We start from the raw sequence: 57,671 nt of genomic DNA, 5'->3' as shown, positions 1-57,671 counted from the left end.
ACACTCTAAAACGCCAGGGCATCCTGAATATAGCTACACCCCGGGGGTAGAAACCACCACTGGGCCGCTAGGTCAAGGACTTGCCAATGCTGTGGGGATGGCTATTGCTGAAAAAGTTTTGGCCGCACAGTTTAATAAACCTGAATATGCGGTAGTTGACCATTATACCTATTGTTTTGCTGGCGACGGTTGCTTGATGGAAGGCATTTCCCACGAGGCTTGTTCTTTGGCAGGGACGCTGGGATTGGAAAAGCTTATAGTATTTTGGGACGACAATGGTATTTCAATAGATGGCGAAGTGAAAGGCTGGTTCACTGACGATACGCAAGCCCGATTCCAAGCTTATGGCTGGCAAGTTATCGCTAACGTTGATGGTCACGACCATGAGGCTATCGACAATGCTATTTTAGAAGCGAAAAAGTGCGCGGGCAAACCCACGTTAATTTGCTGTAAAACGGTGATTGGTGCTGGGTCGCCAAATAAGGCTGGTAAAAACAGTAGCCACGGTTCACCGCTCGGAGAAAGTGAAATTCGGGCTACGAGAAAAGCCCTCAACTGGCATCATGAGCCTTTTGATATCCCTAGTGATATCTGTAATGAGTGGGACGCCAGAGAGGCCGGCGCAGCGTGGGAGAATGAGTGGAATACCTTATTCAAGAGGTTTAATGAAGCGCATCCTAGACTAGCGAGCGAATTTACACGACGCACTGTTGGCCAGTTGCCAGAAGACTTTTCACAAAGCGCCAATAGTTTCATCCACTCAGCGCAAGCTGAAATGCAACCTATGGCAACACGTAAAGCGTCCCAAAACGCTATTGAATTTTATGCGAATCTTTTACCTGAAATAATCGGAGGCTCAGCTGACTTGTCGGGGTCCAATTTAACCATGTGGAACTCATCTCAACCGATAACCGCAGAAAATGCTTCAGGAAACTATCTGTTTTACGGAGTGCGAGAATTTGGAATGACTGCTATTGCTAATGGAATTAGCATCCACAGTGGTCTTAAACCATTTTGTGCTACCTTTCTAATTTTCATGGAGTATGCTCGAAATGCTGTACGAATGGCAGCATTAATGGGCCTTCCTAATATTTTCGTTTATACCCATGACTCAATCGGTCAAGGCGAAGACGGCCCTACTCACCAGCCAATTGAGCAACTTGCCACGCTGCGTATGACGCCTAATTTGGATACATGGCGGCCCTGCGACGCTGCGGAGACGGCGGTAGCATGGAAGATAGCACTTATGCGCTCAAACGGCCCCACCGCTTTAGTTTTTAGTAGGCAAAGTGTGAAGCCCCAAGCAAGAACCGATGACCAATTACACAAGATTGAAAGAGGTGGCTATACTCTTCGCCCTTGCGAGGGCGAACCTGACATTATCCTCATTGCCACTGGTTCAGAAGTCCCACTTGCTGTTGAAGCCGCTGAACAACTAATCAACTTGCACGATATTAAAGCCAGTGTCGTATCCTTACCCAGCCCAAGTGTATTTCTGCGTCAAGAATCTACTTACCAAGAACAGGTATTGCCCCCTCACGTAACATGTAGGCTAGCCATAGAGGCCGCACATGTCGATTACTGGCACAAGTTCGTGGGGCCTGCGGGGGAAATTCTTGGCCTGGACAGCTTTGGGGAATCGGCACCAGGCGAGGTTCTGTTCTCACACTTTGGCATTACCGTGGACAATGTGATTGCAAAAGCTCGAAAAGCTCTCGCAAAACGGAACACTTTTTAAGGGGCTGAAAGGGCGGACACCACTTTAATTAACCGGTGAAGACGATATCTAAAGGGAAAAATATGAAACAACGAAAACTTGGCAAATCTTCTATTTTCGCGAGCGAAGTTGGTCTGGGATGCTGGCAATTGGGAGGAGATTTTGGTCCAATCGCTATAAAAGATGCTATTCATATCATAGAAGCTGCCTTAGAAAACGGTATTACTTTTTTCGATACCGCTGATGTATACGGAGCGGGGCGAAGCGAGTCTATTCTTGGTGAACGGCTGGAGCAAACAAAAGCAGACGTAAAAATAGCCACTAAATACGGCCGTGGTGAAGGCACCTACCCCAGTGGTTATACGCTTCAAGATATGCGCGACGCTATTCAACGCTCTCGTGATCGGCTGCGTCGCGATAAAATTGATCTTCTTCAACTTCACTGCATACCACCTTCGGTTTTAGAAAAAGGTCACATTTTTGATTTCTTAAGACAAATGCAACAAGAAGGCCTTATCGATTATTTTGGCGCTAGTGTTGAAACCATTGATGAAGCGATGATGTGTGTAGCACACCCAGACCTAACTTCTCTGCAAATTATTTTTAACCTATTTAGACAGGCTCCTAAAGATGCTTTATTCAAAGTAGCCAAAGAAAACCAAGTTGGTATTATTGCGCGCCTTCCCCTTGCCAGCGGTTTATTAAGTGGCAAGTATAACGCTTCAACGTCATTCGCTGAATCCGACCATAGAAACTACAATAAAGATGGCGAAGCTTTCAGTGTTGGCGAAACCTTTTCTGGAATTGATTTTAATGAAGGTCTTAAATTGGTAGAGGCGTTGCAGCAGATAAAGCCCTCTGAAATAACGATGGCAAACTTCGCTATGCGGTGGATTTTAGACCATGAAGAAGTAACAACTGTAATTCCAGGAGCCAGCTCTGCACAACAGGTTATGCAAAACGTAAACGCTTCTACTATCGCTCCTCTTTCAAGCGAAAGTCACAAATTACTGTATGAACTATACCAGTCTAAAATAGCGAATCTAATTAGGTGCCCAGTGTAATATAAAACCTTTGTATTTTAAGTCATTAGTTCAATAATAAACCCCTCTTTTGTCAGAGGGGTTTACTTTTTCTAGTAGCCGGGGCTACATCATTCTTTAAGGAAATGTCACTAGCACGTTATCAAGCAACACAGTATCCTCACTTGCGCCTGAAAACGATCCATTAATTTGAAATGCTATCCTTTCAACGTTTGCGATGTCTCCATTACCATTGTCAACGGGAGTGAAAGTAAAGACGTTTTCACCTGGCACCACATTTTGAATATTTCCGTACAGTCGTGTGTAACTAGGCGCTCCTGTCTGAACATAGCCCTGCACAGTCAATCCATTGTTGGCCTGCTCCTCGGTTACTGTAACCGTATATTTTAGACTTGCACCTGTATAATCAGTAGGGGAAAACTGGACTATATAGTTATGTGAAGCACTTGAACCGTTTGGAAGTAATTCAGCCGATTCGCGCAGCGCGTTGTGCACCACATTTGCAGTTGTGCCGTATTCGCCTTGCCAGCCTTCAACAGTTTCTTCAAAATCATATTCAACTACATTACTCGCCGGAACCGTTACAGGAATAGTAACAATCACATTATTTAACAATACGTTTTCGTCTAACGCCCCGGTTAAAGGCCCGTTAAGTTGAAAACCTATTCGTTCAATAATTTCAATGTCACCATTACCATTATCCAGCGGGCTTATTCTGAACGTATTCTCGCCCGCCACTGGCGTAAACGCCTCACCATACATACGCGTATAGTTTGGCGCTCCGGTTTGGATAAAGCCTTGAATCGTTAGACCTGCGTCCGCAAGCGTTTGAGAAACCGTTACTGAATAGTCCACGGTTGCATCGGTTAGGTCAGTTAATGCTATCTCGCGAATATACACCTGCTCATTCGCGTTACCGGCCCAGTCTGGTATCATTACAGCCGCCTGTGCCGCCTCATCATAATCTACAGACGCTCCAGTACCATAATCACCGCGCCAGCCTTGAACATCATTCAGAAAATCGTACTCAATCACAACGGGCTCTAAGTCGTCACCTGGAATGAAGATTTGTAGATCCAAGACCAAGCTGGTGTAGCCGTCCTGCTCAACTTGTACGTAAAGATTTCTCAATGCAGAACGTAAATTTTCAGTAGTGGTAATTTCACCCGTTTCACTGTCGATAGTGAATTCCCCCTCACCCGAGCCACCTAAGATTGACCAAGTGACGGGTTCACCTTCGGTGTTAACCACGCCGTCAAATGTTTTAGACTCAAGTACTATAACAGAGGTCCCGATTGGTGCATCTGCGCTAACCTCCAGCAGACCCGGGTTTGTGATGGTAGGAGAGAGGCCTCGCATGTAACTGCGTAACCACTTCAGAGCAGGTTTTTCCGAACCGTTTTCCAATGCTAATATAGCACCTTGATTTTCGCGCCAGTGACCCGGTAAATACCCCCACATAGTTATCCCTTTAACTGCCGGATGTTCCCAAAATAGGGGGAATATTCTTTGATAATCCAGTAATTGAATAAGCTCGGTCGGGCCATCGATATCAAGCTCAGTAACGTAAACATCTAATCCTGTTTCTGACGCGATTCTATCGAGATTTTCTAACATAGCTTCGTTAGGACCAGTTGTAGAAAAAGCATGGCCTTGAAAGCCAAAGTCATCAAGTAGTCCACGTGCTTGAAGTAACTTCGCTAATTCAATAGCAAGGTCAGTACGAGAGGCAGAGTTGATTAAATTATACTCATTAAACATCAAGCGGGTAGTTGAAGGGAAAATATTTCGTGCCATCTGGAATGCATTGATGATCCAGTCGAACTTAGCGGCTTTATTTGTGGCTTCGGGCGTTGATAAGCCATTATTTTCAAATTGGCTAATTAATTCCGAAGTGGTTTGCGGATCAAATAAACGCAACGCATCAATATAGCCTGGGCCATCATTGGCCAGATTTGGCGGATCATTATCAAATTCATTTACCACCTCAATAAAGTCGATAGCTTCATATCTTGCGTTTACGGCATTAAACCATTCCAGAATTTCTTCAAGTTGTTCCTCTGCAGGCAAATCTGTTATCCATTCAGGCTGCTGATTCCCCCATACGAGAACGTGATGCTTATAAGGGAAGTTGTTGGCTTTGGCGAGCTCATAGGCTTCATCAAGCTCAGCCCAGTTCATTACATCTCTGGTACCTTCCACTGATCCCCATTTGCCTGCATTTTCGGGCGTAACCTGATTCCAGTAAGCTTCGAAGTTAGGTCGCTGTCGTCCACAGCAAACTCCCCCGAGGAATTTCTCTTGCCCTGTAGCAAGTGGAGGTCCAGCGGGAACGAAAGGTGGAGGCGGTTCAATAAGGTTACCAGCACGGCCATTTTCTAAAGCTTCTATAGTGAACAGAAGATCTTCTTTGGCAAATGCAAACTTATCAATGGCTAAACCATCTTCGCGACCAGCAAATCGAAACACCTGATCTAAGCTATTATCAGGTACCGTATAGGTCGGGCCTGCTATCCGTGTCCATTTCCACACGTTGCCTGCGGCTGAACCTCCCGAGATAACTAAACTGTTCGCTTCATAGCCCGGCTCTCCAGGCACCACAAATCCTGTAATATTATTAAGCGTTTCCCAGCCATTATTTCTACCAAACTCAGTAGGGAGAAAGAAGCTGTCGTCTTCAACTGTATTTGGGCCAACACGCACTCTCGCATATAGCGTATATTCTCCGGCATCAGGGAATGCGACTTCAAGTTCGATAACACGAGCATCATCGGTTGGCGCATTAGTGTCTGTTTCATTGATGGTCACGAAACTAGGGTCGCCCTCAATAACACTAAAGGCGTTACCTTTAAACAGTAGCGTGCCGGCACTCCCGCCCTCTGCCTCTGCATAAATTGCAACGTTAGGCTCTGCCTTTTGAATAACAGCATCAAAGGCGAGCCTCGCTCGATTCGGTTCAAACGTCGTTTTAACCGAGACGCTTTGACCAGCAGGTAATGATGCTTCACTAACTACAAAATATGGCGCACCACTTTCGCTTAGACCATCCTCGCCCGTCACCCCAATGGTAGCGTTTTTAACAAGCATTCTTAGAGGGCCTTGAATGTCCTCATCACTATCATTTTGTATTTGTACATTAACAACGTAGACTCTGTTCGTTCTGTCAAATAAAGGTCGAGATTTGCTAATCGATATTTCTTCAATATCAGTCCAGTCGGCGAAAACGGGTGAAGCTAGCCAAGTTAAAGAAGTAACTATAATTAGTTTCAGTAAAAATTTTTTCATTGTACTAGCTCCTCTGCCAACATAACTGCTTTGCTCGCGACGTTCGCGCGCCTAAAGCAGCCAAACTAATCATCATAAGTATTACTCCACTAGGCGCTGGAACCGGCACACTGTTTTCAGTAATGGATACGTTATCTATTCGAAGAGTAGAACCACCTAAATCGGTAAAACCATCATCATCTGCACCTAACAGAAGCTGAAAATCTAGGGACAAATTCGAGATTGATGTAAGCGATGGCTCAAGCAGAAAAGAAAGAGTGTAACTGGCCAAGCCGTTAATATCGGCTTCAAAAAGGCTCCCGGTAGAGCCCGTATTACTATAAAAATTGATGCCATCAAAAAAGCTAATAACAAAATAATCGGCAATAAAGCTATTATCGATGTCTGATAATTCACTATTTACCTCAATATCCATGCTCAGAGTGAGTGGTCCACTTCCCGCTGAGCTGAAATCTAAAAACTGAAATAATGTGTTTGCAAAAAAGGCTTCTGTATCTGTGTAGTCAACACTAATTACAGCCTCACAACTGGGGGCGGTGCCATTTATGGAAAAGTCATTTCCCGACGCTATAATGCCAGCGCCATCTGTATCTCGTTCCCATCCTGCAAAATTACACGTTGAGAAATCGCCGTTTTCAAGAATTGCTGCGTTCACAGCGGGCAAATAGAGCATTAATAAGCTTAATAAAATACTTCGATAAACCAACATAGCTATATTCCTAATTTATTTATTGGGGGGCACTCCGTCATTACTAAAAAACGAAATTTAACTTAGTAATAACGTAATAAGGCCAAACGTGACGTTTGGTTATAGTGGAGAATAGAGAATTGTCAGTAACATTTTCATAACAAAAAACGGTATTGCATTTACAATTTTTGGTTTTTTATTTCTCGGATAGTTTACTGCTAATAAGTAGCATTAGAATGAAAGGAGTATCGGATGAAACAAGTAGTGTTTAGGTGCACCATAATATTACTCATATTCAGTAGCCGTTGGGCCCACGCTGAGGTAAAGCTTCCCTCAGTGCTGTCCGACCACGCCGTACTTCAGCGCGATATACCAGTTTCTCTTTGGGGATGGTCTAGCCCTGAGGAAAAAGTAACCATTTTCCTAAATGGTGAAACATTGGCTGTTACAAAAGCTGACAAAGAAGACGGCATTTGGCGCACCTCACTACCCAAACAACCTGCGGGCGGACCTCATACCCTGAGATTTGTTGGCAACAATACTGTTGAAGTCAAAGACGTATATTTTGGGGACCTGTGGCTGGCGTCTGGGCAATCTAACATGGTGTTACCGCTAGCCAGAATAAAGGAAAAGTTTCCGGACATTGTAGCAAATGAAAGCAGACCGTTGATCCGCGAGTTTAGTGTACCTATGCAGTACAATTTCAAGCAGCCAAATATCGAAGTAAAGGACGCACAATGGAAATCGGCCGATAAACTTATAGAGCGAGAATCGTTTTCAGCCGTTAGTTTTTTCTTTGCACGCGCAATTCAGGACGATGTGAATGTACCAGTAGGTATTGTTCTAAGTGCAGTGGGGGGAACGCCAATACAGTCGTGGATGAGTGAAGATGCATTAGCCTCATTTCCCGAGGATTTGAAAGAAGCGAAGTACTTCCAAAATGATAATGTCATTAACTCAATTATATCCCAAGATGCTGAGCGACAACGACAATGGGAAGATTACATATCAACTCACGATAAAGGTAATGTATCGCCCTATTGGTGGTCAAACAACATTGACGAAAGTGACTGGACTTTATTTTCGGTGCCTGGTTTTCTAACCGACGCGGAGCAAAAGCCTATTAATGGCGTGCATTGGTTCAGAAAACGCTTTCAGTGGCCTCATCACCTTGTAGGTGAACAAGCGACACTTGTGCTTGGAGCACTTGTCGATGCGGACACTACTTATGTAAATGGTACCAAAGTGGGGCAAACTACCTATAAGTATCCTCCCCGCCGTTACACGGTGCCCGCTGATGTGCTTAAACCTGGAAGCAATACTATTACTATTCGCTTAGAAAGTCATAGGGGCCACAGCGGGTTCGTTTCTGACAAGGAATACTGGATTGGCGCAGGTGAAACTCGCGTAGATTTAAACGGAGAATGGCACTACAAACTTGGCGTTGTCCATGAACATCTTCAGCAAACCACCTTCATTCAATACAAACCCATGGGCCTGTTCAACGCCATGCTCAACCCACTAACGTCTTTACCAATCAAAGGAGTTATTTGGTATCAGGGGGAGTCAAATACAGCTAATCCAGATAATTATGGTGATATGTTTAAAACCATGATTGAAGACTGGCGAAATAAATGGAACAACCCCACGCTACCATTTTTATTTGTTCAGTTGGCTAACTTTAACCCGCGTTTGTCAACGCCAGCCCAAAGCGGTTGGGCTGAGTTAAGAGAACAGCAAGCATCCGCATTGTCTTTGCCCAACACGGGCATGGCGGTGGCCATCGACGTAGGTGAATGGAATGATATACATCCTTTAGATAAAGAATCTGTTGGTGAGCGACTCGCTAAAAATGCGCTCCATAAAGTTTATGGTAAAGATATTGTGTACAGTGGCCCTATGGCAACAAAGGTAACTCTAAAAGGAAGCCATGTGTGGATTAACTTTAAGTATCAAGGTGGTGGCTTGTTCACTTCGGGTACTAATTTGACAGGGTTTGAAATCGCGGATGAAAGTGGAGTGTTTCACTGGGCAAAAGCAGAGATTAAGGGGGAGCGTGTTCAGGTTTGGCACCCCGATGTAAAGCACCCTTCGGCCGTCCGTTATGCTTGGGCAGACAACCCAGCCGCGAATCTATATAACAAAGATGGGCTACCTGCCGCTCCATTTCGTTTTAATTTGGATTAGTACCAGGCATTAGCCTTTGCTTATAGGAAACACGTAACTGTTAAATTCTGCATGGAAGAAAACATGCAGATTTAACAAGTGCATTTGGCTTGCGTGTAACCTGGTCATTATCACTTTATACAGTGTGTACTATTGTCCTAAACCTCACTCTTACCCCCTCCTTTTAACCGTTTTTTATTGTCTTGGGCTTAGTTTTACAAAGTTTTATAAGAGGAAACTCAAAAAAAACAAAAAATTAACATACTCGCCTGCCTTAAGATTGCGCGAGCATCTTAGAGGTGTGAGTAAATTAATGTCCAAGTTAGGTGGGCAGCTTTCGGAGGAAACATGACTGATTTGATACGAACATTTGCTTTATTGATCGTGTTCTGGGTAGGGATAAATAGTCCAGTAATCGCAGCTGAGTCATTTGTGCACTTTGAGCGCGATAGCGGTGATTTACCTTTCGCAGTCGATGGCCAGCCAGCTCCACTGATCTTCGACAATGGTGAACCTAAAGGCGTAATCATGGCGATTGAACAGCTCAAAGGTGACATTAAGAAAGTAACAGGAAATAGTCCATCTATCGCCGAGCCACAAGTTAAACAATCGGCTGTTGTCATTATCGGGACATTGGATAACAGCCCCGAATTACAAATGCTTGAACGGCAAGGGAAAGTCGACTTCTCGCGTATTAGGGGTGAATGGGAGGCATATCATATTGAGGTAATTCCCTCCCCCATGCCAAACATAGCACAAGCGTTAGTGATCGCCGGTAGTGACCGCAGGGGGACGATTTATGGCATTTACGAACTCGCACGGCAACTTGGCGTTTCACCTTGGTATTGGTGGGCCGATGTTCCCGTCAGCACTCATAATAATATCTATATACATCATAAAACTCAGATCATAGACCAGCCAAAAGTAAAGTACCGGGGCATTTTTTTAAATGACGAAGCACCTGCGTTAACGGGGTACGTGAAAGACAAATTTGGCAACTACAACAATGAATTTTACCAGCATGTATTCGAACTACTCCTACGTTTAAAAGCCAACTTTCTCTGGCCAGCTATGTGGAACAATGCGTTTAGCGTTGACGATCCAATGAATGCTCAACTGGCACATGATATGGGCATTGTAATGAGCACCTCCCATCATGAACCGATGATGCGGGCAGATAAAGAATGGAACAGGTTCGGGGAGGGAAAATGGGATTATGCGGTAAATCAAGACAATCTATATCAGTTTTGGACGGAAGGAGCAAAACGTCATAAAAGTTTCGATAGTGTGTTCACATTAGGTATGCGTGGCCAAGAAGACACGCCGATGAGTGAAACTCAAAATATCGCACTTTTAGAAAAGGTGGTCACCGACCAAAGAAAGATATTATCCGATGTTTTTACTGAAAAGGATGTGTCTGACATACCACAGGTGTGGACCCTTTATAAAGAAGTTCAAGGCTATTATGAAAATGGAATGCGAGTGCCCGACGATGTCACACTCCTATGGGCTGATGATAACTGGGGCAATATTCGACGTTTACCTACACCAGAAGAGCGCCAACGAAAAGGTGGAGCTGGCGTATATTATCATTTTGACTATGTGGGGGGGCCGCGTTCCTATCGCTGGATTAATACCGTTCCTATCGCCAAAATATGGGAACAGATGCAGTTGGCTTATCAATTCGAAGCACGAGAAATATGGATAACCAATGTGGGGGACCTGAAACCCATGGAGTATCCAATTGATTTCTTTTTGAACATGGCGTGGGATCCAACACTTATGGATACCGAAGCGCTTGCAAACTTTGGATTAAATTGGGCTAGCCAACAATTTGGTAAAAAACACGCAAAGGAAATTGCAGATATCGTTGAAGGTTATACGCGCCATAATGGCAGGCGTAAACCTGAGCTTGTTGCGCCCTCTACATATAGTATATATGTATACGACGAAGCTCACCGTATTTCTGAAGAACTTGCTGCACTAGAGCTAAAGGCAGAATCGATTTACCAAGACTTACAAACATCCTATCAAGATGCCTTTTTTCAGCTTGTCCTTCATCCAATTAAAGCTGTGCGCATTGTCTACGAATTAAACCACAACCTTGTGAAAAACAGACTGTACGCCCTGCAAGAACGTGCGAGTGCGAATGATTATGCCCTAAAAGCGCGAAAGTGGTTTGCACAAGATGCTGCTCTAGAAAGAAGGTACCATGAGCTAAATAATGGGCGCTGGAACCATTTTATGTCTCAACCCCATATTGGTTATACCAACTGGAACAACCCACCAGAAGACACCATGCCGGTGTTACATATCAACAAACCAAATGCTGTGTCTGATATGGGCGTGTCTATTGAAGGCAGTGCCGCAGCTTGGCCACAGGATAGCGGTACATCATGGCCTCATAATAGCAATATGAAACTAACGTTCGAATCTTTCGGCCAATCCCAACGCTACATTGAAATATATAACAAAGGTACTGTTCCCTTTGATTTTACCGCAGAGGTCTCTGCTCCTTGGATACGTCTAAGCCAGCAAGAAGGAAAAGTAAAAGATGATAAACGCGTATTAGTCAGTATAGATTGGGAAAATTTAACGATAGGCCACCATGCCGGTCATATTGTGATCTCAGGAGCAGCTTGGGGTGAAGCAAAAATCAGTATATCGGCAATTAAACGACAACAAGAAAGTATCAAAGGTTTTGTGGAAGCTGACGGATATATCTCAATAGAGGCAGCCAATACACAACGACGGCACAGCACCGATAGCGGCTTATGGTACGAAATTCCACTACATGGCCGCACCCGCTCATCTATGGCAGTATCAATGCCTATCGATGAAACATTTGTAGAAGATTTAACTGCTTCGCCAGTCATTGAATACGACCTTCATCTGTTTAGCAGCGGCGACATAAGCATTCAAACAATTGTAGCGCCAAGTCTAAACTTTGTTCCTGATCGGGGACTGCGCTACGCAATTTCACTGGGTGAAGAGCCTCCTCAGATCATCGATATTCTAGAGGATAACAGTGACAAAGCATGGCAGGATTCAGTTAAAAAGGGCGTTCGCTATGCGATAAGTCACCATACTTTAAAGACACCCGGAGCGAAAACCCTAAAGATCTACGCCATTGACCCTGGTGTAGTGATTCAAAAAATAATTGTGGACACAGGTCGCTTAAAACCGAGTTATCTTGGCCCAGAGCAGAGTGTTTTTATCGAGTGACTAGGAGCGGGTGGCTAGCCTGCTACGGACACTAATGATATTTGAAGTCCTCTGGCTTTATGAATATGAATATCGGTGTGCTGGCCGGCTTTTCGGTCCAGCGCATTTCCTTTTTCTTGATAAATTTCTCGGGGCCAATTTGTAATTTATCCAAGATTAATTGACAGGGCTTAGTGTGGAGGAGGTAACTATGAGGAGACACGAGAGCTCGTTGAACACATATCATTCTGATGCCTGAAGAGAGCGAACTGTCGGTAGTGAACTTTTAATAAAATTAGTGTATCGCCTTAACAGACCGACGTATAAAGCCTTAAAACATAAGGCGAAAACGTACAATGTGATATGGACGATACACTAGCTCTCACGAAGAGGTTTTAACGAAACCTCTTTAAAGGCATTACACTTGTAATATGTTAAACCGCTTTCGGTTGAATGCCGCTTTAACCCTACTTTTCTTCTACATTACTCGACGCGTACATCGCCGTAAGGGGAGAGCGTTATAATTTTTCCATCATCGTCATATTCTATCGGTGCCACCTTAACGGAACGCAAATGAGTTACGCCACCCGAGAGTGTACTATCGTGGTAAAACAAATAGTGTTTACCTTCAAACTCACAAATTGAATGGTGCGTTGTCCAACCGACCACGGGCTCAAGAATTCGTCCAGCATAAACGAATGGCCCGTAAGGACTATCGCCAATTGCATAGCAAAGATAGTGGGTATTACCTGTCGAATAGGAGAAGTAATACTTCCCTTTATGTTTGTGCATCCACGATGCCTCAAAGAAGCGACGCTCATGGTCACCCGCTAATAAAGGTTTGCCACCTTCGTCTACAATCAGTATCTCTCTGGGCGTATGGTCAAATTCCAGCATGTCACCGCTCATCTTGGCCACTATTGGACCAAGCGCAGGCTCGCCGTCTTGGGGTTCTGCAAAAGAAGCGTTGTACTTGTTATCTCTATAGTTCTGCAGTTGTCCACCCCATATACCACCGAAATACATGTAATGTGTTCCGTCGTCGTCTTCAAACACGGCTGGGTCAATAGAATAACTTCCGCCGATAGGTTCAGGCTGTGCCATGAATGGACCATGAGGAGTATTGCTTACAGCAACGCCAATTTGAAAGATTCCATCGCTTTTCTTCGCAGGAAAATAAAGAAAATATTTACCATTTTTAGTCGCGGCATCTGGTGCCCACATTTGGCGCTCTGCCCATTTCACATTATCCACGTGCAATGCTACACCATGATCTTGCACCGGTGATGTTAGCGAGTCCATGGAAAGTACATGATAGTCGCACATAGCAAAGTGATCGCCATTGTCGTTAAAAGGTATTCCCGCTTCAATATCGTGAGAGGGATAAATGTAAATTTTTCCTTCAAATACGTGTGCAGAAGGGTCTGCGGTGTAGATGTGCTCTACAAGAGGCTTGGATATCGCAGACTCTTTATATGTTTCGATCTCATTTTCATATTGTTTCTCTGGCATTTTATACTCCTTAAAGCTCTACCTTCACAGCCCGCCTTACCATTAATTCCTTTTCAATTTGAGTCTCTTTACTCTTGTCTATGCTATACAAGAACAGCACAGCAATAACACAAAGTAAAAAAGGTATAGCAGCATAGACACTCACCGATAATTTAATTCCTTCAACCGCGGCTACGGTTTGCGATGACAATTCTGCATCATATCCATAGGTAGCCAGTATGCCCGCGACTAACGCTCCCCCTATGCTTAGGCCAGATTTAAGCCCAAATATCATTGCGGAAAATATAATCGCGGTGGCTCTACGGTTATTTTTCCACTCTGAATAGTCCGCAACATCCGCCACCATTGCCCAAAGTAAGGGGATCGTAATGCCATAAAAGAAGCCATGCATAATTTGACTCAAAAACACCCAACCTATTTCTGTAGGAGGTATAATGTAGAAAGCGAGTATAAAAAGTGTTGAGACAAATAGAGCGCATCCAAATACATCTCTTTTGCCAAATTTATCAGCTAAAGGTTTGCAAAACCCTATCCCAACAATCATAAAAATAATGCCGCCAGCATTAAACAAACTAAAGCCAGATGTCGCCGCATCTTCAGGCCAGCGAAATTCGGTCAGGCCAGCATTAACGAGTATTTTGTTGAGTGCATTTATAGACGCGTTGAATTGAATATCATTTAGGAATATTTGAATGTGAGCTGCACTTAAATAATTCTCGAAATAATAGATATACATACCGCCTTTTAAAGCAAGCGTGACGAAAACTAAAATAGTGACGCAAAGAATAATTAACCAAGGCCGATTGCCCATCAAATCTGTTATGTCATCCTTGATACTCGAAGACATTCCTGGTGAAGGGATCACTCTTTCTTTCGTAGTTATAAAAGTAATCAGAAAGAAAATAATACCCACAACAGAAAATATCATTATGGTATTTTGAAAGCCTGCTGCTTTATCCCCGTCTCCTAAAATCAACACAAGAGGTAGCAACAAAACCTGAATAATAAATTGAGCAATCATTACCGCGACGAAACGGTAGGCCGATAGACTGTTTCGATCTTTCATGTTGCCAGTCAACACGCCGCTTAGGGCTGAATACGGAAGGTTGTTCGCAGAATAAATCACGACCAACAATACATATGTGGTAAAAGCGTATATTAACTTTCCTTGGTCACTCAACGCGGGTGTACTAAAGGCAAGTAAGGAGATTATACCTAAAGGAACTGAAGTCCATAGTATCCATGGCCTAAACTTGCCCCAGCGTGTATGAGTACGGTCTGCTATCACACCCATCACAGGATTAAAAAAAGCACCTATCATGCCGCCAACAAAAATTATTGTTGCAGCCGTGGCCGGCGGGATTTTATAAACATCTGTGTAAAAAAAAGCCAGAAAAGTCATCAGTGTTTGAAATATAAGGTTGGCGCCTAAGTCACCGAGGCTATAGCCTATTTTTTCTGTGATAGATATGGAATTGGTTTGTGCATTCATTTACTGCGTCTACTTACATATAGAAAAGAAAAGTGGAATAAGTGTAATAAAAATTTGTTATCATCATGTTGCAACTTGCCGCTATTATTAACAATTATGTTTTTTAAGATACTTGTTCTCGTTTTGCATTTTTAACGAGATTACGGCTTTCAACTAGGCTTGAAATGTATTCAAATTCAGAGTATCAAGTAATACTACATTTGGTCGATTAACAGGTTCAGGTCCGAGTATGTATGAATCAAAACACAGCATTTCGCTGCTTTTTAATGCTAATAACGTGTATGATCGACAAATTCTAGAGGGTATCGGACACTACCTGCATACCACTAAAGTCGATTGGGACGTCTTTTTAGAAGAGGACTTTAGGTTTCACGGTGATGATGTTAGTGAATGGCGCTGTGATGGATTAATAGCTAACTATGATGACCTAGAAATCAAGAAAATTGTAGACAACATATCTGAACCGGTTATCGGTGTAGGATGCTCCTATTCTGACCTAGAACAATACCCGAATATTCCTTACGTGGCATCAGACAATTTCGCGCTGGTTGAATCTGCGTTTAAACACCTAAAAGAGAAAGGATTAAAACGTTTTGCGATGTATAGCGTACCCCTCGATGAACATCATCGGTGGGTTATCGAGCGTGAGCGCGCATTCGCGAAGTTGGCAAGTAAAGAAGAATATAGCTACCAAATTTATAAAGGCCATGCCACAAACCGTAAAACATGGCATTCCACGTTTAAGCAATTAAGCGATTGGATAGAGAATCTGCCAAAGCCTATAGGGATTATTGCGGTAAACGATGCCCGAGCACGGCACCTACTCCAAGCATGTGATCACTTAGGGGTAGAGGTTCCTGAAAGAGTATCAATTATTGGCATTGATAATGACGACTTAGCAAGAAACCTAAGCCGGATTAGCTTGAGTTCAGTGACACAAGGTTGTTTCGAAATGGGGTACAAAGCCGCGAAACTTCTTCACAAGCGGTTAGAAGGTAAAAAGGTGCCTGAAAGTCAGGTATTAGTGGGTCCAGTAGGCGTTGAAGCACGTCAATCGACAGAATTTAAAGCATTGTCTGACCCTTATGTAATTCAAGCCGTTCACTTTATACGACAGTTTGCCACTAAAGGTATCAAGGTTGATCAGGTAACAGACTTCGTAGGTATTTCCAGGTCTAATCTCGAAAACCGTTTTCAACAAGAACATGGCTACAGTGTTCATACAGCAATTCATAACGAGAAACTTGTTCGCGCGTGTAAGCTACTCGCCGAATCAGAGATGTCAATTAATGACATTGCCGAAAAATGCGGTTATCCCTCACTCCAATATATGTATTCTGTTTTCAACAAGCACTTTAATTCAACGCCATCAGCTTATAGAAGCGAAAATCAAAAGGGTAAGGAAAGTAAAGTGGCTAGTTTTTAAGTTGCAACAATGGCACTACCTATCCTCAGCTAAAAAGAGTTCGGTTCAAGCCCTTTGGTAATCACTATAGGATTTTATTTAATGCTCATACTTGTCGAACTAATCCTACTTAGAACAGTAAAAACTCACGCCTGTTAAAATTTAGTTAACGGTTTGATAAATTACATAAAGGCTTTTGTCTTATCTCGAGCGCTATTATTGAGGCGTTAAACAATCATCGGTGTAATTTGAAAATAACGAATAGCGGTACAGATGATGTTAACGAATTAATACACTCATTAATGCGGGATCTGGAGAAGGCACATGTCGAAAAGAAAGTTTGCCAAAACACAGTTGGCAACAAGTTTATCCTTAATTTTGGGAGTTACAATTTCAACTCCCGTACTTGCTCAGGAACAAGATGATCAAGAAACAGAGATTATCGAAGTAACAGGTATAAGAGGTAGTTTGCAAGAAGCCGCATCTATTAAGCGTTATTCTGCTGGTATCGTAGATGCAATTTCAGCTGAAGATATTGGTAAGTTCCCAGATACTAACCTCGCAGAATCGTTACAGCGTATTACCGGTGTTTCAATCAGCCGGACTAACGGCGAAGGTTCAGAAGTGACTGTTCGCGGTTTCGCGGGTGGTAATAATATGATTACACTCAATGGTCGTACAATGCCTGCGGCTATTACTTATGGTGCGGGTTCTGGTGCTGACGGAACAACTCGTGGGGGTAACACCCGTTCATTTGATTTCCAAAATTTGGCTTCAGAGGCCGTTAGAGCGGTAGAAGTATATAAAACAGGTAAGGCCAATATTGCAACGGGCGGCATTGGTGCAACCATTAATATCGTGACAGCTAAACCCTTAGACAATGAAGGTTTTACGGCTACTGCGGGTGTAAAAGCGGTACATGACACGACAAATAGAACGGGAGACGATGTAACTCCAGAGGCCTCGGCGATTGTTAGTTACGCTAACGATGACGCGACCTGGGGCGTTAGCGTAGCTGCGATCCACCAAGAGCGTGACTCAGGTTACACCGGTGCGACGGTAAATGACTGGAATATCGATTATTGGGACGATCTTGCTGATCCAGATAGGCTGTGGAATACGACAAGTGCTGAATATATCAATGCTCCCCAGCAAGGCCAGTTATACGCTCGCCCAAATGACATTCGTTACGCATTCTCAAATACTCAGCGCGTTCGCGATAATGTGCAGTTAACTCTTCAGTTTGCTCCTACAGAGCAGTTCACAGCCTCCGTTGACTACACCTTTGCTGAAAACGAAATAGTTGAACAACGTGGCGAAATTACTAACTGGGTGCAAACTGGCAGCAATACACAGGTTGTGGAATTCGATAACAGCACTGTAAAAACTCCTATCTATATGAGAGAGACCTATGCTGGCGGAACAGATGAAGGCTATGAGCAACAGTGGCGAGAGCAAACTAATACGCTAGACTCAATAGGTGTAAACTTTAAATATTTAGTAAATAACGACTTTTCACTTACGTTTGATGCGCATGACTCGGAGATGCACAGTCGTGGTACCGGCCCACGTGGCTCGGGAGAAATTGCGGTGGGCTTAGGCGCCCCTACTGTAGTAGAGAGGGAGTGGTTCTACGATTCGGAGCTACCTACTTATCTAAATGTTTACGACGACAGTATTCGTGGTGCCAATAATAACGGAGTAGTTGATGCCGGTGATGTAGGTTCGTCAATTGCGCGTATTCGTAACGCAGCTCAGCGCTCGAAGATCACACAGTTTAAATTAGACGGCGAATATGTGTTAGATAATGGTCGATTCGACTTTGGTGTTGAAGCTCGGGAAATGGAATCTCGTTCGTTCCAAACCGCAGGCAACAACATTGCCTTAGGTAACTGGGGGGTTGCTAATCCTGGCGAGTTTGGTGACTTAATTCAACCTTTCGATCTACCTGGTGAATTTGACGATTACGGTGTACTACCGGGTGGCTTTGGCTTTATTGCTGACGCTCGTGAACTTTATACAGCCGCTGAATCTTTATATCTAGGCATTCCATCGTCAACCGAGCAAGCCTTGTCGTTTGACGATACAATTCAAGAGGACACTTTAGCGGCGTATGCACAAGTTTCATTAGATGGAGAACTTGGCGGCATGTATTTCAGCGTGCTAACCGGGCTTCGTTACGAAGAAACAGATGTGAAATCAACCTCTCTAGTAGGTCAAACTTTATTCCGTTGGGAAGATAATAACGATATCGTTCCCTTTGTAAATTCTGATGTCCCCCCAACGCCAGCATCAGCTGAGAACAGCTATGATTATTTACTACCTAGCTTAGATTTGAAACTGGAAATTAGCGAAGATTTGATTGGTCGCTTCTCTTATAGCAAAACTATTGCTCGTGCAGGACTTGGCAGCCTCGGTGTGTCGGCGAGCAACTTCGGTGGTGGCGGCGGTTCTACGTTATTAGGTGCAATACCTACGGCGAACGCCTCAAACCCAGGCTTGTTGCCACTTGAGTCGTCGAATACAGATGTGTCGCTAGAATGGTACTACGATTCTACGAGCTATGTTTCTGCAGGATTCTTTCAAAAAGATGTGGCTAATTTCTTAGGCAGCCGTCAAGTAGACCAGACCATTCTAGGTATACGCAACCCAACCGCGGGTCCTCGTGCTCAGGAAGCCGCCGCCGCTCTCCAAGATTTGGGTATCGCTGTAGATGATACATCTTTATACGCAATGACCGTATTGCTAAGCCAGCCAGAAGCCTTTCCTAACGGAGCGGCTGACTACACTGGCACGCCCGAACAGATACAGCAACTCGCAGAAACTCCAGGATGGGATATTCTCGCCGATGAGTCAGACCCAGAGTATGTGTTTAGGACTAACACTCCTGATAACAACCGCTCTGCGAAAATCTACGGGGCAGAGTTTGCTGTTCAGCATTTCTTTGGCGAGACAGGCTTTGGCGTTCAGGCCAACTATACCTTCGTAAACGGTGATGTAGGCTTTGATAACAACGCAGATCCTAATACGTCACAGTTTGCTTTAATTGGGCTAAGCGATACGGCTAACCTAGTGGGCTTGTACGAAGATGACAAATTCCAAGCGCGAATAGCTGTTAACTGGCGCGATGAATTTTTAGCTGAAGCTAACCGAGGTGGCTCAAATAACCCCCGGTATACCGAAGCTTACACACAAGTTGATGTAAACCTTAGCTATAACATAAATGAGCAATTCAGTGTTTTCGTCGAGGGTATAAATGTAACGGGCGAGAACGCACGAGACTTTGCACGAAACAAAACGCAAATGTGGTTCTTGACGGAGCTTGGAGCGCGTTACAACCTTGGTGCCCGCTATAAGTTCTAAGTGAGTTGTTTCAAGCGCTGGCAACAATAGCTTGCCAGCGCAAATAGCTATTTATAGCCGCGGTACAGCGGCCTTTTTAATTGTCTGAATGTGTGTATTACATGTTTTATTTTAGTGTTGTTGTGGGCAATATAAAAGGCTTTCACAGCAATCACATTGGGTGCATTCAGACCATGTGATTAAGGGGAGACAGATGACAAAACACGTGCTGTTAAACAACGTCAATCACAAAGATACAAAAGTTATTACTCACTACGCCGCACGGTATGGTGATGATCAGGCTAGTGTTTTAGCTTTCCCATCTGAATTCATTGAACTACAAAAACACTATCCTATTTTTTTCCGTCGAGATGGCGAATTCGACGGTTATCAATGTGTAGTATTACTGGGTCTGGAAAAAACGAAAACTTGTTTTTAGACGCCTCTTATCCATCGGGGTGGAAGGCTGATTACGTACCCGCAGTCCTTAATAAAGGGCCTTTTCTAATTGGCTTTCAACAACCAAGTCACAGCGAAGAAAAAAATGCTGTTATACACATTGATATGGATCACCCTAAAGTGAGTAACAGTGAAGGACAATCGCTTTTCCTAACTCATGGAGGAAATAGCCCATATTTGAACCATATATCATCGTGTTTGTCGGTTATAGATAGTGGTTTGGAAATCCAAAGCGATATGTTTAAACAATTTTTAGCGTTAGATCTTATAGAGCCTGTCAATATTGAATTTGAATTAAACAATGGTGAAAAGCGAAGGTTAAGTGGTAACTATACTATTCATGAAGAAAGACTCGCAGCATTGACAGGTAGCGAATTGCAGGCGTTAAGTAAATCCGGTTACTTACAACTTGCCTTCGCAGTGGTGGCATCTATGACAAATGTAAGAAAGCTTATAAACCTCAAAAATCTTTATCTCTCACAATAGTATTTTAAAAGATGAGACCTATTACTCGAAAAGCGAGAGAACTTCGTCCCAGCAAATCGGGAAACATACCAGACGATTTGAATAGTTACGACGAACCTATAGTCCTCAGGGGGCTTGTTAATCACTGGGAACTTGTAAAAAAAAGCCTACACTCCGATATCGCCGCCGCGGAGTACCTGAAAGCTTTCTACAATGGTCGGCCTACCCTGACCTACTTTGGGGAAGCTGGGCTCGCTGGGCAGTACGGGTATAACGACAATGCAACCCAACTCAATTTCAAAAAAGAAAAAGCTCATATAGGCGGTGTCTTAGACCTAATTATAACTTATCTTGAGGATTCAGCGCCGCCAAGCGTGTATATCGCTTCAAACGTTATAGATTCTAGTTTCCCCGGCCTTCGCCAAAAAAATGATCTCGATATGTCGTTTGCGAAACTAGCACCTAATTCTGAATCTCCGATTCCGAGCATTTGGATAGGCAATAAGTCTATCGCCAAATGTCATTACGATGCATCAGATAACATGGCATGTGTAGTAAAAGGCCGGCGCAAGTTCATATTGTTTCCACCAGATCAAATCGAAAATCTGTATCCTGGACCCTTATCGCCTACGCCAGGAGGACAAGCAATCTCTATGGTAAATTTTTGCGACCCTGATTATCAAAAACACCCTAAGTTTAAACAGGCTGAAGAAAAAGGTATCACTGCCGAATTAGAGCCTGGTGACGCCATTTTTATCCCCAGCATGTGGTGGCATCAAGTGGAAGGATTGGATAAATTTAATATTTTAGTTAACTACTGGTGGAGCAATGCTGAGCGATTTATGGGCTCAGCAATGAACGCTTTATACCATTCTATCTTGAGCCTTCGAGACAAACCTGCTCACGAAAAAGCTGCTTGGAAACACGTGTTCGACTATTATATTTTTAACGATGAATTATTACCTACTCAGCACCTACCTCCTGAATCACACGGACTTCTTTCTCCATTAGATGAACTAAAATCCCGCCAACTGCGAGCTATGCTGGTAAACAAACTGAATAGATAAGAAAAGAGAGACAATAGTGAATAAAAGCGTGAAAAAGATCGTCATTGCTGGAGGCGGGACTGCGGGTTGGACAGCGGCGGCAGCAATTGCTAAGCAAATGGGTCCTACAATTAGCATCACGTTGGTCGAATCTGACGAAATTGGAACAGTTGGTGTTGGCGAAGCCACTATCCCTCCTATGCGCGTATTCCACAAATTGCTGGGTATTGACGAAAAGGAATTTATGCAGGCGACGTCGGCCACCTTTAAGCTTGGCATACAGTTTGAAAACTGGGGCCAAAATGGTGATGCTTATATTCACACATTTGGCGTTACTGGGCGAGAGAGTTTTGTCGCACCCTTCCATCACTTCTGGCTGTATGGCAAAGAACAAGGAGTGGTTAAAGATTTTGGAAACTATTGTTTTGAGCTTCAAGCTGCTAAGCAAGATAAATTCGCCACTTCTCAGAATTCAAATACTCAGTATGCTTATCACCTGGATTCCAGCCTATATGCCCAGATGCTCCACGATTACTGTGAAACAAGAGGTGTTGTTCGAAAAGAAGGAAAGATCGAATACGTTCACCAAAATAAGGAAACGGGCTATATAGAGTATCTTCAACTCGCTTCGGGCGAAGTAATACATGGTGACTTCTTTATCGATTGCACCGGATTCAAAGGTTTACTCATCGAGGAAACGTTGAAAACAGGCTACGAAGATTGGTCACAATGGCTGCCCTGTGACAGGGCTATAGCCGTGCAAACTGAATCTGTCGGCGCCCCACGCCCTATTACAATGGCCATAGCGCATGACAGTGGTTGGCAATGGAAGATTCCTCTGCAACACCGGACTGGTAATGGACTGGTTTATTGCAGTCAATATTTGTCAGATGATGATGCTAAACAACGTCTTCTCGATAACGTAATAGGTAAAACGATCACCACACCTAGAGTGATAAAGTTTAAAACTGGCCGACGCCTTCAGGCGTGGAATAAGAATTGTCTAGCGCTTGGGTTGTCGAGTGGTTTTGTAGAGCCTCTGGAGTCCACCAGTATTCATCTGATCATAATGGGCGTCATTCGCTTTTTAAAACTCTTTCCTAATAGTGGAGTCAGCGAACGTATTGCCAAGGAATATAATCGTCAAACACTTGATGAGATTGTTAAAATTAGGGACTTCATTATTCTCCATTATCACGCTACGCATCGTAAGGACAGCCCATTCTGGCAGTATTGCCATGACATGGAAGTGCCCGAAACATTGAAGCACCGTATGCAGTTGTTTGAAGAGTTTGGCCATGCCTTTCAGGAAGACGGAGAGCTTTTCAGAGTCGATTCATGGACGCAAGTTATGCTGGGGCAGGGAATAATACCTAAAAGTTATCACTCCAGTGTAAGAGGTATGCCCGTACACGAACTGCAAAGATTCTTACAAGGCATAGAGATGGCAGTACAGAAGGGGCTGCAAAATATGCCATCTCACGAAGCTTTTTTGCAGCATTATTGTTCTAGCTCCTAGGGCGGAACGATCATTCGGCTTTTCAATTGCTCTCCAAACTGCTCTGAGATAAGAAAAAGGCCCACTTTAAAAAGAGGGCCTTGTTGCTTCAAAGTCACGGTTAAGCGCTACCGTTTACTTTTTCGCTTTAGCAAAGGCATCGGCAAAGGCGTTGCCCATAGCGCTATTTTGAGGTTGGCTATTGCGATTGCCGCCACCCTGATTTGAACGAGGGTTTGCTTTTGCGTTAGCACGCCCAGCCCCTTTACTTTGTGGCTTTCCTGCTGCTGGTTTGCCGCCTGCATTATTGCTTTGACTCGGTGTATCGTCTAAGCGCATGGTGAAGGAGATACGCTTGCGCGGTACGTCTACTTCAAGCACTTTTACTTTAACGATATCGCCCGCTTTAACCACCTCGCGAGGGTCTGAGATAAACTTGTTAGTTAGTGCTGAAATATGCACTAGTCCATCTTGATGTACACCTACATCAACGAATGCGCCAAAATTCGCCACGTTGCTCACTACGCCCTCTAAAATCATGCCTGGTTTAAGGTCATTGATGGTTTCAACGCCTTCTTTAAACGCAGCAGTCTTAAACTCTGGACGGGGATCGCGGCCTGGTTTATCCAGCTCTTTTAGAATGTCCTTAACAGTTGGTAAACCGAATGCATCGCTGGTAAAGGTATCTGGCGACAGGCTTTTTAGCAGCTCGGTATTGCCGATGATGTCGTTAACTGCAACAGCGGTAGTATCAACAATCTTATCTACCACTGGGTATGCTTCTGGGTGAACCGCAGAGGCATCAAGTGGGTTGGTGCCGTTTACAATGCGAAGGAAGCCCGCCGCTTGCTCAAAGGCTTTAGGCCCTAAACGTTCTACTTTCAATAGCGCTTTACGGTCTGGGAAAGCACCGTTGGTGTCTCTGAAATTAACAATGTTATGCGCTAGAGTTTTATTCAAGCCCGATACGTAGCTCAATAGCGCGGGCGAAGCAGTGTTCAAGTCAACCCCGACAGCGTTTACACAGTCTTCAATAACACGGTCTAGCGACTTGCCCAACTGGCTTTGGCTTACGTCATGCTGATATTGGCCTACACCAATAGCTTTAGGCTCAATTTTAACCAGCTCTGCCAGCGGGTCTTGCAAGCGTCGAGCGATAGACACTGCGCCGCGGATTGACACGTCAAGGTCAGGCAATTCTTTTGAAGCAAGCTCAGAGGCTGAATACACCGATGCACCCGCTTCACTGACCATAATTTTTTGTGCAGTAAGCTCGCTGTTGTTCTTGAGCATTTCGCCAACGAGTTTGTCGGTTTCGCGTGAGCCTGTACCGTTGCCAATGCTGATCAAATCTACCTTGTATTGCTTGCACAACGTGGTGAGCGTACGAATAGATTTATCCCACTGGTTTTGTGGTGCATGTGGGAATATGGTGTTGGTTGCGACCACTTTTCCTGTGCTGTCTACGACCGCTACCTTAACGCCGGTTCTCAAACCTGGATCTAAACCCATAGTGGTTTTTGCACCTGCAGGTGCAGCCATCAACAGGTCGTTTAAGTTTTTAGCGAATACCTCAATGGCTTCCTCTTCAGCGCGCTCACGAAGGGCGCTGAATAGCTCAGTTTCCATGTGTAAACCAATTTTGATTTTCCACGTCCACTGTACAACTTGAGCTAAGAAGTCATCTGCACCACGGCCGCGGTGCATAATATCGTAATGGCTGGCAATAATATGTTCGCAATGCGATGGGCCGTTGTCTTCTGACTGCGGGTCGGCATCTAGCTGAATGTGTAGCATGCCTTCGTTGCGGCCTCTAAACATCGCCAGCGCGCGGTGAGATGGTACGTTCTTGTACTTTTCACTGTGTTCGAAATAGTCTTTATATTTGGCGGCTTCTTGCTCTTTACCTGATACAACCGTGCTTTTTACATAAGCGTTTTCAGTTAAGTACTTGCGCACTTTTGCCAGCAGTGTAGCGTCTTCGGCGAAGCGCTCCATTAAGATATAGCGGGCGCCTTCTAATGCTGCTTTAGTATCAGCAATGCCACTATCTGCGTTAACGTATTCGCTTGCTGCACTTTCAGCATCGGTATCTGGGGTAGAGAATAAGGTATCAGCGAGAGGTTCAAGGCCTGCTTCAATCGCTATTTGGCCTTTAGTGCGTCGGCGAGGCTTGTACGGTAAGTACAAATCTTCCAAGGTAGTTTTGCTGTCAGCACTGGTGATACTGCTTTTAAGCTCGTCGGTTAGTTTGCCCTGTTCCTCGATAGATTTAAGGATTACATCGCGGCGCTCTTCAAGCTCTCGCAGGTAGGTTAAGCGCTGCTCCAAGGTACGCAGCTGTGTGTCATCAAGGCCTTGTGTCACTTCTTTTCGGTAGCGCGCGATAAAAGGTACGGTAGACCCTTCATCAAGAAGTTTAACAGCGGCAGTTACTTGCGAAGGTTGAACGCTAAGTTCATCTGCAATTTTATTGATAATCATAAGTCGCTCTAAGATACTAAAAATTCGCGTCAGGCAATGGCGAATAAACGGTGTGTGAAAGGCTTATATACACAGCGTCGGTAGTGAAAATAGGAGCGGTGAGTATATCACCGCGGTGTAGGGGAAGTCGTCTGATCATTGTGTTACAAATGGGTGATTAAATAGGGCATATTAGTGCTCACAGTTTGTCTGTTGCGTCGTACCAAATACGGTTTATCCACCACTCTTTCGTGCCCGTTTCGGTTTTTACAACAAACTCATCGTCTTCTTCTTTGCCAAGCAGTGCTCGCGCCATCGGAGAGTCGATAGAAATGTAATCCTTTCGGCCGAAAATTTCGTCGTAGCCCACGAGCCTAAGTTCCATCACCTTGCCCGCTTCGTTTTCAATTTCAACCCAGGCACCAAAGAAGACCTTACCCTCTTGCTGTGAATCGTAGTCCACAACCTTTAGGTTTTCCAAGCACTTGCGAAGATAGCGTACGCGGCGATCAATTTCCCGTAACTTCTTCTTATTGTACTGGTAGTCGGCATTCTCGCTTCTGTCACCAAGGCTCGCTGCCCAGGTTACCTTGCGAGTAATTTCAGGTCGTTCTTCACGCCACAAGAAATCCAGTTCTTGTTTAAGCTTTAAGTAGCCCTTTCGAGTGATAAGCGGTGTTTTCACAATGTCCTATAAATAATCCAGCTAATTACCCCTACTTTATGTGGGTAATAAGGCAAAACGCAATCTTTCTGTACGTCAAAAAGTGACAAAAGAGCCAGATTGAATAATTATTGAACATAAACCTTTCGTTTAGTGTCGTAGTATAAATAATAGTCAAACCATTAGGGGAAATGAATGCGTAACAGGATACCAATGTTGAACCGTCGAAGGTCGGGGAACGATCCGTTCCAAACCAGCGGTACTATCATCGGTTTTATGCTGTTTTTAAGTGGCGCGCTGTTATTGTTGTATGCCTTGCTTGATATCGTTGTTCGCTTAAATAGTATGCAAACCGTGATATATCTTATTTTAGGTTGTGCTATGTATAAGGTGGGTCAGTCTCTGTTAAATCATTTTGCTACGTTTAAGGTACACACAGAAAGACGGCGCGCCCCTCAGCGTTAAAACCTTTTGTTTTAAGCACCAAGTTTTAAGGCGAAATTGTTCCAAAAAGGCTTGGAATAGACCGTGAAATTTGGTCGATTTAGACTAAGCTTATTAGTGTAATTCGAGGCACCAAGCATATTGAATAACCCACTTTACTATTTGGGTACGCGCGTGGTGAAAACCCACTGGCTCGTAGGGAAAAGGTAAGCAAGGATCACGCTGACTCACTAAAACAAAAAAGCCGACGCTATGCGTCGGCTTTCTCTTTTTCTTAAAGCACTAACTTATTCCGTTGGCGCTTCTGCTTCAGGCTTAACCACTTCTAGCAACTCAACGTCAAAGATAAGCGTCGAGTTTGGCGTGATTGCGCCAGTAGAACGCGCACCATAAGCAAGTTCAGATGGGATATGGAAGCGATACTTTGCGCCTTCTTTCATCAATTGAACGCCTTCAGTCCAACCAGAAATAACGCGATTAAGTGGAAATTCTGCTGGCTCGCCACGCTTGTAAGATGAGTCGAACTCTGTGCCATCTAGCAAGGTGCCACGGTAGTGAACTTTAACCATGTCTGTCGCTTCTGGGCTTGCACCCTCGCCTTCTTCAAGTACTTCGTACTGAAGACCAGACTCGGTAGTTACCACACCTTCTTTCTTACCGTTTTCTTCTAGGTAAGCTAGGCCTGCTTCAATATTTTTTTCAGCGGCTTGTTCCGCCATTTCTTGCTGCTTAGCGCGAAGTACTTCTTCGCCTTGTTGAGCGATTTGCTGAATCTGCTCTGGCGTAAACTTAAGGGTGTCGTTTAGACCGTCTTTAAAGCCTTGTTGTAGCGCATCTTGGTCTAATGTTAAACCCAGTTGCTCTTGTTGTTCGGCACGGTTGCTAACGAACAAACCCATGCTTGCGCCCATGGCGTAAGCTTGCTTTTGCGTATCTGTCATTTCTTCTGCTGAAACAGAAGTTGTTTTTGCACTATCAGCGCTTGTAGAAGCGGCCTCATCAGATGTATTTGGCTGGCAAGCGAAAAGGCCTAGCGCAGCGATAGTAGATAAGGCAACGAGCGACTTCTGCATAAAAACGTCTCCATAAATTTTTATCATCATGCGTCTATGTCTATACTGCTGCATCCAAGGCAGTGTGCACGATAGTTAAAGATGCGTGATCCATGCTATGTTAAACCTAGCGTTTACAAAGCGAAACCCATTTGATTATGTTTAGGCCTCAAATGTTCCATAGAATAGCGTTACTCATCGTACTTATAGGTAATTCCATGGGATGCTCTGTCCCTGATACTACGCCAATACAGCAGTGGCGTCATGTAGAAGAAGGCGCCTATGCCGCAGATATTTCTACCGACGGCACGTTAGCGGTGGTTTCTGGCGTGAATAATGGGGTAAACGTATGGCGAATTGGACAAAGTGATCCCCTTTATCACTGGAGCCACCAAGGTGAAGGTGACAACCTGGTCATGTCAGTGCACATTAGCGCCGACAAAAGCTATGTTGTGACCGCTGACCGCGAGGCGTTTGCCTTATGGAGTCTGGAGACCGGCGAGCCTGAAGGTTTTTGGCGCATTGACGAGTCATCAATTAGAGATGTGGTGGTTACCAATAATGGTAACGGCATATTGGTGGCGCGCTCAAATGGCAAAGTTATGTACTTTGAACCTCGTACTTCGCGTCGACTAGAGTTTTTAGGGCATCAAGAAAAGGTTAACTCCATTGATATTTCCCCTAACGGTAAGTTCGCATTGACGGGGGGCAACGATTACATAGCGTATTTATGGAGCACTGACACTGGGCAAATAATTCATACATTCACCCACCCCACGCGAGTAACAAAAGTAGCGCTTGATGATGAAGGCCGCTTTGCTTTTACTGCGGACAGCCAGAGCAAGTCGCAAGTGTGGAATGTGCAAACCGGGCAGCCTGTGGCATCCCTCAAATATGCAGCGCGTCAGAAAATCTTCACAGACGTTGAGTTTTCCAAAGATGGTCAGTTTTTATTAACAGGCTCTCCCGCCAGAAAAGTATACCTGTGGGATTTGAAAACTGGCGAGCAAGTGCAATCCATTCAGGTTGCTTCACGAGAGTCAGTTTCACCACCAACCGCAGTTGTGTATGGCGTCGCCTTCCTCCCCAATGATAATATATTGTCCATAAGCAGTAGTGGCCTTGCCGAAGAATGGCAACGAGAGAGATAGAGAATTTACATGACAGATAAAAGCGCTGAGCATTTACAACAGCAAATAGATAGCGCGAATAGCTATATCGAAGAGCTTCAAACTAAAGTTGCGTTTCAGGAGTACACCATTGAGGCGCTAAATGATGCGCTGTCTTCGCAACAAAAGCAGCTTGACGATTTAGCCTTTAAAGTACGCCATGTCGTTGACCGCGTTAAGTCTATCGAGCCGTCTAATATTGCTAAGCAGTCAGAAGAAACCCCGCCTCCGCATTACTAGAATAATTGAAGCGCACTAATAATTGCAGCGCGGTATTCATTTGGATCACGTCCATTGGCGATGACACTTATTGCGGGGCGCTCATCGTGGGAAGAGGCCTGTGAAGACATCAAAGGCGCTTCGTTGATGTGCAGTAGTGTTGAAAAAACATCACGCTAGTTCATCTTGTTATGAGTTAGGCGAAGTCTTCATTTAGCCAGGATATACATTTGAATTACACTTGCGCCCCGATACAAAGGCTTCAGCAAAAAGAAGCCTTTTTTACTATTTAAGAGAGTGAGTTATGAGCGATTTTGATATGGATGCGTTTGATAGCATCGATTTTGACTCTGTTGAGCAGTCAGTAGCAGAGAAACAGGCTGAAAAAGACAAGCAAGAGAGTCAAGAGATTGAAGGTATGCGCGACGGCGCCAACGACTGTGGCGATAGCTGTACTATTTAAGCGCGCTCAGCGGCGAGGGCTCTTAATTTTCAGAGCCTTCCGGCGCTTCCAACTTATCCAGCTCGAGTCTATCCAACTCTATACTTTTCTCCACATCGCCGTTAAAAGCCTCGATAAATGCATTTTTTAAAATCGCGGTAAATGCCTCCCATGTTTGGGTGTCAGGGCTTGATAAATCGCCTTCAACAGGAATGCGTGTGGCAATTTGGTCTTCGCTTTGGTTTTCAAACAGTTCGGTGACAAACGCGGAAATGGCTTCGATACTGCCTTCAATAAAACCATCGCCGTCACGTTCAATGTCACCCTTCCAAGAAAATACCTCCACATTATGCAAAATGGGTTTGATATAGCCTTTTACTTTCCCTTCATTAGACGCCACTTCAGCCGCAAGCGTGAGTGTGCCGGCTTCCAGATCAAACGGTGCGTAGGTATCAAGTAGGTTCTTAAAGTTCACTAGTCCAACGTTGTCAGCTTGAATATCAACGTCAAATGTGGGGGCTGTTGTTGCGGGGTTGAGTTTAGCGTTTAAGGATATCGTGCCCTGCTGTGCCGTTTGTCCTTGCGCTTTGGCCGTTGCTACACGTGAGTCTGACAAGTTATCGCTATTCACCAAGTTATTCACTTCAAGCTGAATATCATGAAGCGCAATGTCGATAGCCGGAGAAGTATCGGGGTTGTGGAAAGCGACTTTTCCTTGGTTAATAGTTAGCTTATCGATGCGTAACGGGAAGAGTTGGTCGGCGATAGATAACCAGTTTTCATCCTTACCAGACTGGCTTCTCTCCTCCGTGTTGCCGTCTACAAAATTAATCTCGGGGGAATTAACAATTACTTTTCCCACCGCTGCACCTTTGAAAAGCTGTGACCATGAAAGCGTAAACTCCACATAGTCAGCTTTAAATAGCGGTCTATCTACTTGCCCGTTCGCCTTATAAAGCAAAACGTGTTCTAAACTGTATGCGCCACGCCAAAGCATTAAATCTACATCGCCCACGCGGCCGTTATACGCTTTTGACTGACTCAGCGTCGTGTTGATGTATGACGCTGCGGCGTAAGGCAAGTAAAGTCTTATGGCAATAAGCGTAAGCAACAAGGCTATAAGGACATAGCAGACACGTTTTTTAGCATGTTTCATATTCACTCCTTTGCGAAGGAAATACAAAAATTATGCCTGAGCAACCTCTTTTGTTAAGTAATGAGGATACCCAGTGTTGGCGTGGCATGAAGAGACGTTTGCAAAAAGCCTGAGCACAGCGTTGTAAGGTGTTACACAGGCTTAACGGTAAGATTTACTGAGACGTGGGTAGGAATGTTAGTGCGGTTTAAAGATGCCAATCACATTTTCGTTTGAGCGTGTGGCGGCACTCACCTTTTCATCAGTTTGCGCTTCATTGTATCCACACGCAACGCACTCCAACTTTTCTACGTTATTTTCAAAATATAACGAAATCGTATCTAGCTCTTGGCATTTTGGGCACGTAGCCCCTGCAACAAAGCGGCGTTTTACACGTTTTGACATACATACACCTTTGGAGAATTTCGCGATTATTATACCTTGAAATGGTAAGTGTTGATCAGCTTTTACCTTAAGTTTTTGATATTATACGCGCCCTAGTTTGTTCCATCACAGGTTACTCATGATAAAGCTTTCAAATGTATCGCTACTTCGCGGTCGCAAAATGTTGCTAGAAGAGGCGTCGGCGCAGGTTTTTCCAGGCCACAAAGTAGCGCTGATTGGCAGCAACGGCTGCGGAAAGTCCACGCTTTTTGCACTGCTGAGAAGTGAGTTAAGTGTCGATGCTGGCGACTGCAGCGTACCGAATGACTGGCGAATTGTAAGCGTGGCACAGGAAACGCCAGCAACTGACCGGACCGCGATAGACTATGTGGTGGACGGTGACAAACATTTACGTAATCTACAGGCGCAATTAGAAGCCGCTGAAAAAAGCGGCGACGGTGTAAAGATTGGCCAAATTCACGGGCAGCTCGAGCAAGCGGGAGCATACGACGTGGAAGCTCGCGCAGCGACCATTCTGTCGGGTCTTGGGTTTACCAATGTGCAGTTAAGCGCACCAGTTAGCGATTTTTCAGGTGGCTGGCGTATGCGCTTAAACCTAGCTCAAGCGCTGCTTTGTCCTTCAGACTTACTGCTGCTTGATGAACCTACTAACCACTTAGACTTAGACGCCGTTATTTGGCTAGAGAAATGGCTTCAACGCTATGCGGGAACGCTGTTGCTGATTTCTCACGATAAAGCCTTTATCGACAACACGGTTGCGCAAATTATCAGTGTTGAACAACAGAAGCTTATCACCTACACCGGTAACTACTCGTCTTACGAAACCCAGCGCGCTGAACGTATTCGCTTGCAAAACATTGAATATGAAAAGCAGCAGCAAAAAGTAGCGCACCTCAATTCGTTTATTACCCGGTTTAAAGCTAAAGCGAGTAAAGCTAAGCAAGCGCAAAGTCGTATTAAGCAGTTGGAGAAAATGGAAACCTTGTTGCCAGCCCATATGGCAAGCCCATTTAGCTTTTCTTTTGCGCCGCCGTCGGCACTGCCAAACCCGCTTGTGCAAATGGAAAAGATACAGCTGGGTTACGACGACCATATTGTGCTGCAACAGGTGAAACTCAATTTAGTACCTGGCAGCAGAATAGGTCTTCTAGGTCGAAACGGGCAGGGTAAGTCTACGCTAATCAAACTATTGGCGGGTGTGCATGCGCCAAAGCAAGGTATCTTTAATACCGCAAAAGGCTTAAAGATTGGTTACTTTGCTCAGCATCAGTTAGAAACATTAGATGCTAACGCTACTCCGCTTCTTCATTTGCAACGCATTGACGAAAAAGCCACCGAGCAGCGACTTCGCGACTATCTGGGCGGATTTGGATTTAATGGCGATGAAGCGTTAGCGCCCGTGGCACCTATGTCGGGCGGTGAAAAGGCGCGCTTAGTATTGGCGTTAATTGTTTATCAGAAGCCTAACTTATTGCTGCTGGATGAGCCTACCAACCACTTAGATTTGGAAATGCGCCATGCGCTAAATATCGCGCTTCAAGGTTTTGAAGGCGCCATGGTACTGGTCTCGCACGACCGCTTCTTACTCTCCTCGGTATGTGAGGATTTCTATTTGGTAGACAGTGGCGAAGTTGAACCATTTAAAGGCGACTTGGACGACTATCGCGACTGGATTTTAAAACAGCAGGCAGCGGAAAAAGCTAAGGCCAACAGCGACGCCAAAAACGAAGAGCAACAAGAGACTGGCGCGCAGAGTAAGCCGGAACGCAAATTAGATCGTAAAGAAGAAAAACGCCGTGAAGCCGAGTTTAGGCAAAGGGTTGCGCCACTTAAAAAAGCCATTGAAAAACACGAAAAAGCCATGGAAAAATGTGGTGCTGCTTTGGCTGAGGTGGAAGCGTCACTTGCCGATACTTCGCTTTACAGCGAAGACAAAAAGGCGCAGCTTATGGGCCTACTCGACAAGCAAACTCAACTTAAGCAACAGCTTGAGGAAGAAGAGATGGCATGGCTGGATGCCCAAGAGCAAATTGAGTTAAAACGAGAAGAGTATGACAATGCCAACGCCTAATATCGAAAACCGCGCGTTTTGGGAGTATAGCGTTTCTCGCTATACCAAAGGTGATATGGCTCCCCTTGCGCTTTTACTGCAAGACAACCACAAGGTTAATGTAAACGTTCTCTTGCTGATTTGCTGGTGTTTAGAGAATAATGTCATCATTAATTTGCCACAGCTTAAGGCAGTGATTGCGGCATCAAGTGCGACCGAAGAAAAGTTACAGTATCACCGTGCAAGGCGAAAGGCTGCGAGCCCCGAAAAAGGCGGAGACCAAGCAGAATATGACGCACTCAAAGCACAAGAGCTAGAGCTTGAAAGACAGCAGCAGCACGATATTGTTGCGTCGTTCAATGAGCAGCCAGTCACGCATCTGGGGCAAGGGCAATCTGTATCGTCTAACGTATTTAACGCGTCTATCGCAGCGTTTATAAATGCATACGGACTGCGAGACAACAACGAGGCGCGCCAACTAGTGAGCCTAGTGGTTAACCAACTATCGTAAAAACACAATAAGAAAACAAAATGAGTAAATCAGCGCTATCGCATGGAAAGATAATAAAAAGCAGCTTTAAGGTGCCAGGGTGGGCGAAGAACCGTCATGTGCAAACCATATGGCCGCGTTTTATTCAAAAGCGGTTGCCTTTGTCTTACGACATGGAGCGTCTCACATTACCCGATGACGACTTCGTCGATGTGGCGTGGGGGCCAAAACCGCAGGAAACATCGGGTATCGTGGTGATGTTTCATGGTTTAGAAGGCAGCATTAAGTCGCATTACGCGAACGATATGATGGCTCAATTGTCAGTGAATGGTTGGCAGGTGGTGATGATGCACTATCGCGGCTGTAGCGGCGTGCCAAATTTAAAAGCGCGGGCGTATCACAGTGGAGAAACAGAAGACCCCAGCTTTTTCTTAGAGTGGCTTCACGATAAATTTCCACGAATTCCTAAAGTGGCCATCGGCTTTTCCCTTGGCGGCAACATGCTATTGAAACTGTTGGGCGAAAACCCTGCGCAAAAGTGGCTTAAGGCAGCGATTGCCATTTCTTCACCTCTTAAACTTTCTGAATGCGCTAAATCAATTAACCAGGGTTTTTCTCGCGTATATCAAAAGTATTTACTTACTAGCATGAAGGATACGCTGCGTAAGAAAATGGAGTACATCGATTATCGCAAGCTTATACAGCTAACAAAAACTGATGTGGAAGAGATCACCAGCTTTACCCAATTCGACGAGAAGATCACAGCGCCGCTTCACGGCTTTGCAGACGCTCAAGACTACTATGAAAAGTGTAGTGCGTATCACTTTTTAAGCGCGATCCACTGTCCTACACTGGTATTGCATAGCATTGATGACCCCTTTATGAATCACTTAATTGTGCCTAAGGAAGAAGAGCTTGCGCGCAACGTTACCGTGGAGCTAAGTGAACGAGGCGGTCACGTTGGGTTCATGCAAGGTTCTATATTAAATCCTAAAGTATGGCTGCACGAACGGGTGAAGCGTTTTGTAAGTGAAGCCTTACCTGTAAATACTACGTGTCGTTATGTCAGCCGCTAATGTTGATGTCCTAATAATTTACCCAAACGCTTTTTATCAGGAGTGTGAATGATAATCCCCATTGACGCGCTAGAAGCCGATACGCTTTATAGCTTGGCTGAGTCTTTTGTTCTGCGAGAGGGCACGGACTACGGCGCTGAAGAAGTTGCGCTAGATGTGAAAGTGCAGCAAGTGTTAAACAGACTTAAATCGGGTGAGGCGGTGCTGGTCTATTCAGAGCTTCATGAAAGTGTAGATATCAAAAGAAAAGAAGATATTGAGCCAAGCGAAGCTGAAGAACAATAGACACAAAAAAGCCGGGTCGAGCAACCCGGCTACCTACCTGAGGAGAGGAAGGCTTAAAACGCGTAACGTGCAGTTACCTGCATAATGTCTAAATCATCAATGATTCTGTAGTTTGCACCCACAGCCCATTGTGGCGTGATGTAATAGTTAGCGCCTACTCTAAATGTCGCTTCACCATCGTCTACATCGTAGTAGCCAACTTCACCCGCCAGCTCTACCTGCTCTGTGATCATCGAGCGAAGGCCAGCATTAATGCTGTAACCTGTTTCATCGTTTACATCACCGTCGATACGCTCTAAGTTGGCACCAAAATACGCGTCTGTTTTCGCGTTAACAGGTAAACGGTAACCCGCACCTAGTGTCAGCATATCAAAGTCAAAGTTGCCCTCTTCAAAGAAGCTATACTCGCCGTTTAGGTACCAGTTGCTGTTCAATAGGTATTTACCGTTAACGGTTAAACCGTCTGGTTCAAAAGACTCATTGTCGTCAAAGTCCATTTTGGTGTAACCACCTTCTACGTAACGCCAGTCAGGCTTGTCGGCCATAGCTGTAAGAGGAAGTGTTGCCGCAGTTAGTGCTGCTGCAATAAGTGTGAATGATTTACGCATGTGATAACTCCTTAGTATGTTCAGTAACCCACCTTGTTCACCGCAAACGTTTTCGTTGTTTAAACACGTTCTAGGTACTCTATAAAGCTCTAACCTTTTCATAATGGTTCTAGTCTTTACACAATGGCTCTAGACAGTTTGCAAAACGTGTTGCAAGTCAGTGCTTTACGACACACTGCAAAAGGCTACTTGGTTGATGAACACAAAGCCGTACTTGCCTTCATGCCATCTTTATTATTTCCGTTAAGAAATAGTGTCCGATTTATTTATCAACATGATAAATAGCAAAGCGTTTGCCAACTTCGTACTAAATCACTATTTTGATATGTCTTAATTTATCTATGTTACTAATATTTATAGATAAAATGCGTCTGGCTTTTTAGAGGCTACACATTTGAAATGTTCAAAATCAAAGTTTGATGTATTCCTAGTAAAACGTTGGCACACAAAACTGTCTCTAAAAAACAACAGTTATCCTTTTGTCTAACTCATCGGACATTTTTACAAGCCAGTGTTCTCCAATAATCCACAATGTGTGTGTTTGTAAGGCATTGTAAATTATGAAAAATATAAAAAATAACGGCGACTATTTCGTGTTGGAACAGCTTTTGCTCAAGTCTCTGTGTGTTATCCAACATTCACTTTAGCTCTTGGGCAAGGAATTCGGTTTTTCACGATATTAGTGGATAAAGAAAGGAAGAGAGCGCCTTTCTCGCGTGGCTTCAATCAATACCGTTTTTGTAAAAGACGCTTTTCAGTAAGTAAGGCGTGTAACGAGTTGTTGATGGTCATCTGGATAACCATTGTTTTCATAAGGAGAGGACAAATGGCTAAGCCAGTTTCGATTTTCGGTAAAGATTTACAAACGAATGTGCGTCAGCGCAATAAGCTGTCACACCTTCTTTTAGCGATGAGCAGTGTCATCGCATTATTTGCGTTTCATCAAGCCGGTGCAGTTGAGGTTAACAACGATAATCAGCCTCAAAAAGCATCGCCGGTTCTTCAGTCAATTATTGATGCTGCACGCCAGTCAGCGACAGAGAGCTACGAGCAGGACGATCACGGGTTAAACAGCAAGCTTAAAGAAATTGACTACACTACGTATCGTTCAATTCGCTTCAAGCCCGAGCAGAGTCTTTGGCATGACGAGAATGACTACGAACTGCAGTTTTTTCACCCGGGTTTTTTATATGAATACCCCGTCACTATCCACACTATTGGTGAAAGCAATAAGCCTGAACGCCTAGCGTTCAACAGTGACATGTTCAACTACGACGGGTCTGCGTCGGGGTTAGCTGGGCTAACGGACGAAAAGTCAGGCTTTGCTGGATTTCGCGTTCACTACCCTATCAAGAACGAAGAGTACAAAGACGAATTTGCTGTATTTTTGGGGGCATCGTACTTCCGTCTTGTAGGTAAAAATCAAGTGTACGGTATCTCTGCACGAGGTCTTGCGATTGATACGGCGCTAGCCAAAGGCGAAGAGTTCCCCCACTTCACTGAGTTCTGGGTCATAGAACCGAGTGAGGGTAAACCTATTACTGTTTATGCGCGTCTTGAAAGCCCTTCTGTAGCGGGCGCGTACAAATTTGTTATACAGCCTGATATTGATACCAGCGTTAAAGTAGAGAGTTGGTTATTTGCCAGAGATGACGTGAGCAAGCTAGGCATTGCACCATTTACCAGTATGTTCTTGTATGGCGAGAACACAGAAAAGCGTCATGACGACTATCGTCCAGAGGTGCATGATAGTGACGGTGTGCTCATGGTAACTCACGCTGGTGAAGAAATTTGGCGTCCACTGACTAATCCTGCACGCCTTCAAGTCACGTCACTTAGCGACGCAAACCCTAAAGGATTCGGCATGCTTCAACGCGACGGCGAATGGGATAATTACCTCGACGCAGAGGCCAATTACCATATACGCCCAGGGCTATGGGTGACGCCAGAAGCTGGTTTTGAAAAAGGCCGATTAGAAGTCGTCGAAATTCCAACTAAATCCGAAATACACGACAATATCGTGGCTTTTTGGACGCCTGAAAAGCCATTCAATTCGGGCGAATCACTGTATTTCGCTTACGAGCTTAAAACCGTAGAACAAAATCCGTTTGTCAGTGAACTGGCCTCAGTAGTACGTACCCGCCAAGGCAAGGCTGTGTTGCCGGGTGACGAGTTTAAAAACGACAGTCTAAATACGACACGACAGTTCAGCGTGGACTTCAGCGCGCCTTCTGCCATTGCTTTTGATAACGAGTCGATGAAGTTGGTGGTACAGGGTACTAACGGCACGATTTCTCAGCAGCGACTTTACCCCGTTGCTGATGGACAAGAGTGGCGGGCCACCTTCTTTGTTAAGCCGAAAGAAAAGCAGACGGTAGATATGCGCGCTTACATAGAGAAAGACGGTAAACGTGTGAGTGAGGTTTGGAATTATGTCTACCAACCAAAATAATCGCGCTTGCGCAGCGGTATCGGACGAGGCTAAAGCCGTGCCTCAGGTTAAAAGTGATGGCACTGCACGTGCTTCACATTTCATCTTAAAAGGAGAGCATATGCGTTTGTTTATCATGGCAATGCTAGTTATTCCAAGCACGGCACTGGCCGGTTGGAGTTTGTACGAAATCTTTTTACCTAACGGCCTTACCAACCTAGAGATTGCACAGCTGGGGTTGGGGCTAACCCTGTTCGCATGGTTGTGTATGGCGTTTTGGACAGGCATTATCGGTTTCTTTTTACAGCTTTTTAACGTCGACCCGTTGAGCTTGTGCAGAAATCAAACGCCTCCTGATGCTACTACTCCATTAACGCAAAAGCACGCCGTGGTCATGCCGGTTTATAACGAAGATACCCGCCGTATTATGGTGGGGTTTGAAGCTTGTATTCGCGAATTAATGGAAAGTGACAACAGTTCTAAATTCGACTTTTTCATGCTCAGCGACACCCGCGATATGGAAAAAGCGGATGCAGAGCTACGTGCCTTTACCCGTTTGAAAAAGCGTTTAGGTGCCTTCTCTAGTCAAGTGTTTTATCGTCGTCGCGAACAAAACCTGCACAGAAAAGTGGGTAACCTTAAAGAGTTTTGTGAACGCTGGGGTGCAAACTACGAGTCAATGATTGTATTAGATGCCGACAGCGTAATGACTGGAGAGCGCATGCAAGACTTGGCGCGTCGTATTGAGCAAAACCCTGATACGGCGTTAGTGCAGACCATTCCAATGCCGGTACGTCAAAACACCTTCTTTGGTCGTTTTGTGCAGTTTGCTGCTCATCTTTACAGCCCAATGTTGGCGACAGGTCTATCGTTTTGGCAAACAGACAGTGCAAACTATTGGGGGCACAATGCCATTATTCGTATTGCACCATTTATGCAGCACTGCGGGCTACCTACCCTTGAAGGGCGCGCGCCTTTTGGCGGTGAAATTTTAAGTCATGACTTTGTTGAGGCTGCCCTACTGCGCCGTGCTGGCTGGCAGGCCTACTTGCTTACCGACACCACGGGCAGCTATGAAGAAGTGCCAAGTAACATTGTTGACTACGCAATTCGCGACCGTCGTTGGGTGCAGGGCAACATACAGCATTTAGGGTTATTGAACGTTAAAGGTCTTAAAATGGCAAACCGCCTGCACTTCTTATTTGGTGCGTTTGCGTACATCTCTTCACTCATACTATTTTGCATGTTGGCGCTAGGCACAGCAGATGCGTTAATTCGCGCCACATCGGTGCCGGAGTTCTTCGTGTCTGAATACCAGCTGTTCCCTAGTTGGCAGGTAGCGCGCCAAGACATGATGATGGTAACCATGTGGGGTACGGCGGCCTTATTATTCTTGCCTAAACTTCTCGGTATTACTTTAGCTTTAATAAAACGTCGTGGCGAATTTGGTGGCGCGTGGTCTTTGCTTAAAGGGGCAGCAATTGAATTAACTATGGCCGTGCTTATTGCGCCGCTAATGATGTTCTATCACAGTTATTTTGTAATTAGCGTTTTTGTTGGCCACTCTGTTAAATGGGAAGCGCAAGAGCGTGAAGGGCGCAAAGTGCCATGGAAAGTTGCAATTAAACACACGCAAATTATGAGCTGTTTAGCGGTAGCGTGGGGCGTAACTACCTTCTACTTCACCCCGTCGCTATTTATGTGGTTGTTACCCGTATTAGTAGGCATGGTGTTAGCGGCGCCGGTTATCCGCTTAACAAGCAGCGATAAGCTGGGCATAGCCATGCGTAAGTGGGGCGTGTTTGTCATTGACCAGGAAGTGAATGAGTGTAAAGCACTTAAGCGTTTACGCGTTGCAATGGGGTATTTCGCTATATCACAGCACAAGGCAGAAGTACCTGCGCTTCCTGATAACGTGTGGCAGAGCATGCCAGAGCAAGTACTAAGTCAAAAGCCTTTGCCTATGCGTCACAGGCTTCCTAACAGCGCATAATAGACTCACAGTAGATATCAAAACAAAAAAACCGCACATGTGTGCGGTTTTTTATTGCGTTTAGTCACGTGCCACCTAGCTTTTTATCGATAGACGGCGGCAATAACAATGTTTTATTGAGTAAACGTAACTGAAAACGTTACGGGTACTGTTGTTGTTATGCTCTTAAGCCCTGCAATTTTTTGAAGTGCAGCTACGCCTTCAGCAAGTCCAAAAGACTCTGCTTTAATTAACGTTGGTGACGTGGTGATACGGTAAGCGTATCGTCGTTTACTTTACTTGCTTTAACAGCAAATGACGTAGGAACGGCTTTTCCGTGCAACATCAAAATACCGTCTACCTTCCCGTTAACAACTTGGCCCGATTTCAGGTTCATCATCGACTCAGGCAAGTTGGCCTCAAATGTCGCTTGTGCAAACTTGGTCACGTTGAACAGCATCTCTTGCATTCGCTTGTTGCGAATATCAATGGCTGTATTCACTGACGATAAGTCAACTGCCACGTTAAGTTTGCCACCGTCAGACAGCGTACCATCAAAGCTATCAAACTTATGTACTTCGGTGACTTGTGCATTCTTCGTCGATAAGAAGTGTAGTGCACTTGTTTCGCCGTCTATTGACCAATCGGCTGCGGCGGGAAATGCTAGCCCACATGCGAGCAATGCTGCAGACAACGTGCGAATACGTGTAGTCATCATAGGTTACTCCTTTTACTTTTTGGTTCCATCTGGCTTGATTTAACCACTACCAGAGTAATGTGGCCCAGCAACATTACTACGCTATTATACGTAGGTTAACACGCTGCGCTAAGTAAATTATTACGCGCTAGTGCTGATGTGGGTTTACGAAGTCATCATACTGGACTACATCTTGCCATGGCACCCTTTGATCGCCCATTACCACAAAATCTGGGTTCTCTAGCGAATGACGCTGATTGTAGGTAAGAGGTTCGAAGTTAGCGGCGGCAATACTCCCACCCGCTTCAGAAACAATGCATTGCGATGCGCCAGTGTCCCATTCGCCGGTAATACCGATGCGCATAAACACATCAGCTTTTCCTTCGGCAATAAAGCAGGCTTTCAGGGAACAGCTTCCCAATGGAAGCGTTTGATATACGCGCTTGGCGCACATTCTGCTGAGCACTTTTTCTCTCGACTGACGACGGCTTATTGCAATCATCACCACACTATTTTTAGGGTCGTCTAGCTTGCGTACGCTTATTGGGTGATCACCATCAGGTGATGACTTAAACGCACCTTTGCCTTTCTGGGCGTAATATAGCGACTGCCCTGGCGGCCAAAAAATAACGCCTATTGTCGGCTCATTATTCTCTATTAGCGCAATGTTTACTGCGAAATCACCGCTTCTAGCAATGAATTCTTGGGTTCCGTCGATGGGATCGATTAACCAGTATCGAGGCCAATGCTTTCGCTCTTCTAAACTTGCGTGTTTGTTTTCCTCTGAGAGGATTGGGATATCAGGCGTCGCGGCTTGTAAGCGCTTGTTGATGATATCGTTTGCCAAATAATCTGCGCTGGTAACGGGAGACTCATCGTCTTTTTGATAAGCGTCAAACTCCCCTTTATCGTATACTTCTAATACGGCTTCACCGGCTTCGATGGCAATTTCTTTCGCAAGTTCTAGTAGGTCGGCATGGGCGTCGTCGGGCATTGTTTATTGTTCCTTAAACCACTTTTGAGCTAAAAACAGCGCGGCTATACAGCGTGCTTCTACAAAATCTTCTCGTGCAAGTAAAGCATCTGCTTCATCTAAAGGCCAGTGAATCACCTCAAGAGGCTCAGGTTCGTCGCCTTCAAGTTGCTTTGGATACAAGTCTCGAGCCAAAACAATGGTCATATTGGCGTTAAAGAAAGTGGGCGCCATGCTGACCTTATGAAGCTCCACAAGATCATTGGCCGCGAAGCCTGCCTCTTCTTGTAGTTCGCGATTAGCAGCTTCAATGGCAGTTTCGCCAGGGTCTATTAAACCTTTTGGGAAGCCTAGTTGATACGAATGTGTGCCGGCTGCATATTCGCGAATTAACACCATGGTGTTTTCATCAAGCATAGGCACTATCATTACCGCGCCCCTGTTTCCGCCAGCCATCCGCTCGAATTCACGGGTGGCGCCGTTCGAAAACTCAAGGTCTAAGCGTTCTACCCTAAAGAGTTTGCTTTGCGCAACGATTTCACGAGAATGAATTTGTGGTAACGGTTTGTTCGGATCAATTTTTGGCATGTCTATCGCTACAACTTTGTTATCATACTTGTATACAATTTCTTAGCTTACTTCATTATAAGGAAAATCGCTTGCCCTTTCTGCCCTGGAATGAAATAGAAACTGTACTGTTAGACATGGACGGCACTTTGCTGGACCTTCATTACGACAACCAGTTCTGGCTACATCATTTGCCTAAACGATTAGCACAAATAAGAGGAATTTCAGAGGCGCAGAGTCAACGTGAAATGACTGCGCGATATGAGTCAGTATTCGGGCAAATTCAATGGTATTGCTTAGATTACTGGGCTGAATCTCTTGAAATGGACTTAGAAAATGAGTTTATGCCGCTGAAGCGTGAGCTGGCACATTTGCTCGCCCTTCGTGACGATACAATTCCGTTCCTTGATGCGCTTCATGACTCAGGCAGGCAGGTGGTATTAGTGACCAATGCGCACCCAAACAGTTTGGCGCTAAAGATAGAGCATACCCAGCTTGACGCACATATCGACAACCTCATCTCTACCCATGAGTTCGGCGTAACCAAAGAGTCTCAGCTGCTATGGGAAAGATTACAGGCACGGGTAAAGTTCGATGCCCATCGCACTCTATTTGTCGATGACTCACTGCCAATTTTAAATGCGGCAAAGACATACGGTATTAAACATTTACTTGCTGTCGATAACCCTGATAGTACTTTGCCAAATCGCAATATTAGTGAGTTTCCAGCGGTGCGCGATTACCGTTTAATGCTAGAAGATATTAAGCAGAACCCTGTAGGGACTGTTTCGAAAGGACGTTTTTAAAGGACGAAAGCACATGGTTTCTGACACAATTTATGTAGGGTCGCTGAATCCGGTAAAAATTAATGCTGCGCTCAATACACTCTCTGACACACTAGAGCACGATTTCGACGCTCAGGGTATGGCTGTACCAAGCGGCGTGCCTGACCAGCCAATGAATGAAGATGAAACGCGCTTGGGCGCCATTAATCGCGTGAAGGCCATGCTTGCTCATCATCAAGGTGGTCTCACAGATGCGTGGTATGTGGCAATTGAAGGTGGTGTGGATGTATTTGAAGATGGTCCTGCTACCTTTGCCTATGTGGCGATATACCATGAAGGTCACTGGTCGGTAACGCGAAGTGCAAGCTTGCCTCTTCCTGTAAGCGTATATCAGGCACTGCAGCGTGGCGAAGAGCTAGGGCCGGTTATGGACAAACTCTTTGATACGGTAAACATAAAGCAAAAAGGGGGGGCTATTGGTTTGCTTACTCTTAATCACGCCTCGCGACAAAGTGTTTATGAAGTAGCGTTAACGCTTGCTATGGCAAAGTTCCATTTCCCCGACTTATACACTGACTAGTGTTGAACCTCTTGTGCTGTGCAACAAGGCGCATTACACCGTTAATCAAACAGAGTGCCGCAAGGGTATCCTTACTTAGGAAAAATGATAAGGCGATCGCAACGGTCGCCCTGAAATCTTTACTTCGATAGGTAATCTTTTCTGGATCCTTTCTGATACTTTCCATTACTTAGGCTTTAAGTTATGTCTATGTTATTGAAAATGTGTTGAAAAATATTTTTTGACACCTTGGCTTTTTAGTTGCACTTCTTTCAGACCAAACGGAATAAGGAGAGTGACAATGAGTGAGACAATCAATACCTACAACCCTGCTACAGGTGAAAAGATCGATCATTATCATTTGATGTCAGCCGAGGACGCCGAACAAGCTGTTACCCGTTCACAAGAAGCCTATTTGAACTGGCGCCGTACGTCATTTGAGACCCGCGCAGATTTATTTAATAACCTTGCAAACCTGATGGAAGAGCGAATTGACGATCTCGCCAGCCTGATGACCCGGGAAATGGGTAAGGTTACCGCGCAAGGAAAGCAAGAAGTGCAGCTATGCGCTGAAATATGCCGCTATACGGCCGAGCACGGCGCTTCAATTTTGGAAGACGAACATCGCATTTTCGAAGGCGGTCGAGCAATCATTACGTATCAGCCAATTGGCGTTATTCTTGGCATCCAGCCGTGGAATTTTCCGTTGTACCAAGTTATTCGTTATAGCGCCTCAAACATAATGGCGGGTAACACCACGGTACTGAAACATGCTAAAAACGTGTTTGGTATGGCGCAAGCCATTCAGCAAATGTACGAAGATGCTGGCTTTCCTAAAAATGTTTATCAGTCGCTGCTAATTGATGGCAGCACGGCAAGTGACTTAATCAAGCACAAATACGTTCGCGGCGTTACTTTTACCGGGAGTGACGAAGTAGGTAAAGAAGTCGCTAAGGAAGCTGCAAGCTTGTCTAAGAAAACCGTAATGGAGCTTGGTAGTAACGACGCCTTTTTGGTGTTAGAGGATGCGGATATCGACCATGCTGTAGAAATGTGTATCCAAGGACGGGTTATTAATAACGGTGAAACCTGTGTGGCGGCTAAACGCTTTGTTATTGTGGATAGCGTCTATGAAGAATTCCGAGACAAATTTGTGGCGCAGTGTAAAAAGCTAAAAGTTGGCGACCCCACAAACGAAAACACGGATTTGGGCCCAATGGCGAGAGAAGACTTGCGCGATGAACTTCATGAGCAAGTGAAAAAGTCGCTAGAAAACGGCGCTACGCTATCACTGGGTGGAGAAATTCCAGACTCTGATGGTTATTTCTACCCAATTACGGTGCTGGAAGATGTATCGCCAGGTATGCCCGCTTATGATGATGAGCTATTTGGACCAGTTGCGTCGCTCATTCGCGTGCGCGACGACAAGCAAGCCATGGAAGTAGCAAATGATTCACGTTATGGCTTGGGCGGCGGTATCTTCAGTACAGATACCGACAAAGCAATAGCATTGGCGAAAGATGAATTTGATACCGGTATGGTTAATATCAATGGGTACTCTTTGGCACAACCAAACTTACCTTTTGGTGGTGTGAAAGACAGCGGTTACGGTCGTGAGCACGGAGGCTATGGTATGCGTGAATTCGTCAATATCAAAACTATCATGGTTGCTGAGAAATCGGCCGAGTAGTGCACTTCGGTAAGAAGCAATGAGAAGAAAGGCGAACTTGGGTTCGCCTTTTTTGTTTTGCTGTACGCCCTATTCATTAAGGTAGTCGCACAGTCAAGTCCATGTAATTGAAAACAGTCAGGCCAAAAAACAGTGCGCAGTCAACTAGGCTGAATAGTTTCGTCCGGGCAAACGGTCTTTTAATCAAATATCTGTGTATTAATGAGTAGGGAATAACATAAGGCGATGGTTATGACGGTTATAAATAAACGGTTAAGTAATGCAAGATCAGGCATTGGGCTTACAAGGCAGGACAAACAGCGCGGTAGAAAACAAACTGCGTTTTTTTGCGCTATGACAACCACTGCTATTCTATCGTTCTCGGCTTTAGCGCAGCCGTTGTCTCAACCATCAACTACATCAGACGATGCCGGCCTAAGCACCAGTCCTATGGGTTGCCATAACGTTTCAGTGCAAATATTAGGGTCGGGTGGACCTGAATTGGATGACGGCAGAACATCTAGTGCCTATGTGGTTTGGGTAAATGGCAGCGCCCGCGTGTTGGTAGATGCTGGAAGCGGAAGCAGCGTTCAGTTTGGCGCTGCGGGGGCGACGTTTGAATCGTTAGAAGTTATCTTGCTTTCCCACTTACACACCGATCACTCCGCCGATTTGCCAAGCTTTGTGAAAGGTGGGTATTTCACCGATCGCGAGAAAGATTTAATAATAATGGGGCCAGAGGGCAACGACATTATGCCGTCCACAAACGCCTATGTGTCGTCGTTAATAGGGAAAAACGGCGCGTTTAAGTATCTATCTTCTTACACCATAGAAGGCCAAGATGACTATACGATATCCACAAAAAGCATCGGGGCCACAACCTTTGAACAACCGTTTAAACGCAATGTAAACGATAGCGTCAGTGTTGAGGCAATGACGGTGAACCACGGGCCTATCCCAGCATTAGCGTGGAAGGTCAAGGCCAATGGCTGCGAGGCGGTATTTTCAGGCGATACCAATGATAAACAAGGAAACCTTGCTCGTTTTGCTAAAAACGCGGACCTTTTGGTGCTACACAACGCCATTGGTGATGACGCGGGTCAGGTTGCTAAGAACTTGCATATGACGCCGACTCAGATTATCGACATTGCCGCGCAGTCAAACGCTAAGCAAATAGTGTTGTCTCATATTATGAAACGTAGCGAACCGGGTCTTGATGCACTTACTGAGGCGATTACTGTTGTAGCTGAAGGTCGAGTATATGCCGCTGAAGATTTAATGAACATTACCCTGTCTGAACAGGAGTAAAATAAGCGTAAACCGTCTGCGATACACGGTTTACGCTTTTATAGAGGTTCTCTAACTATTATTGAGGGGCAAAAGGCAGCGGAATAGGCGTACCGTTTACACTGGCTTCGCCATCTTTAAGTGTTAGCTTTGTCTCGTAACCTTTCTCGGTTTCTTTTATTAAGCCTTGTTGAGCGAAGGTACTTAGCATCATAGGTGTCTGTTGTTCTACAGCTGCTTGAAGCTCTTCAGCCGTCATATTTTGTGCTTGTGGCGTCGCCATTAGTTGGCCCATCATATAGCCAGATGCCATACTCTGTGCAAGCGCTTTATCGGCGGTGATTTGTGCATCAGCCAGCAAATGCGTGACCCAATAAGCGGCGTCTTCCAACGTACCGGGAAGTGCATCTATACCCACTAATTTCGTGTTTGCGTAAGCGTTAAACGACCCTTCAGGCAACGTTGCTTTCAGCTTCGTTATATTAATCTCAGGCTCAGCTTTAAGCTGTGTTAGCAAGTTAGCTTCAATAAACTCCATCATTTTGGCTGGCACTTCTTCAGAAGGCACTAATAATGAATTGTTGCTAAATTCTTGATAGGCCTTAATGAAGTCGATATCTAAGTTATTGATGGCAACGCCTAATACCATGTCTGTAGCATCAAGCTCAGGGCCCACGGCTTTGTCGACAGCGTATTCTACGTAGACATTGGCGGTGTTTTTTTCTTCGTCAATCTTGACGTCGGTAGCAAAAGCTAGGTTCTCAATCTTAACTGTCGCACCTGGCTCAATGTTAGAAATTTCTATGCTTTCAATACGCGCCTTACCAGTAGATTCAAATAAGTCACCTTTGAACGCCGCTACCATATCGCCATCATAGCTCATATCCATAGACAGATTTTTCATCTCTAAGGAAAATTCATCTGCACTTATGCTTAGCGATTCACCCGACGACGTATACAAAGTTTGGTCACCATCAGGCTCAGCTTCACCCGCATAACCAGAGAAAAGCAGTGTGAACCCCTCTTCTTCGGCCGTCGCGCTAAGCGCTGGAATAACGTCTGCGTAGCTTAGTCCACCAAACAAACCAACCACGCCTTCGTTGCGATAAATTGGCTGTTGGCCATCCCACTGAACGTATTCTCTTAACTCATCTCCATCAATAGAGACCGTATAGTGAACGCGGCCTAATCCTAAGCCATCGCCAAAGTACACCGGTCCGTGATGAGCTACTAGCGTAGCGGTAATGCTAGGGTTTTCTTCCATTGGTATATCAGTGGAGTCAACATTCTGTGCATTAATTAGCGCTTGAAAATCGACAGCAAGCTTGATTTCTGCTGTTGTCGAAAACCAGCCTTTGTCATACGAAAGTACCTCGGCAGAATAAACGGCTTGTTGGTTAATTTCGTTTACGGCGGCATTAACATTTTCGTGAACGCTAGTGCCAATAAAATAAGGGGCAACGCCAAGTGCAACCAAAGTTACGCCCGCGCCAGCTAGAAGAGGTTTGTTCATGATTACAATCCTTTGTTAAAAAGTGTTCCCAGTTCCTCTGGCCACAAACGTGAAGTACGTTGGTGGCCTAGAAATTCTACGCATAGGTTGTGCTATGCATCACAGCTTAATCGCAATATAGCCGCTACTATCCGGCGCACCAAACAAGCGTGCGGCCTGATGGACTTCTTGCGGTAAGCTGTCGTCAGGCTTAAATTTACCACTTACTCGAATATTTTTCATCGTAGTAGGGATAACCGCATCCATCGACAAGCTTAGTAAGTTAGGCTCGCTTACTAGTATTCCAATGTCATCGCCTTCACAACGCAGCTTTGCGGAATAAGTGCCAAAATCAATAGGACCCTGTGTACCGGCAACTGTCGCGTTGAGCCAATCTCCGGTGCCGTTTAGCGATTGACACGCAGGCCCAAACGTTAAGTCACTGAGCGACACTTTGAAGCGCCCGCCGGCATTTACTGGCAGCGGAAGGCGAACTTGTGCAAGTACTCGGTCTACCGGTAAATACAGCGTGAAGTTTTCGGTATTTACACTGTTTTGGCTGAAAAGCCCCGTGGTAATAGGCCCTTCAAATGCAATGTCGTTTTTATCGCGAATATTACCTGCTTTAAGGTCTAATTTAATTTTACCTATCAACATATGTAAGGGACTAAGCTCCCATTTTACATTGTTGATGGGCAGGCCATTAACCACTACAGTTTGCGCCTTGCCAGAAAACAAGGTGCCGCTAACACCACTAACGGCAACATTGCTAGGTAACGCAATACGGCCAATAACGTGAACAGCAGGCATGTAAGCAATGGCAAACAATAAGAAGGCAATAATGCCGCCTATAATCCAACTAACTTTCGACTTCATGCTTTACCTAATTGTAATCGGCGAATTTTGATATAGCCTGGCGCATCAGCCTCGGCAATATCCGCTTGAAGAATAATCACGCCCATATTTTCCATGGCTTTGAGCCATTCTAAAACACTGTTAAACGGCGCCTGATCAACCCACACCTGAAGCTCGTCGCCTTGTGGCTGCATACGAGATATAGCAATGTCGTGCTGAGCAGTAGTGCGGTTTACCGCTTGCGGTAACGAGCCAGAGAATGTTCGTTTACCCCCGCTGCTGCGGCGCAATTGCTGTGCTCTTGCTGCACTGTCTTTTACCCAAACCAACAAGGATTGCTGATTGTCGAGAAGCTGTTTCTGTTTATCTAAAGCAGCATTAAGCGGCGACCATACCGCAAAATAAAATAGCGCAATTATTAATAGCACAGCTGAAACCAGTACTAACTTTTGTTCGCGCTCGGTCAGCGCTTTGTACTTTTCTAAGAATGCATTCATGAGGTACTCCTTACTGATACTGTACCTACAACGCCGTTGTCACGATTATTTATGGCCCCTTGTTCAACCACAAAGCCTGCGTTTTCTGCTGTACGTTTAAACTGCTCTAGCGCTTCAAAGTTTTTACCTTGCGCCTGAATGCGAATCTCAGTGCGGGTGGCATCGAAGCGCAGTGTTTGCGGTTTTACATCAGTGGCTGAAAAAGCTGGAGCGAGCTGGTCTAGCATTATTAGCATAGATGCACTGCCACCGCCTTGTTCTAACTTGGCAAGCTCGCTTTGTAGCTTCAATCGCACGTTGCGATAGGTACCAATATTGGGGAAACCCGCTTTAACAGCGGTATTAATCTCACTGCTTAACGCCTGATTTTGGGCTTTAAGCTGGTAAAGAGAAAATCCTTTGTCGATAAGGCTGGTGCATAGCGCTAACACTGCTAATACTGCAGCAACACGCCACTGATTCAGAACACCGCTGCGCTTGCGCTTTACCTTGTAATCGCCTTGGCATAGGTTAAAGCTGCTTTGCATCGCCTCTTTTGCCAATACTTGCATAGGCAGCTCTAAGGGGGCCTGTGCTTCTTCAATATTTGGCAAACTGCTTAAATCGATACCCGCATAATTGGTAATGGTTATCGGGCTTTCTTGTTGTGCTGTAAAATGGACAAGAGTTGGCAGTAACCATGTTGCCTCGCCCTGCACGCCTTTGAATGTGTCTTGTCGAACGAGAAGCTGTTCACCTAATGTAAGCACTGACCAACCGTTTTCGGTGACTGGTACTGCGAGTACATCAGGAATAATGGTGTCGCAGAATAACCCTGCCTCGCTAAGCCAAGACTGCCACAGCTCCATCTTTTCATGGCTAACTACTGCAACGGCCTGCTCATCGCCTCGCTTAGGGCCGATCGCAAAAAACTGCTGGCTAATGTCAGTGGCAAGCTCGTCTTCTAGCATAAACGGGATGGCAGAAATGATCTTGCGGCCAGCTTTAGGCGGCAGCTCAACCCATTTGAGTAAAATTTCACTGCTAGGTGCTAAGGCAATAACACTTCGTTGTCCCGCACGTTCGGTCAGCGAAGATAAGGCTTCTGCATTAGGCAGCTCGCCCGATGCAATAATTTCATCTTCGGTTCGCGAATAAACGAGCCAGCTAATTGGGTCTGTATGGTTGGCGCCTAAACGCACCAAGAGTTGTTCCATCAATAGGTTCCCCCAAACTCGCGATTCACAATACTAACGCCGGTATCGGCATTAACGTGAAACACGGTGGAAAGCTTAAAGGTTGCTTTGTTGTATTGTGTTTTTGTATGCAACATAAAATATTCAGTTTTAACCGAAAACCAATCTTGTCGAGTGCTTGTTAAATTAAGCGCTTGAATAGAGGGCTCGCTTAAAAATGCATTGGTATCGTCCCAGCCGTTTTGCGGGCGACTGCTAATCAAACTTGCGGCCTGCTGAATGTCTAATCCCGTTAGGCCTGCAAGTAATGGTGCATCTTCTTCTTCTAAAGTGTTGACGTTAATTTTCAACTCATTGTAATCCGGGATCACGCAAACTAATGGCAGTAATGCGTCTAGCCACTGTGGTGATACACCGTTAATAATACGCAATTCGCTTTTTGATGCCAGTGGTCCATTAGCCGCAAGGTAAGGAAACTCTCTGGACTCGTATTCGCTGTCTTCCGCACCGTAAGGGCGCATTCTGTCATCTTCGTCTACCCAGTCGGCTAGACTGTCCCGTAAGGTATCTGCGGTGTAGTTGTCTAACCCGTCAACGCTAAGCGATAGCAACATAGTGTGAAAAGCGTCCATGGCTTCTGTGGTATTACTCGCCCCACTGCTGCCGGTACCGCTGTTATTGCCAGTGCCCCCTGCACTGCCCGACGTAATCGCGTTTAAATTAAAACACGCTTGCAAATCGTCTAAGTTAGCGGTTAAACCACCGTTTTCTAAAGGATAGCTGAATTCTTGTGCCCAAGGCTGATCTATAGAAATCACATTCGGGCTTTCTTCTATCAAAGACTGGATAGACTTACGCGCAAAAGCCTCGGCTCCCATGGCGTACCAGTAGGCTTGATTGTTGTCTTTTAAGTTCATCGTACGCTGCACCTGAAGCTGCAAGCGTGTACCCATTTCTGTGGCTAATACCGCAACCAAGGCTACTATCATGAGCACAATCATTAATGCCACGCCTTGCTGCTTAGCGGGTGGAGCAATCGACTTGCGCTGAGTACTCTTGATTGTCATGACGATTCACCCGTAGTTAAGGTAAATTCTCTGCGTATTTTTCCGAAGTCTTTGCTGACAAACTCGATGGCCACGGCGCGCGGCAGTGCAGCTCCTTTATAACTTTCGCTCCACGACAGGTCTTCGTCTTCATCTAAGGAACTACTGTTAGCGGTGGCAAGAAATTCAATTTTTAAGCTTTCTACATCCTCTAACAGCACACGGACTTTGGGCTCGTAGCCTATGACGTTATCCACATAGTTGCTGTAAAGGCGCTCCAGTTTGTTTTCTCTAAGTCTATAGGCGACAAACTGTAGGGTACTTCGTGGCAACATTAACTGAGGGTTGTGCCACCCTCCGCGTACAAAACCAATGCCGTCATCGTCACTGTCGTCGGTTTCACCGCCAGACATGACCACGTCTTGCTTTTCGCCGTTAACCCTTGCTGCACGAGGCACGGCTTGCTGAAGGTCTCGCTCAATCGTGATCATGGCACGCTGCAATAATTGAAGTTTTGCAAAACGCTCTTCTGAAATATCATTGCTGTCGATAACTGTGGTAAGTAGACCTGTGGATGCAAGCCCAATTAGGGTGAATATGGCCATAGCAATCAGTATTTCGATAAGCGTGAATCCGCGCTGCATGCTAATTTCCCGCCGTCGGTTTAGCAACGAAAGTGGTTACTGATGTAACTGAACTGCCGTAGCTTTCGTCTTCACCCACCGAAACGGTTACCGATCGCAAGTCGTTGTCGTTGGTTTTTGTCACCGTTTGCTGCCAGTACCACGTGCGATCGGCCATCTCCATCGTGCCTTTTAAATTGTTCTTGGGCGGCCACGTGGTATCTAATTGAAGCTGGTTTAAGCGATTGCTTGCCACCCAGTTGGCAAAGGTGACAGATTCTATTTGCCCAACGCTTGATAAATGCTCGCCTGCAGCTTTAAGTACTGCTGTACCGGTTAGCGCAAAAATAAGTAAGGCGACCATAACCTCCAGTAGCGTCAAGCCACTTTGCTGGCGTGGCGTGACAGGTGCAACGTTCTTTGTCGATGCATCAACGTTGAACGCACTCATAGTGGTCTCTCCAGAGGCCCTTCAAGCACTAAAGGCGGAAGATCTTGGTTTTGCAGGCTGTAATAGACGGGGTTGTCGCCGTCATCACCTTCGTAATTAAACGACAAGGTAAAAGGCGTAATTTCGCCACTCGACATTATAAGCACTTGAGGCGGAGGCAGCTTTTTCTCTTCTTCGTTACCTATTTCAACCCCTTCATCAGAAACACTTAAATTCTCGTCGAACAGCTCCCTGTCAAAGAGCCTGTCTTCAACATCCCATGGTAAGTCGTCTAAATTTAAAGTGAAGGTGAAAGGCTCAGGTAACGTATAAGGTTCGTAGGTTTTTTCGCCTTCGATACGCTGCCACTCATCATCGTCGTCTAAGTAGGCAAAGTAGTATTCATTTTTATCGGCTTCAAACCGCACACCAAGCTGTTGTTGATTTAACACCGCAAAATCGCTGGCCATATCAACAATCACCTGCAGGCGTTGCGCTTGGGTTTTTAGCAGGTCAGATTTACTCGCACCGAATGCGTTAAACATAACGTAACCCGCCGCCAATCCCATAAGCAGCAGTACCAGCATGACTTCTAATAGGGTAAAGCCTGCTTTTTTCAAAGATGTACTGCCGCGGTTGCGCATAAAGGTTAGTTCAGGTATTCGTTAATGTTCCAGTTACCAATGTCATCATCAGTACCCGGTTCGCCGTCTGGACCATTAGAGAAAATATCAACTACGCCTAGTTCTCCTGGGCTAATTAGTGCATATGGATTGCCCCACGGATCTTCAGGCAGGCGTTTAATGAAACCACCTTCAGGGTAATTACGTGGAATTGGGTCGATAGTTGGTGCGGTAACTAGCGCTTCTAGTCCCTGTTCTGTGGTCGGGAAGCGGTTGTTGCGCAGCTTATACATCTCAAGCGCGCTTTCCATTTGCTGGATGTCTACCGCCGCCTTTTTAAGCTGCGCTTCTTCTTGGTTACCCAAGATTTGCGGTGCCACCATAGACGCCATAATACCGATGATTAGAAGTACGACCATGACTTCAATCAAACTGAAACCAGAACTGCGATTAAGTGTTTTCATTAAATATTCACCATGTTGTTCAATGCTAAAATTGGTTGCAATATTGCCATAACGATAAACAGAACAATGCCTGCCATCGATACAATAAGTAAGGGTTCAAATACCTTAAGTGAGACACCAATAAGCGCTTCAAATTCCCTATCTTGATTATCTGCGGCGCGAGCTAGCATTTGCTGTAGCTCACCCGATTTTTCACCAGACGCAATCATATGCATCATCATTGGTGGAAACATTTTTGTGTTATCTAGTGCTGCCCGCAGGCTGCTGCCTTCTTTAACGTTAATGGCTGCATCTGCCACTTGGTTTTTAATATGCTGATTTTCTAGCACATCACCTGAAATACGCATAGCTTCTAGTAGTGGAACCGCACTGGCACTTAAAATACTTAAGGTACGTGCAAAACGCGCGGTATTGAGCCCGCGAGACACCCGGCCAATTAACGGCAAGGTTAACAGCGCTCTGTGGTAGCGTAGCTTCATGTGCTTTTGCTGCAGCACGCGCTGAATAATGACAACAAGCACGGCAATACCAATAAGCATAAATAAGCCGTAATTTTGCAGCCAGGTACTTATAGAAATAAGAAACTGTGTTATTCCCGGCAGGTCTTGACCCATGTGGTCGAACTGCCCAACAATTTTAGGTACAACCACTGTTAACAATAGCAACACGATACCCATTGCAAAGAACAGCATTAGCGATGGGTAAATCATCGCTTGTGTAATTTGGCTGCGGGTTTGTTGTCTGCGCTCTGTGTAGTCGGCTAGGCGGTTAAGCACGGTATCAAGGTGACCTGATTTTTCACCAGCTGCAACCATCGCGCGGTATAGCTCGTCAAACACACTAGGAAATTGGCCCAATGCATCAGCAAGTCCGTGACCTTCTACGACTTTACTGCGTACTGCCATCATCATGTTTTTCTGACGAGGCTTTTCACACTGTTCAGCGACGGCAAGCAGTGCTTCTTCAACGGGAAGGGCCGATTCTACAAGGGTGGCGAGCTGACGCGTGAGTAGCGCTAAGTCTGATGCTGAAATACGGGGTTTAAATAAAGAAAACGACAGGCCTTTGCCTTCGCTTTGTGCGCGCTCTGCGACCTGCTCTACTTCTAAGGGAATTAAACCTTTTTCGCGCAGCTGTTGGCGAACCTGGCGTGCATTATCACCTTCAAGTACGCCATTTGTATTTTTACCGCGGGCATTAACCGCCTTAAAAGCGAATGCCGCCATTTAGTCTTCCCTCGTAACTCGAAGCACTTCTTCAAGTGAGGTAGCGCCCGCCAGCACTTTACTACAGCCGTCTTCACGAATGCTTGGTGTCGTCTTTCTGATGTAGCGTTCAATGGCTTGCTCACCTACACCTTCGTGCATCATCTCGCGCACTTTTTCATCTACCAACAATAGCTCGTGAATACCGGTACGACCGCGATACCCGGTTTGGTTACACGCGGCACAGCCATGGGGCTTGTAGATGGTGGTCTCGCTTGTGGCATTCTGCCCTAGTATTTCCAGCTCAGAGGCGTCAGGTGAATGTGGCTTTTTGCAATCTGGGCACAGGGTACGAACGAGTCGCTGTGACAAGACGGCCAATAAGCTCGAAGACAACAGAAATGGCTCAATACCCATGTCTTCTAAACGGGTGATCGCGCCTGCTGCCGTATTGGTATGCAGAGTAGAGAGTACTAAGTGACCGGTTAAACTGGCTTGAACAGCAATTTGCGCCGTTTCGATATCACGAATCTCACCCACCATCACTACATCGGGGTCTTGACGCAAAATAGCGCGAAGGCCTCTGGCAAAAGTCATATCTACACGGGGATTAACCTGTGTTTGTCCGATGCCCGGAAGATCGAACTCAATAGGATCTTCAACGGTTAAAATGTTTCTGTCTCGCGAGTTTATTTCGGTTAACCCTGCGTACAAGGTAGTACTTTTACCCGAGCCCGTTGGACCGGTAACCAAAATAATGCCGTGAGGCTTGCGAATAAGAGATGAAAAGTGGTTACGGTTTTGCAGCGTCATGCCTAAATCTTCTAGATTTAAGCGCGCATTGTTCTTATCCAATAGACGCAGTACCACGCGCTCGCCGTGACTTGAAGGCATAGTAGAAACACGCACATCCACCGCTCGCCCTGCAATACGCAACGTTATACGACCGTCCTGAGGCACACGTTTTTCGGCAATGTCTAACTTCGCCATAACTTTTATACGTGACACCAACATGGAAGACAGCTTGCGATTCGGGCGCAAAATTTCGCGTAATACGCCGTCTACCCTGAAACGAACCACAAGCTGGTTTTCAAAGGTTTCAATGTGAATATCTGATGCACCTTCTTTGATCGCCTCGCCCAACATGGCGTTGATAAGCTTGATGATAGGCGCATCGTCTTCACTGTCTAACAGGTCTTCAGTGTCAGGCAAGTCTTCAGCAAGAGCGAACAAATCACTTTCGTTACCGAGGTCTTCCATAAGTTGTTTAGCCGCAGAACTATCGCGCTGAAAGGCGCTGGTAAGCAGGCTTTCAAACTCATTGGCAGGAATAGTTTTAGGAACGAAAGGTTCGCCGTAGAAGCGTCGCACTTCGGCAAATACATCAAACGGCGTATTCTCTGTGAAATACAAAACCGCAGGTGTTTCATTAGTTTCCAGCAACACCTGATTACGCTTTGCAAAGCTAAAAGAAAGCTGTCTTGGACCGGCCTCTTCTTCAGGCAAACCGGCGTCTTCACTCATGGCTTCTAAGGCTTCTTCTTGTGCCTCTAATGCCTGAGTAATCTGTTCGTCCTGCCCTGCCATGTTAGTCGTTACCTTCTTCTTGTTTCTGCTTCTCTTTCTCCGAGAGGTATTCTTCAAATGAAGGAGGTAAAGCGAGTGCATCATCCCATTGAGGAATGCTTGGCGTCTCTTCATAAGGCATTAGCGAAACACCTTCTTGCTGGCGTTTAAGCTGAAGTGCGCGAATGTAGTTGTATTTGCGATGGCTGATTGCGTTCATTGTTGCGCCGTCGCGGACGATAGTCGGCTTTAAGAATACCATCAAGTTGCGCTTACGCTTGCTGGTTGATGTCGATTTGAATAAGTGACCGAGTATTGGAATGTCACCCAACAAGGGTACTTTTGATTCACTTTCTTGCACGTCTTCGTCAATCAAACCGCCAAGAACAATAGTGCCGCCATCATCTACAATCACCGTGGTTTTAATTTCACGCTTGTTAATTGAAATATCTACCGATGTAGCGCCACTTACGCTAGACACTTCTTGTTCGATAAGCAGCTGTACCGCGTCGCCTTCGTTGATTTGTGGTGTAACTTTAAGTTTGATACCCACTTCTTGGCGGTCAACGGTTTGGAAAGGGTTAGAGTTGTTCGCCCCTGTAGTTGTGCCTGTGATAATAGGCACTTCCTGACCTACAATGAAAAACGCTTCTTCGTTATCCATAGTAGTTAGGTGAGGTGTGGCAAGAATATTTGAATTGGTGTCGGTACTTACTGCTTGTACTACCGCGCCCCAGCCATTTTCGATAACGCCGGCAATAAGGCCGTTAGCGCCGCCTAAAAGGCTCGCTAGTGCGGTGTAATCGCCTTCATCGGTGGTGTTAACTGTGACCACTTCGCCATCATCTGTTACATAGGCTTCGGTATCGGTATCGTCTTCTGCTTGCTTAAGGGCTACCGCCAATGATCCAACCGGTACAACACCGTTGCT

At 45.3% G+C, this 57,671-nt stretch carries 47 protein-coding genes and 1 pseudogene (2 of these 48 cut by a window edge); 23 read left to right on the top strand and 25 right to left on the bottom strand.

Annotated elements, in window-relative coordinates; translation table 11 throughout:
• Positions 1–1,738 carry the 3' portion of a transketolase gene (tkt, locus tag MASE_RS19145; RefSeq protein WP_014951353.1) on the top strand. Its footprint begins 278 nt before the window's first position, so only the last 1,738 of its 2,016 coding nucleotides appear in the window; its start codon lies beyond the left edge, outside the window; it ends in the stop codon at positions 1,736–1,738.
• Between the two features lie 62 nt (positions 1,739–1,800).
• The gene (locus tag MASE_RS19140; RefSeq protein ID WP_014951352.1) at positions 1,801–2,781 is read left to right on the top strand and encodes an aldo/keto reductase; all 981 of its coding nucleotides are present in this window, start codon (positions 1,801–1,803) and stop codon (positions 2,779–2,781) included.
• Positions 2,782–2,877: 96 nt separating this feature from the next.
• Here MASE_RS19140 and MASE_RS19135 read toward each other — a convergent pair whose 3' ends face one another.
• Both MASE_RS19135 and MASE_RS20090 read right to left on the bottom strand, forming a co-directional pair.
• The gene (locus MASE_RS19135; RefSeq protein ID WP_014951351.1) at positions 2,878–6,045 is read right to left on the bottom strand and encodes an endo-1,4-beta-xylanase; all 3,168 of its coding nucleotides are present in this window, start codon (positions 6,043–6,045) and stop codon (positions 2,878–2,880) included.
• 4 nt (positions 6,046–6,049) lie between these two features.
• Positions 6,050–6,754, bottom strand: coding sequence for a hypothetical protein (locus MASE_RS20090; RefSeq protein ID WP_014951350.1), 705 nt, complete (start codon positions 6,752–6,754; stop codon positions 6,050–6,052).
• A 231-nt stretch (positions 6,755–6,985) separates the two neighbouring features.
• Here MASE_RS20090 and MASE_RS19125 point away from each other — a divergent pair, with 231 nt between their 5' ends.
• The gene (locus MASE_RS19125) at positions 6,986–8,920 is read left to right on the top strand and encodes a sialate O-acetylesterase (protein ID WP_014951349.1); all 1,935 of its coding nucleotides are present in this window, start codon (positions 6,986–6,988) and stop codon (positions 8,918–8,920) included.
• Between the two features lie 327 nt (positions 8,921–9,247).
• Positions 9,248–12,124 carry a glycosyl hydrolase 115 family protein gene (locus MASE_RS19120; protein WP_014951348.1) on the top strand — a complete coding sequence of 959 codons (2,877 nt, stop codon included), beginning with the start codon at positions 9,248–9,250 and terminating at the stop codon, positions 12,122–12,124.
• 462 nt (positions 12,125–12,586) lie between these two features.
• On the opposite strand, the gene MASE_RS19110 is transcribed toward MASE_RS19120, so the two are convergent.
• Positions 12,587–13,615: a glycoside hydrolase family 43 protein gene (locus tag MASE_RS19110; protein WP_014951346.1), complete on the bottom strand. Its 1,029-nt coding sequence runs from the start codon at positions 13,613–13,615 to the stop codon at positions 12,587–12,589.
• A gap of 10 nt (positions 13,616–13,625) precedes the next feature.
• Entirely contained in the window at positions 13,626–15,107 is a 1,482-nt protein-coding gene (locus MASE_RS19105; protein ID WP_014951345.1) for an MFS transporter, read from the bottom strand.
• A gap of 229 nt (positions 15,108–15,336) precedes the next feature.
• Between MASE_RS19105 and MASE_RS19100 the strand changes: the two genes are divergently transcribed.
• The 5 genes and pseudogenes from MASE_RS19100 (at position 15,337) to MASE_RS19080 (ending at position 23,343) form a co-directional block, all read left to right on the top strand.
• A complete protein-coding gene (locus MASE_RS19100; RefSeq protein WP_014951344.1) occupies positions 15,337–16,533 on the top strand; it encodes a XylR family transcriptional regulator in 1,197 nt (398 codons plus the stop codon).
• Between the two features lie 303 nt (positions 16,534–16,836).
• On the top strand, positions 16,837–19,875 hold the full coding sequence (locus MASE_RS19095) for a TonB-dependent receptor (RefSeq protein WP_014951343.1): 3,039 nt from the start codon (positions 16,837–16,839) through the stop codon (positions 19,873–19,875).
• Between the two features lie 193 nt (positions 19,876–20,068).
• Positions 20,069–20,799: pseudogene (locus MASE_RS19090) on the top strand (SapC family protein).
• 11 nt (positions 20,800–20,810) lie between these two features.
• Positions 20,811–21,845, top strand: coding sequence for a cupin-like domain-containing protein (locus MASE_RS19085; protein ID WP_014951340.1), 1,035 nt, complete (start codon positions 20,811–20,813; stop codon positions 21,843–21,845).
• Between the two features lie 16 nt (positions 21,846–21,861).
• A complete protein-coding gene (locus MASE_RS19080; protein WP_014951339.1) occupies positions 21,862–23,343 on the top strand; it encodes a tryptophan halogenase family protein in 1,482 nt (493 codons plus the stop codon).
• Positions 23,344–23,457: 114 nt separating this feature from the next.
• On the opposite strand, the gene MASE_RS19075 is transcribed toward MASE_RS19080, so the two are convergent.
• Complete coding sequence (locus MASE_RS19075; RefSeq protein ID WP_014951338.1) at positions 23,458–25,806, bottom strand: Tex family protein; 2,349 nt, start codon at positions 25,804–25,806, stop codon at positions 23,458–23,460.
• Between the two features lie 178 nt (positions 25,807–25,984).
• Entirely contained in the window at positions 25,985–26,470 is a 486-nt protein-coding gene (gene greB, locus MASE_RS19070; protein ID WP_014951337.1) for a transcription elongation factor GreB, read from the bottom strand.
• Between the two features lie 174 nt (positions 26,471–26,644).
• Here greB and MASE_RS19065 point away from each other — a divergent pair, with 174 nt between their 5' ends.
• Positions 26,645–26,914 (top strand): hypothetical protein, encoded by a 270-nt coding sequence (locus MASE_RS19065; protein ID WP_170826521.1) that lies wholly within the window; start codon positions 26,645–26,647, stop codon positions 26,912–26,914.
• 266 nt (positions 26,915–27,180) lie between these two features.
• On the opposite strand, the gene fkpA is transcribed toward MASE_RS19065, so the two are convergent.
• Positions 27,181–27,966, bottom strand: a complete 786-nt coding sequence (gene fkpA, locus MASE_RS19060; protein ID WP_014951335.1) for an FKBP-type peptidyl-prolyl cis-trans isomerase — start codon at positions 27,964–27,966, stop codon at positions 27,181–27,183.
• A gap of 197 nt (positions 27,967–28,163) precedes the next feature.
• On the opposite strand from fkpA, the gene MASE_RS19055 reads away from it, so the two are divergent.
• The 3 genes from MASE_RS19055 (at position 28,164) to MASE_RS20085 (ending at position 29,796) form a co-directional block, all read left to right on the top strand.
• On the top strand, positions 28,164–29,096 hold the full coding sequence (locus tag MASE_RS19055; protein WP_014951334.1) for a WD40 repeat domain-containing protein: 933 nt from the start codon (positions 28,164–28,166) through the stop codon (positions 29,094–29,096).
• A 9-nt stretch (positions 29,097–29,105) separates the two neighbouring features.
• Positions 29,106–29,354: a SlyX family protein gene (locus MASE_RS19050; protein ID WP_014951333.1), complete on the top strand. Its 249-nt coding sequence runs from the start codon at positions 29,106–29,108 to the stop codon at positions 29,352–29,354.
• A gap of 283 nt (positions 29,355–29,637) precedes the next feature.
• On the top strand, positions 29,638–29,796 hold the full coding sequence (locus MASE_RS20085) for a hypothetical protein (protein ID WP_012520154.1): 159 nt from the start codon (positions 29,638–29,640) through the stop codon (positions 29,794–29,796).
• 22 nt (positions 29,797–29,818) lie between these two features.
• On the opposite strand, the gene MASE_RS19045 is transcribed toward MASE_RS20085, so the two are convergent.
• Positions 29,819–30,931 carry a DUF748 domain-containing protein gene (locus tag MASE_RS19045; protein WP_014951332.1) on the bottom strand — a complete coding sequence of 371 codons (1,113 nt, stop codon included), beginning with the start codon at positions 30,929–30,931 and terminating at the stop codon, positions 29,819–29,821.
• A 177-nt stretch (positions 30,932–31,108) separates the two neighbouring features.
• Positions 31,109–31,315, bottom strand: a complete 207-nt coding sequence (locus MASE_RS19040; protein WP_012520152.1) for a YheV family putative zinc ribbon protein — start codon at positions 31,313–31,315, stop codon at positions 31,109–31,111.
• 118 nt (positions 31,316–31,433) lie between these two features.
• Between MASE_RS19040 and MASE_RS19035 the strand changes: the two genes are divergently transcribed.
• The 4 genes from MASE_RS19035 to MASE_RS19020 are packed head-to-tail and all read left to right on the top strand — an operon-like array spanning position 31,434 to position 35,216.
• Positions 31,434–33,386, top strand: coding sequence for an ATP-binding cassette domain-containing protein (locus tag MASE_RS19035; protein ID WP_014951331.1), 1,953 nt, complete (start codon positions 31,434–31,436; stop codon positions 33,384–33,386).
• Positions 33,367–33,876 (top strand): TIGR02444 family protein, encoded by a 510-nt coding sequence (locus tag MASE_RS19030; RefSeq protein ID WP_014977787.1) that lies wholly within the window; start codon positions 33,367–33,369, stop codon positions 33,874–33,876. Before MASE_RS19035 ends, MASE_RS19030 begins: the two co-directional genes overlap by 20 nt.
• A gap of 20 nt (positions 33,877–33,896) precedes the next feature.
• On the top strand, positions 33,897–34,931 hold the full coding sequence (locus tag MASE_RS19025) for a hydrolase (RefSeq protein WP_014951329.1): 1,035 nt from the start codon (positions 33,897–33,899) through the stop codon (positions 34,929–34,931).
• A 48-nt stretch (positions 34,932–34,979) separates the two neighbouring features.
• Positions 34,980–35,216, top strand: coding sequence for a YheU family protein (locus MASE_RS19020; RefSeq protein WP_014951328.1), 237 nt, complete (start codon positions 34,980–34,982; stop codon positions 35,214–35,216).
• A 53-nt stretch (positions 35,217–35,269) separates the two neighbouring features.
• Here MASE_RS19020 and MASE_RS19015 read toward each other — a convergent pair whose 3' ends face one another.
• Positions 35,270–35,824, bottom strand: coding sequence for an outer membrane beta-barrel protein (locus tag MASE_RS19015; protein ID WP_014951327.1), 555 nt, complete (start codon positions 35,822–35,824; stop codon positions 35,270–35,272).
• Positions 35,825–36,650: 826 nt separating this feature from the next.
• Between MASE_RS19015 and MASE_RS19010 the strand changes: the two genes are divergently transcribed.
• On the top strand, positions 36,651–38,276 hold the full coding sequence (locus tag MASE_RS19010; protein ID WP_014951326.1) for an OpgD/OpgG family glucan biosynthesis protein: 1,626 nt from the start codon (positions 36,651–36,653) through the stop codon (positions 38,274–38,276).
• Positions 38,257–40,248 (top strand): glucans biosynthesis glucosyltransferase MdoH, encoded by a 1,992-nt coding sequence (gene mdoH / locus MASE_RS19005; protein ID WP_014951325.1) that lies wholly within the window; start codon positions 38,257–38,259, stop codon positions 40,246–40,248. The genes MASE_RS19010 and mdoH overlap by 20 nt, the downstream gene beginning before the upstream one ends.
• A gap of 229 nt (positions 40,249–40,477) precedes the next feature.
• Here mdoH and MASE_RS19000 read toward each other — a convergent pair whose 3' ends face one another.
• From MASE_RS19000 to nudE, 3 genes are all read right to left on the bottom strand, one after another.
• A complete protein-coding gene (locus MASE_RS19000; protein WP_014951324.1) occupies positions 40,478–40,945 on the bottom strand; it encodes a YceI family protein in 468 nt (155 codons plus the stop codon).
• A gap of 127 nt (positions 40,946–41,072) precedes the next feature.
• Entirely contained in the window at positions 41,073–41,918 is an 846-nt protein-coding gene (cysQ, locus tag MASE_RS18995; RefSeq protein WP_014951323.1) for a 3'(2'),5'-bisphosphate nucleotidase CysQ, read from the bottom strand.
• A 3-nt stretch (positions 41,919–41,921) separates the two neighbouring features.
• Positions 41,922–42,485 carry an ADP compounds hydrolase NudE gene (nudE, locus tag MASE_RS18990; RefSeq protein WP_014951322.1) on the bottom strand — a complete coding sequence of 188 codons (564 nt, stop codon included), beginning with the start codon at positions 42,483–42,485 and terminating at the stop codon, positions 41,922–41,924.
• A gap of 71 nt (positions 42,486–42,556) precedes the next feature.
• On the opposite strand from nudE, the gene yrfG reads away from it, so the two are divergent.
• The 4 genes from yrfG to MASE_RS18970 all read left to right on the top strand — a co-directional run bounded on the left by yrfG (position 42,557) and on the right by MASE_RS18970 (position 46,785).
• The gene (yrfG, locus tag MASE_RS18985) at positions 42,557–43,270 is read left to right on the top strand and encodes a GMP/IMP nucleotidase (protein WP_014951321.1); all 714 of its coding nucleotides are present in this window, start codon (positions 42,557–42,559) and stop codon (positions 43,268–43,270) included.
• A gap of 13 nt (positions 43,271–43,283) precedes the next feature.
• Positions 43,284–43,829, top strand: a complete 546-nt coding sequence (gene yjjX / locus MASE_RS18980) for an inosine/xanthosine triphosphatase (protein ID WP_014951320.1) — start codon at positions 43,284–43,286, stop codon at positions 43,827–43,829.
• Between the two features lie 280 nt (positions 43,830–44,109).
• Complete coding sequence (locus tag MASE_RS18975) at positions 44,110–45,498, top strand: NAD-dependent succinate-semialdehyde dehydrogenase (RefSeq protein WP_014951319.1); 1,389 nt, start codon at positions 44,110–44,112, stop codon at positions 45,496–45,498.
• 231 nt (positions 45,499–45,729) lie between these two features.
• A complete protein-coding gene (locus tag MASE_RS18970; RefSeq protein ID WP_014951318.1) occupies positions 45,730–46,785 on the top strand; it encodes an MBL fold metallo-hydrolase in 1,056 nt (351 codons plus the stop codon).
• Between the two features lie 58 nt (positions 46,786–46,843).
• Here MASE_RS18970 and MASE_RS18965 read toward each other — a convergent pair whose 3' ends face one another.
• The 12 genes from MASE_RS18965 to gspD form a co-directional block, all read right to left on the bottom strand.
• On the bottom strand, positions 46,844–48,277 hold the full coding sequence (locus MASE_RS18965) for a YdgA family protein (protein WP_014951317.1): 1,434 nt from the start codon (positions 48,275–48,277) through the stop codon (positions 46,844–46,846).
• A gap of 99 nt (positions 48,278–48,376) precedes the next feature.
• Complete coding sequence (locus tag MASE_RS18960; RefSeq protein WP_014951316.1) at positions 48,377–49,132, bottom strand: type II secretion system protein N; 756 nt, start codon at positions 49,130–49,132, stop codon at positions 48,377–48,379.
• Entirely contained in the window at positions 49,129–49,608 is a 480-nt protein-coding gene (gene gspM, locus MASE_RS18955; RefSeq protein WP_014951315.1) for a type II secretion system protein GspM, read from the bottom strand. Before gspM ends, MASE_RS18960 begins: the two co-directional genes overlap by 4 nt.
• Positions 49,605–50,804 carry a type II secretion system protein GspL gene (gene gspL / locus MASE_RS18950; RefSeq protein WP_014951314.1) on the bottom strand — a complete coding sequence of 400 codons (1,200 nt, stop codon included), beginning with the start codon at positions 50,802–50,804 and terminating at the stop codon, positions 49,605–49,607. Before gspL ends, gspM begins: the two co-directional genes overlap by 4 nt.
• Positions 50,804–51,850: a type II secretion system minor pseudopilin GspK gene (gspK, locus tag MASE_RS18945; RefSeq protein WP_014951313.1), complete on the bottom strand. Its 1,047-nt coding sequence runs from the start codon at positions 51,848–51,850 to the stop codon at positions 50,804–50,806. The genes gspL and gspK overlap by 1 nt, the downstream gene beginning before the upstream one ends.
• Entirely contained in the window at positions 51,847–52,473 is a 627-nt protein-coding gene (gspJ, locus tag MASE_RS18940; protein ID WP_014951312.1) for a type II secretion system minor pseudopilin GspJ, read from the bottom strand. Before gspJ ends, gspK begins: the two co-directional genes overlap by 4 nt.
• 1 nt (position 52,474) lies before the next feature.
• Positions 52,475–52,903, bottom strand: a complete 429-nt coding sequence (gspI, locus tag MASE_RS18935) for a type II secretion system minor pseudopilin GspI (protein WP_014951311.1) — start codon at positions 52,901–52,903, stop codon at positions 52,475–52,477.
• Positions 52,900–53,526 (bottom strand): type II secretion system minor pseudopilin GspH, encoded by a 627-nt coding sequence (gspH, locus tag MASE_RS18930; RefSeq protein WP_014951310.1) that lies wholly within the window; start codon positions 53,524–53,526, stop codon positions 52,900–52,902. The genes gspI and gspH overlap by 4 nt, the downstream gene beginning before the upstream one ends.
• Before the next feature lie 5 nt (positions 53,527–53,531).
• Positions 53,532–53,969 carry a type II secretion system major pseudopilin GspG gene (gene gspG, locus MASE_RS18925; protein WP_014951309.1) on the bottom strand — a complete coding sequence of 146 codons (438 nt, stop codon included), beginning with the start codon at positions 53,967–53,969 and terminating at the stop codon, positions 53,532–53,534.
• Positions 53,969–55,195: a type II secretion system inner membrane protein GspF gene (gene gspF, locus MASE_RS18920; RefSeq protein WP_014951308.1), complete on the bottom strand. Its 1,227-nt coding sequence runs from the start codon at positions 55,193–55,195 to the stop codon at positions 53,969–53,971. Before gspF ends, gspG begins: the two co-directional genes overlap by 1 nt.
• Positions 55,196–56,761, bottom strand: coding sequence for a type II secretion system ATPase GspE (gene gspE / locus MASE_RS18915; protein ID WP_041693624.1), 1,566 nt, complete (start codon positions 56,759–56,761; stop codon positions 55,196–55,198). It lies immediately after the preceding gene.
• A gap of 1 nt (position 56,762) precedes the next feature.
• Positions 56,763–57,671, bottom strand: the final stretch of a protein-coding gene (gspD, locus tag MASE_RS18910) for a type II secretion system secretin GspD (protein ID WP_014951306.1). It continues 1,143 nt past the right edge of the window; the window shows 909 of its 2,052 coding nt (coding positions 1,144–2,052); its start codon lies off the right edge, out of view; the stop codon is at positions 56,763–56,765.

The organism is Alteromonas macleodii ATCC 27126 (assembly GCF_000172635.2).
In the GTDB taxonomy this organism is placed as follows: Bacteria; Pseudomonadota; Gammaproteobacteria; order Enterobacterales; family Alteromonadaceae; genus Alteromonas; species Alteromonas macleodii.
This window is presented reverse-complemented; position numbering and strand designations above follow the sequence as displayed.

What these genes read in the sequence shown, in the direction of transcription:
- MASE_RS18960 (WP_014951316.1), bottom strand. Translation starts at nt 49,132, where the DNA reads ATGAAGTCGAAAGTTAGTTGGATTATAGGCGGCATTATTGCCTTCTTA.
- gspH (WP_014951310.1), bottom strand. Translation starts at nt 53,526, where the DNA reads ATGCGCAACCGCGGCAGTACATCTTTGAAAAAAGCAGGCTTTACCCTA.
- MASE_RS19100 (WP_014951344.1), top strand. Translation starts at nt 15,337, where the DNA reads ATGTATGAATCAAAACACAGCATTTCGCTGCTTTTTAATGCTAATAAC.
- MASE_RS18970 (WP_014951318.1), top strand. Translation starts at nt 45,730, where the DNA reads ATGACGGTTATAAATAAACGGTTAAGTAATGCAAGATCAGGCATTGGG.
- nudE (WP_014951322.1), bottom strand. Translation starts at nt 42,485, where the DNA reads ATGCCAAAAATTGATCCGAACAAACCGTTACCACAAATTCATTCTCGT.
- gspF (WP_014951308.1), bottom strand. Translation starts at nt 55,195, where the DNA reads ATGGCGGCATTCGCTTTTAAGGCGGTTAATGCCCGCGGTAAAAATACA.
- gspJ (WP_014951312.1), bottom strand. Translation starts at nt 52,473, where the DNA reads ATGCAGCGCGGATTCACGCTTATCGAAATACTGATTGCTATGGCCATA.
- MASE_RS19065 (WP_170826521.1), top strand. Translation starts at nt 26,645, where the DNA reads ATGCGTAACAGGATACCAATGTTGAACCGTCGAAGGTCGGGGAACGAT.
- MASE_RS19010 (WP_014951326.1), top strand. Translation starts at nt 36,651, where the DNA reads ATGGCTAAGCCAGTTTCGATTTTCGGTAAAGATTTACAAACGAATGTG.
- MASE_RS19000 (WP_014951324.1), bottom strand. Translation starts at nt 40,945, where the DNA reads ATGATGACTACACGTATTCGCACGTTGTCTGCAGCATTGCTCGCATGT.
- gspG (WP_014951309.1), bottom strand. Translation starts at nt 53,969, where the DNA reads ATGAAAACACTTAATCGCAGTTCTGGTTTCAGTTTGATTGAAGTCATG.
- MASE_RS19085 (WP_014951340.1), top strand. Translation starts at nt 20,811, where the DNA reads ATGAGACCTATTACTCGAAAAGCGAGAGAACTTCGTCCCAGCAAATCG.
- gspL (WP_014951314.1), bottom strand. Translation starts at nt 50,804, where the DNA reads ATGGAACAACTCTTGGTGCGTTTAGGCGCCAACCATACAGACCCAATT.
- MASE_RS19075 (WP_014951338.1), bottom strand. Translation starts at nt 25,806, where the DNA reads ATGATTATCAATAAAATTGCAGATGAACTTAGCGTTCAACCTTCGCAA.
- MASE_RS19020 (WP_014951328.1), top strand. Translation starts at nt 34,980, where the DNA reads ATGATAATCCCCATTGACGCGCTAGAAGCCGATACGCTTTATAGCTTG.
- gspE (WP_041693624.1), bottom strand. Translation starts at nt 56,761, where the DNA reads ATGGCAGGGCAGGACGAACAGATTACTCAGGCATTAGAGGCACAAGAA.
- gspK (WP_014951313.1), bottom strand. Translation starts at nt 51,850, where the DNA reads ATGACAATCAAGAGTACTCAGCGCAAGTCGATTGCTCCACCCGCTAAG.
- yjjX (WP_014951320.1), top strand. Translation starts at nt 43,284, where the DNA reads ATGGTTTCTGACACAATTTATGTAGGGTCGCTGAATCCGGTAAAAATT.
- MASE_RS19040 (WP_012520152.1), bottom strand. Translation starts at nt 31,315, where the DNA reads ATGTCAAAACGTGTAAAACGCCGCTTTGTTGCAGGGGCTACGTGCCCA.
- mdoH (WP_014951325.1), top strand. Translation starts at nt 38,257, where the DNA reads ATGTCTACCAACCAAAATAATCGCGCTTGCGCAGCGGTATCGGACGAG.
- MASE_RS19030 (WP_014977787.1), top strand. Translation starts at nt 33,367, where the DNA reads ATGACAATGCCAACGCCTAATATCGAAAACCGCGCGTTTTGGGAGTAT.
- gspM (WP_014951315.1), bottom strand. Translation starts at nt 49,608, where the DNA reads ATGAATGCATTCTTAGAAAAGTACAAAGCGCTGACCGAGCGCGAACAA.
- MASE_RS18975 (WP_014951319.1), top strand. Translation starts at nt 44,110, where the DNA reads ATGAGTGAGACAATCAATACCTACAACCCTGCTACAGGTGAAAAGATC.
- MASE_RS19035 (WP_014951331.1), top strand. Translation starts at nt 31,434, where the DNA reads ATGATAAAGCTTTCAAATGTATCGCTACTTCGCGGTCGCAAAATGTTG.
- MASE_RS18965 (WP_014951317.1), bottom strand. Translation starts at nt 48,277, where the DNA reads ATGAACAAACCTCTTCTAGCTGGCGCGGGCGTAACTTTGGTTGCACTT.
- MASE_RS19095 (WP_014951343.1), top strand. Translation starts at nt 16,837, where the DNA reads ATGTCGAAAAGAAAGTTTGCCAAAACACAGTTGGCAACAAGTTTATCC.
- gspI (WP_014951311.1), bottom strand. Translation starts at nt 52,903, where the DNA reads ATGAGTGCGTTCAACGTTGATGCATCGACAAAGAACGTTGCACCTGTC.
- MASE_RS19125 (WP_014951349.1), top strand. Translation starts at nt 6,986, where the DNA reads ATGAAACAAGTAGTGTTTAGGTGCACCATAATATTACTCATATTCAGT.
- cysQ (WP_014951323.1), bottom strand. Translation starts at nt 41,918, where the DNA reads ATGCCCGACGACGCCCATGCCGACCTACTAGAACTTGCGAAAGAAATT.
- MASE_RS19055 (WP_014951334.1), top strand. Translation starts at nt 28,164, where the DNA reads ATGGGATGCTCTGTCCCTGATACTACGCCAATACAGCAGTGGCGTCAT.
- MASE_RS19050 (WP_014951333.1), top strand. Translation starts at nt 29,106, where the DNA reads ATGACAGATAAAAGCGCTGAGCATTTACAACAGCAAATAGATAGCGCG.
- MASE_RS19105 (WP_014951345.1), bottom strand. Translation starts at nt 15,107, where the DNA reads ATGAATGCACAAACCAATTCCATATCTATCACAGAAAAAATAGGCTAT.
- MASE_RS20085 (WP_012520154.1), top strand. Translation starts at nt 29,638, where the DNA reads ATGAGCGATTTTGATATGGATGCGTTTGATAGCATCGATTTTGACTCT.
- MASE_RS19135 (WP_014951351.1), bottom strand. Translation starts at nt 6,045, where the DNA reads ATGAAAAAATTTTTACTGAAACTAATTATAGTTACTTCTTTAACTTGG.
- MASE_RS19120 (WP_014951348.1), top strand. Translation starts at nt 9,248, where the DNA reads ATGACTGATTTGATACGAACATTTGCTTTATTGATCGTGTTCTGGGTA.
- MASE_RS19045 (WP_014951332.1), bottom strand. Translation starts at nt 30,931, where the DNA reads ATGAAACATGCTAAAAAACGTGTCTGCTATGTCCTTATAGCCTTGTTG.
- MASE_RS19110 (WP_014951346.1), bottom strand. Translation starts at nt 13,615, where the DNA reads ATGCCAGAGAAACAATATGAAAATGAGATCGAAACATATAAAGAGTCT.
- MASE_RS19140 (WP_014951352.1), top strand. Translation starts at nt 1,801, where the DNA reads ATGAAACAACGAAAACTTGGCAAATCTTCTATTTTCGCGAGCGAAGTT.
- MASE_RS20090 (WP_014951350.1), bottom strand. Translation starts at nt 6,754, where the DNA reads ATGTTGGTTTATCGAAGTATTTTATTAAGCTTATTAATGCTCTATTTG.
- fkpA (WP_014951335.1), bottom strand. Translation starts at nt 27,966, where the DNA reads ATGCAGAAGTCGCTCGTTGCCTTATCTACTATCGCTGCGCTAGGCCTT.
- MASE_RS19025 (WP_014951329.1), top strand. Translation starts at nt 33,897, where the DNA reads ATGAGTAAATCAGCGCTATCGCATGGAAAGATAATAAAAAGCAGCTTT.
- MASE_RS19015 (WP_014951327.1), bottom strand. Translation starts at nt 35,824, where the DNA reads ATGCGTAAATCATTCACACTTATTGCAGCAGCACTAACTGCGGCAACA.